Below are 56,579 nucleotides of genomic sequence, written 5' to 3'. Positions count from 1 at the left end.
CCTCCACGGTCCCCGACTGCATGTCGAGGTGGGTGTGGGAGTCGGCGACCGGCACCCGGAGGGGTTCCGGGAGCGGCGGGGCGGCGTTCTTGTCGGCGGCGTTCGAAGGCATGCCCCGATCCTACGAAAGGGGCACGCGGCCTCGGCCGGCGATCAGCTCAGCTCGCCCTGCGCTGGAACGGGTGCAGGAGATCGGACAGGTGCCAGTGATGGCCCTCCCCCGGCTCCCGTTGCTCCCCGTGCTGCTCACCCTCGGCCGCCGGTGCCTCCACCGGACCGGCGGGCGGCATGCGGTGCTGCCGGTGAGCCGCGTCGCGGGCCGAGGCGACCCGGCCCGGCCGCATGATCCGTACGACGTGGTTGTCGCAGTTGGTGCAGGTGGGCCGGGAGAGCGGGGAGGGCACCACCTGGCCGTCCACCACGTAGAGCACGAACTCGTGGTCGTCGGCGTCCACGTGGTGCTCTATCTCGTACGACTGCTCCCACCCGTGCCCGCAGCGCATGCAGGCGAAGGAATACGACTCGTGGACGACGGCGGTCGCGCCGGCGCGGAGGCCGGTCTGCGTCTGCCCTGCGATCTCACTCATGCCAGCTCCTGGTGTCCGCTGGGGACGACTGGGACGGGGTACGTCCTCTTCACCCCAGTGGACGCCTCGGCGGGCATGAAGGCAGCAGACCTGTCGACTGTTGGCGGCGATTTGGGCGTCCCTTGCCATACCGCCCTGTTGACCCGCCGCGGGCTTTGCCTTCCGGGCTGTCTCTTTGCGCACCCATGGGGCGCACGCCCGGGGCGCCCGCTCAGCGGAGATACGCCCTGCTCAGAAGGCGTTTCACGCCCCCCGCTCCAAGGCGTTTCACGCCCCCGCGTTCTTCGCCGCCACGACCGCGTCGAACACCTGCCGCTTGGGCAGCCCCGCGTCGGCGGCCACCGCGGCGATGGCCTCCTTGCGCCGCTCCCCCGCCTCCTCGCGCACCCGCACCCGCCGCACCAGCTCCGCGGCGTCGAGCTCCTCGGGACCGCGCTCCGGCGCCCCCTCCACCACGACGGTGATCTCCCCGCGTACGCCCTCGGCCGCCCACGCGGCCAGCTCGCCCAGACCGCCGCGCCTGACCTCCTCGTACGTCTTGGTCAGCTCCCGGCAGACGGCGGCCCGCCGGTCGGTGCCGAACGCCTCGGCCATCGCGGCGAGGGTGTCGTCGAGCCGGTGCGGGGCCTCGAAGTAGACGAGGGTGCGCCGCTCCCCGGCGACCTCGCGCAGCCGGGACAGCCGTTCGCCCGCCTTCCGCGGCAGGAACCCCTCGAAGCAGAAGCGGTCGACGGGCAGCCCGGACAGTGCGAGCGCGGTGAGCACGGCGGACGGTCCCGGTACGGCGGTGACCCGGATGTCCTTCTCGACGGCGGCGGCCACGAGCCGGTACCCGGGGTCGGAGACCGAGGGCATCCCGGCGTCCGTGACGAGCAACACACGCGCGCCCTTCACCAACTCCTCGACCAGCTCCGGCGTACGGGCGGCCTCGTTGCCCTCGAAGTACGAAAGGACCCTCCCCTTTGGCGTCACCCCCAGCGCCTGGGTCAGCCGGCGCAGGCGCCGGGTGTCCTCCGCGGCGACGACGTCGGCCCCGGCCAGCTCCTCGGCAAGGCGGGGCGGGGCATCGGAGATGTCGCCGATGGGGGTACCGGCAAGGACCAGGGTTCCGGGCGCAACTGTCACGTTTCCATCCTCGCAGGGCCCCAAGCACGGGACTCACACAGCGCCGTTCCCTACGATGGCGCGGTGACCAGTACCGCGTCCTCCATGGACACCCGGCAGGAGCAGGCCCTTCAGGACCAGCGGCCGTCGTGGCAGCAGCGGCTGCGCCGTTTCGGCTATGCGGCGACGCCCAGAGGCGACGTACGCGACCGCCTGGTGCCGCCGTACGTCGAGCCCAGCCCTCGGCTGTGGCAGGTACTCGGGGTGTCGAAGGAGTTCGCCGGGCGGATCGGCCGCTGGTCCGCGTGGGGCGGTCCACTGCTGGTGACACTGTTCGCGGGCGTCATCCGGTTCTGGAACCTGGGCAGCCCGAAGGCGGTGATATTCGACGAGACGTACTACGCGAAGGACGCGTGGGCGCTCGTGCACCGCGGGTACGAGGTCAACTGGGACAAGAACGTCAACGACCTGATCCTGTCGAACAACGGGAACGTCCCGATCCCGACGGACGCGGCCTACGTCGTGCACCCGCCGGTCGGCAAGTACGTCATCGGGCTCGGGGAGCTGATCTTCGGGTTCAACCCCTTCGGCTGGCGGTTCATGACCGCCCTGCTCGGCACCCTGGCGATCCTGATGCTGTGCCGGATCGGCCGGCGCCTGTTCCGCTCGACGTTCCTCGGCTGTCTGGCCGGCGCGCTGATGGCGGTGGACGGCCTGGCGTTCGTGATGGCCCGCACCTCGCTGCTCGACGGCGTGCTGATGTTCTTCGTGCTGGCCGCGTTCGGCTGTCTGCTGATCGACCGCGACCGGGCGCGCGAGAAACTCGCCGCCGCCCTTCCCGCCGACGCCGACGGCCGGGTCCGCCCCGACGCGCACATCGCGGAGACCACCCGCTTCGGGTGGCGCCCCTGGCGCTGGCTGGCGGGCCTGATGATGGGCCTGGCGATCGGCACGAAGTGGAACGGCCTCTACGTCCTGGTCTTCTTCTGCGTGCTGGCCGTGCTGTGGGACGTCGGCTCCCGCAAGGTCGCGGGCGCGGGCCGCCCGTACGCGGCGGTGCTCAGGCGCGACGTCGGCTTCGCGTTCCTCGCCACCGTCCCGGTCGCGATCGCCACGTACGTCCTGTCCTGGCTGGGCTGGATCCTCTCCCCCGCCAACGGCAGCGGCGGCTACTACCGCAACTGGGCCGCGACCGACGGCAAGGGCGGCAGCTGGACCTGGCTCTTCCCCGACTGGTGGCGCAGCCTGTGGCACTACGAGCACGAGGTCTACAAGTTCAACATCAACCTCTCCTCGCCGCACACCTACCAGTCCAACCCGTGGAGCTGGATCGTCACCGGCCGCCCGGTCTCGTACTTCTACGAGTCCCCCGCCCCCGGCAAGGACGGCTGCCCCACGGACGCCGGCGAGAAGTGCGCCCGCGAGGTCCTCGCCATCGGCACACCGCTGCTGTGGTGGGTGGCCTGCTTCGCGATCCTGTACGTCCTGTGGCGCTGGTTCTTCCGCCGCGACTGGCGGGCCGGCGCGATCGCCTGCGGTATCGCGGCCGGGTACCTGCCCTGGTTCCTCTACCAGGACCGCACGATCTTCTTCTTCTACACGATCGTCTTCGTCCCGTTCCTCTGCCTGGCCGTCGCCATGCTCCTCGGCGCGATCATCGGCCCGCCGGGCTCCAGCGACACCCGCCGGGTGGCGGGCGCCACGGGTGCGGGCGTCCTGGTCCTGCTGATCGCCTGGAACTTCATCTACTTCTGGCCGCTGTACACCGGCACCGCCATCCCTATAGACGAGTGGCGGTCGCGGATGTGGCTGGACACATGGGTCTAGCCGGCCCCGCACTCGCCGACCTGGCGGGCGTCTGGCGGCGCTCGCTTCTCGTCGACGGCGACGGCGGCCGCGACACCACCAGCGCCGTCACCTGGGTCCAGGGTCCCGCCGGCTACGCCGATCTGCGGCAGCCTGCCGGTCTGTCGCGCCCCTCGGGGACCCGGGGTCTGGGCGACCTCTCCTTCGGGCAGCTGCTCGGCCTCGCCGGGCAGGAGGCCTTCGCCGGACGGCTGCGCCATGCCGACGGTGCCTTCCATTGGGGACGCACGGTCGACCACCGGCCGCCCGCGCCCCTTCCGGACGCCGGGCGGCTGGAGTGGCGCGGACCGGTGCTGGTCGAGGAGGGCCTGTATGCCCCGTACGTCGAGCACTGGCACCCGGTGGAGGACGCCGGCGGGCTCTGCGCGGCCGCCGAGCTGGTGGACCCGCACTCCGGCCGGGCCGGGCTGCTCGTGCGGGCCGGATCCTGGTTCGGCTACGCCCGCGACCGGAGCGAACCGCTGCCCGCCCACGCCTCGCTGACGGAACTGGTCGCGGGCGCGGCGGACACGGGCCGGGCCCGCGAGCTGCTCGACTGCGAGGTGTCGCTGGGCCGGATCACCGGCGGCCACTGGACCATTGAGCGCTCGACGCTCCCGCACCGCGAAGGCCGTACGCTCGCCCCCGCCCTGACCGGCGGCGACGACGGATTCTCCGTGAGCGACACCGGCCCGGACGGCACCGCGACCCCGCGCCGCTGGGAGATCGCCGCAGCCGAGGGGCCCCTCCACCTCCTCGCCACGACCAGGGGATCCGCGGCCGGCGGCTGACACCGCCCGGTGCGATCAGCTCGCGTGGCGGGCGGCACGGCTGTGGACCAGGTCATGGGCGCGTACGGCGAACCACAGCTCGGCGATGTGGTCGGTCCGGGTCACACCCCGGCCGGTCAACTGCTCGATCTTGCGCAGCCGGTAGCCGAGGGTCTGCTTGTGGATGTGCAGTTCGTCGGCGGCCGACTGCCAGGACCGGTTGCGCCGCAGGGTGACCCGCAGTGTGTGCAGGTAGTCGGTGCCGTGCTCGGCGTCGTGCGCCACCAGCGCCCCCAGCACTCTGGACGCCAGCACCTGGGCCTCGGCCGGGGTGCGCAGCAGCGGCAGGGCGGTCTCGTCGCCGTACCGGATCACCCGCCGGTTCTCGGTCTCGGCCGCGCCCAGTGCCCAGCGGGCCTCCTGCGCGGCTTCCGGCAGGCGCGCCGCCGTCCCGATCGGGTCGCTGACGCCCATCGGCGCGGCGGCGTCCAGCAGCCGGGTCAGCTCGGCGAGCCACTCCGGCCGGTCCTCCAGCACGAGGTGGAGGCTGTCGTCGCGCCGCAGCAGCAGGTGCGGGGCCCGCAGCCGGGACAGCCGTCGATCGATGTCGTCGGCGGGGCCGTCGCAGGCGGCCGGGGTGAGCACCAGAACGGCGGCGGCCGGCGTGATCCCGGTCTCCGCCAGCCGGTGCCCGGCGGTCGTCGCATCGAGCCCGCGGTCGAGCAGTTGGCGCAGCAGGTCCGCGCCCCGCCTGCGGCGGCTCTCCCGGTCGGCCGTGAGCTGGGTCAGTTCCAGGGCGCCGACGGTGGCGACATGCTGGAGCAGGTCGAGGCCGGGCAGCTGTTCCCCGGTCGGCTCGGCGACCAGCGCGGTCGGCTCGGCGCCCGGTACCGCGACGGCCAGGGCGATCGCCGCGCGCGAGCCGTCCGCCGCCCGGCGGCGCAGCCGCAGCACGCCGGGGATGGCGCTGCCGTGCGCCGCGTACTCGGCGACCAACTCCGGCGCGAAGCCGGTCTCGGGGCCGTCCTCGAACAGCGACAGACCGGTCTCGGGGTCGACGAGATAGAGCCGCGCCTTCAGCTCCCGTCCGAGCCGGGCGAACGTCTCCGGTCCGGGCAGCCCGCCGGCCATGGAGGTCCGCAGCAGGGAGTACAGGCGGGCGACGCCGGCGAGCTGCCGGGCCTCCTCCCGCTCGTTGACATCGGCCACCGCACGGACGACCGCGCTGAACGGCACGCTGTACGGCACGGACACCACCGGCAGCGACAGCGCGTCGGCCCGGTCGGTGAGCGCGCGGGTCAGCGGCGGCCCCTGCATGCCGAGGCCCAGCCCGAAGGCACTCGTGCCGGCCTCCGCGAGCCGTTCGATGAAGACCGTCTGCTCACCGGGATCGGCGGCCAGCCCGGTGCCGTTGGTCAGCAGCAGCTCGCCCGCGGACAGCCAGGCCCACGGATTGGGCAGGTCGGAGGGGTGCACCCAGCTGACCTCGCGGTCGACCCCGTCGGCACCCGCGTGCAGCGACATCTGCAGGTGCGGCAGCGCGAGGAGTTCGCGCACCGTGACCGCCATCGCCACCGCCTCCTTCGTCCCTGAGCGTATGGAACGTACGGGCGTCGGCCACGCCCGCGATGAGACGGGCGTGAATTCCCTGTTACCGGCCGCACACACGGGCCCGACCGGTATGACACGAATCGGGCCTCATACTCCGGTACGAATACGCGTCGATGTTCTGCGCCCCAGTCGGATGGCCGGACCACACCCGCCGTCCGCATGCTGTGCGCATCGAACGAGCGGAGAGTGCGCCATGGCGGAAGCGAATCCTTCTCAGCGTGGGAGCAGCACGCGTGATGCCACCACGGCTGCCGGACGGATCGGCTGGCCCGAGGGCTTCACCGCGGCCGCCTGCCTGACCTTCGACATGGACGCCGAAGCCGCGGTGCTGAGCACCGACCTCGCGTCGGTCCACCGCATGAGCCCGATGAGCCACCAGTCCTACGGACCGCTGGTCGGCGTGCCCCGGATCCTGGCCATGCTGGAGCGCCACGGCCTCAAGGCCACCTTCTTCGTCCCCGGATACACCGCACACCGCTACCCCCAGGTCGTGCGGTCGGTGGTCGAGGCAGGTCACGAGGTGGCTCACCACAGCTACTTCCACGAGAACACCGTCGGCATGGACGCCGCGACCGAGGCGGACATGCTCGATCTCGGCCTCAAGGCCCTGTACGAGGTCGCGGGCGTCCGGCCGGTCGGCTACCGGGCGCCGATGTGGGAGCTGAACTACCACACCCCTCGGCTCCTCGAAGAGCGCGGATTCCTCTACGACTCCAGCCTCATGGACGCCGACCACCCCTACCGGCTGGCCGTGGACGGACGGCCGCAGGCCCCCAGCATCGTGCAGGTGCCCGTCTCCTGGGGACTGGACGACTGGGAGCAGTACGCCTTCCTGCCCGGACTCATCGGCACCGGCGTGATCGAGAGCCCCGCCAAGGCGCTGGAGATGTGGACCTGGGAGCTGGAGGCCATGCACCGCCTCGGCGCCTGCTTCGTCCTCACCTGCCACCCGTTCCTGACCGGGCGTCCCTCGCGGGCCGAGGCGCTGGAGCGGCTGATCGAGCGGATGAAGGCGCTGCCCGGCCTGTGGATCACCACGGTGGCCGAGGTCGCCGAGCACACCGCGTCCCTGGATCTCTCGCCGCGCACCTGCCCGCAGCCGGAGCTCCCCGAGCAGGCGTACTGGGTACCGAAGCGTCCCTGAACGCCACCCCTTGACTTGTCACCCGCGCACACAGGCAAGGGCGCCTGTCGTGTCAATCCCGTATGCCCTCCTCGACAGGACAGTGTGATGACCCCAAGCGCCCAGACCGCCGCCCTGACCGGTCCGCCCGACCCGGCACTCGACACCGAAGCCGCCGGCGGGCTCAAGCAGCAGTACAACCTGAGATCCGCGTTCGCCCTGGCCTTCTCCGACGTCTCCCCCATCGTGGGCATGTACGGCGTCTTCGCCCTCGGTGTCATCACCGCAGGGCCCGCCTTCTGGTGGGCCTTCCCCGTCGTCCTCGTCGGCCAGTTGCTGGTCTGCGGGGTCTTCGGCGAACTGGTCTCCCGCTGGCCGCTGCAGGGCAGCGTCTACCAGTGGGCCCGCCACCTGATCGGCCCGCGCTACGGCTGGTTCACCAACTGGGCCTACATGTGGGGCCTGACCCTCGCCCTGTCGGCCCTGTCCTTCGCCGGATCCGGATTCCTGCTCGGGGCGCTCGGCGTCACCGGCTTCAGCCGCACCGAGCAGGCACTGACCGCCCTGGGCGTGCTGCTGTTCGGCTCGGCCGCGAACATGATCGGGGGACGCGTCCTCAAGGCGCTCCTCTACGTCAGCCTGACCGCGGAACTGATCGCCACCCTCGGCATCGGCACCGTGCTGCTCCTCGCCCACCGCTCCCACTCCTTCTCGATCCTGTTCAGCGGGGAGGGGACGGCGCACGGGTCCGCGTGGCTCACGGGACCGTTCCTCGGCGCCGTCGCGATCGCCGGCTGGTCCTTCGTCGGGTTCGAGTCGGCCGGCTCCATCGCCGAGGAGGTAAAGGAGTCCCGGCGCGTGCTGCCCAAGGCGATGGCCCTGGCCCTGGCCGCCGTCGGCATCCTCGTCATGTACGCCAGCCTGGGCATCCTGCTGGCCATGCCGGACATCGGTGACGTCCTGAGCGGCAAGGACGCCGACCCGGTCACCACCACGCTGGAGGCCGGCCTGGGCTCGGCGACCGGCAAGGCCCTGCTGATCGCCCTGGTCATCGGCTTCGCGGCCAGTCTGATGGCCGTGCAGGCGGCGGTCAGCCGGGCCATCTGGGCCGGCGCACGCGACAGGGCCCTTCCCGGCGCCCGGTTCCTGGGCACGCTCTCCGGCAAGGAGCGGGTGCCGCGCGGCGCGATCGCCCTGACCGCGGTGGTCGCGGGGTCGCTGCTCTTCATCAGCGCGGAGAAGATCTACGCACTGCTGCTCTCCTTCGCCAACGCCGGCTTCTACCTGTCCTACGCGCTGCCCGTGCTCGGCGCGGTCTACGTCCGGCTCCGCGGCACCTGGGAGCCCGGCGAGTGGTCCCTGGGCCGGTGGGGGAAGCCGGTGACGTACGCGGCCGCCGTATGGATCGTCTTCGAGTCGGTCAACATCGCCTGGCCGCGAGCCGTCAACGGCGTGTGGTACCTCGACTGGGGACTGCTGATCATGACCGGGGTACTGGGCGTGATCGGTGCGCTCGTGTACTGGTCGGTGTCGCGACCGGGCCACATGCCCTCGGTGACCTCCAAGTGAGCGGCCGGGTCGCCCTGATCACCGGTGCCGCCGGCGGTATCGGCGCCGCGACCGCCGAGGTACTGGCGGAGGCGGGCTGGCGCACCGCCGGACTCGACCTCCGCCCTTCCCCGACGGACCTGCCCGTCGTCGTCGACGTGACCGACCGTCAGGCGGTCGCGGAGGCGGTCGGGTGCGTGGCCGAGCGGTTCGGGCGGCTCGACCTGGTGGTGACCGCGGCCGGATACTACGAGGAGGGCATCGACGCCGCCGACCTCACGCTCGGCCAGTGGGACCGCATGTTCGCCGTGATCCTGGGCGGAACGGTCAACACCTGCGCCGCCGCGCTGCCCCACCTGGCCTCGGGCGGGGGCGGCGCGGTGGTGGTGATCTCCTCGGAGCTGGCGCTCACCGGCGGCAGCGGCGACGTGCACTACGTCGCCGCCAAGGGCGCGGTGCTCGGTTTCGCCAGGTCGCTGGCGCTGGAAGTGGCCGACGACGGGATCCGCGTCAACATCGTCGCGCCGGGCCCCACCGACACCCCGCTGCTGGCCGCGACTTCGCCCTGGCGCGATCCGGCGTACCTGGCCACCCTGCCGCTGGGCAGGCTGGTCAAGCCGGCCGAGGTCGCGTACACCGTGCGCTACCTGGCCACCGAGGGCGGCATGTACTGCGGGGACGTGCTGTCACCGAACGCCGGGGCGGTGATCTGACATGGCGTCCGACATCAAGGAGGGCGGCCTCGCCCTGGTGACCGGCGCCGCCCGGGGCGTCGGCCGGGCGACCGCCCTGCGGCTGGCCGCCGACGGCCACACCGTGGCGGTCAACGACCTCACCGACGACGGACGGCTGACCGAACTGGCCGAGCGCGTCGGCGGATTCGCCGCACCCGCCGACATCGCCGACCCGGCCGCCGTACGCGCCATGGTCGCCGACGTCGGGCGGCGGGCCGGGCGGCCGGTGGACGTACTGGTCGCCAACGCCGCGGCGATGGCGATGAGCCCCTTCCTCGACCAGCCGCCGCGGGAGTGGTGGCACCAGATCGAGGTGAATCTCTCCGGCCACTTCCGCGTCGTCCAGGCCGTGCTGCCGGGGATGCGGGCGCTCGGGCACGGCCGGATCGTGATCATCGCCTCGGAGTGGGGCGTGACCGGACAGCGCAACGCCACCGCCTACGCGGCCTCGAAGGCAGGCCTGATCGCGATGGCCAAAGGGCTGGCCCGCGAGTTGGGCCCGCAGGGCATCCTCACCAACTGTGTCGCGCCGTCCTACGTGGACACCGACCAGCTGCGCGTGGACGCCGAGGACGCGGGCCTCACGCTGGACGAGCTCCGGGCCCGCTACCGGCGCCTCATGCCGGTCGGCCGGCTGGCCGAGCCCACCGAGATCGCCGCGGCCGTCTCGTTCCTCGCCTCGCCCGGCGCGGGCGCACTCATCGGTCAGGTGCTCCAGCCCAATGGCGGCTCCACCAGAGCCCGCGCCTGAACAATCCCTCCAGCGGAACAGGAACCCCATGCCCGAGACATCCCGTGGTCCGCTGGGACCGCTCCCCCCGGTGAACGGCACGTCGGTCCCCCGCTTCGCCGGCAGCACGACCTTCGCCCGGGTACCGGAGATCGGCCAGGTCGGCGACTACGACGTCGCCGTGCTGGGCGTGCCGTTCGACACCGGCACCTCCTACCGCCCCGGGGCGCGGTTCGGCCCGATGGCCGTCCGGCAGGCGTCCCGCCATCTGCGCCCGGCGTTCCATCCCGAGCTGGACATCGCGCCGTTCGACGAGATCCAGGTCGTGGACGCCGGTGACGTGCCGGTCACCCCGTACTCGATCGACACGGCTCTGGGCCAGATCGCCGACCACGCGCGCGAGGTGGCGCGCGGCGGCCGGAGGCTGCTGGCGATCGGCGGCGACCACACGATCGCGTTGCCGATGCTGCGGACGGTGGTGCGCGAGCACGGTCCGGTCGCCCTGGTGCACTTCGACGCGCACCTGGACACCTGGGACACCTACTTCCAGGCGCCGACGACCCACGGCACGGTCTTCCGCCGCGCCTTCGAGGAGGGCCTGCTGATCGAGGACCACTCCCTCCACGTCGGCATCCGCGGTCCCCTGTACGGCCGGGCCGACATGGACGCCGACAAGCGCTTCGGCTTCCGTACGATCCGGGCGGGCGACATCGATGTCCTGGGCCTGGCGGGCACGATCCAGGCGATCACCGAACGGGTCGACGACCTCCCCGTCTATCTCTCCGTCGACATCGACGTCCTCGACCCGGCCTTCGCACCCGGCACGGGCACTCCGGAGGCCGGCGGGCTGACGAGCCGCGAACTCCTGCGGGTGCTGCGCGGGTTGACCGGACTGCACCTGGTCGGCGGTGATGTGGTGGAGGTGGCCCCCGCGTACGACCATGCCGAGGTGACGTCACTCGCCGCCGCCACCGTGCTGTTCGACATGGTCAGCCTCATGGCGGGGAGGTCGAGGAAGGCCTAGCGGAATCGGCCAATGATTCGCTCAACAAAGCGGAAACATCCGTTACACCAGTCCCCCCTTGCGCATAGAGTGCGACCACAGCAAGCCTTTCTGAACGCGTTCAGAAGATGCGTGGAAGGCACAAGGGGGAGGGGAAGCGCCGTAATGGGCAAGGGGGTAAAGACCGCCGTCATCGGTGGTGTGTTCGCCGTGATGGTCGGCGGCGCCGGGTACGGGGCGTACAACTTCGTGTCCGCGCTGAACGAGGACGGGGGCGGCGGGGCGGGTACGGCCGCCGGGCCTGCCCCGGTCAAGAGCGGGCCGCCGAGCGCGGACGAGGTCAAGGAGACGACCGCCAAGTTCTTCGCGGCCTGGGAGAAGGGCGACGCGGCGGACGCGGCGGGGTACACGAACAACGACACGGCGGCCGAGCCGCTGTTGACGGCGTACGGCGAGGCCGCCCACATCGGTGACGTGAAGATCACTCCCGGTACGGCGTCCGGCGCCACCGTTCCGTACACGGTGAAGGCGAAGGTGTCGTACGACGGGAAGTCGAAGCCGCTGACGTACAAGAGCGAGCTGACCGTCGTGCGCGGGGTCACCACCGGGCGGGCGCTGGTCGACTGGCAGCCGTCCGTGATCCATCCCGAGCTGCAGCGGGACGACACCCTGGTCACCGGGGAGGCGGCGAGCCCGCCGATCGAGGCCGTCGACCGCAACGGGACCGTGCTGACGGAGGAGAAGTACCCCTCCCTCGGGCCGGTCCTGGACGCGCTGCGCGGCAAGTACGGCGACAAGGCCGGCGGCACCCCGGGCATCGAGCTGGTGATCCGGCACCCGGAGGGGGGCGCCGCCGACACCCCGCTGGTGACCCTCGCCAAGGGCAGGGCGGGCAAGCTCGAGACCACGCTCAGCGCGACCGCGCAGGCCGCGGCGGAGAAGGCCGTCAAGCAGTACGCCCAGTCGTCGGTCGTCGCCGTCAAGCCCACCACGGGTGAGGTGCTGGCGGTGGCGAACAACCGCAAGGACGCCTTCAACGCGGCCTTCGAGGGCACGGTCGCGCCCGGCTCCACGATGAAGATCATCACTGCCGCGATGCTCATAGACAACGGCGTGACCTCGATGAACGGTCCGGCGCCCTGTGAGAACACCGCCGTGTGGCAGAGCCAGACCTTCAAGAACCTCACGGGCATGAAGCCCGACCTGAACGCCACGCTCGCCAACAGCTTCACGCGGTCCTGCAACACCGCCTTCATCAAGCTCATCGACGAGGATCCGCTCACCGACGAGTCGCTGACCACGGAGGCCCAGACCCGCTTCGGCATCGGCCTGGACTGGAAGACCGGCATCGTCTCCTTCGACGGCAGCGTCCCCGCCTCCGGCGGCCCGGACCGCGCGGCCAACGCGATCGGGCAGGGCCAGGTCCAGATGAACCCGCTGAACATGGCCTCCGTGACGGCCACCGCCATCACCGGCGACTTCCGCCAGCCCTACCTGGTGTCGCCGAAGCTGGACGACCGCCAACTGGCCACCGCCAAGGGGCTGCCGTACAACACGGCCTCCCAGCTGAAGCAGATGATGCGGCTGACCGCGACCCAGGGCACCGCCCAGGAGGCGATGTCGGGGCTCGGCGGGGACATCGGCGCGAAGACCGGTTCCGCAGAGGTCGACGGGCAGGCCGTGTCCGACAGCTGGTTCACCGGCTTCCGCAACGACGTCGCCGCGGCGGCCATGACCCAGGAGGGCGGACACGGCGGCGACGCGGCGGGCCCGATTGTCGCAGCTGTGCTACGAGCTGCCGGCTGAAGTCACCCGCACAGCACGGGACCCTAGGGTGGTGTCGTCGTTGAGGTGGAATGAGGGCAACGGGGACCCTGGGGATCGTGCGGAGGATCGAAAGCTGTGGGTAACAGAAGGCGCGTCGCCGAGCGACGACGGAAGACCAGGCCCGCCGTGATCGGCGGGATGATCGCCGTGGTCGTCGGCGGCGCCGGCTTCGGCGTCTACGCGCTGTACGGCGGCGGGGCGGCGGCCGACGACCGGACGCAGACGACGTCCGCCGAGGAGAAGGCGAAGGACATCCCGTCCGGCCCCCTCTCGGCGACCGAGGTCACCACCGCCGCGCAGACCTTCCTCACGGCCTGGCAGCAGGGCAAGGTGGCCGCGGCGGCCGCCGCCACGGACGACGCGAAGTCGGCCACCACCTCGCTGACCGGCTACACCAAGGACGCCCACATCAAGGGCGTCACGCTCACCGCGGGCGCCCGCACCGGCGACAAGGTGCCCTTCTCCGTGAAGGGCACGGTGTCGTACAAGGGCATCGAGAAGCCGCTGACATACGACAGCGCGCTGACGGTCGTCCGCGGCACCACCGACGGAAAGCCCGTGGTCGACTGGCGGCCCGCGGTCCTCCACCCCGACCTCCAGGACGGCGACACCCTGGTCACCGGCGAGTCCGGGACCCCGCCGATCAAGGCGGTCGACCGGGACGGGGGCGAGCTGACCACGGCGAAGTACCCGTCGCTGGGCCTGGTCCTCGACGGGCTGCGCGAGAAGTACGGCAAGACCGCCGGCGGCAAGGCGGGCATCGAGCTGCGGGTCGTCCGCGCCGAGTCCGCGAAGTCGTCGAAGTCGTCGCAGGCGTCCGACAAGACCCTGCTCGAGCTGAGCAAGGGCACGCCGGGCACCGTGAAGACGACCCTGAGCCCGAGGCTCCAGGCGGCCGCGGAGACGCAGGTGGCCAAGAAGGCGCGGTCGTCGGTCGTCCTCATGCGCCCCTCCACCGGCGAGATCCTCGCCGTCGCGAACGCCTCCCACGGCTTCAACACCGCCTTCCAGGGCTCCCTCGCCCCGGGCTCCACGATGAAGGTCATCACCTCCACGCTGCTGATCGACAAGGGCCTGGCCTCGGCGGACAAGGCGCACCCCTGCCCGAAGTACTTCACCTACGGCGGCTGGAAGTTCCAGAACGACGACAAGTTCCAGATCAAGGACGGCACCTTCAAGGCGAGCTTCGCCCGCTCCTGCAACACGGCCTTCATCAGCCAGGCGCCCGAGCTGGAGAACGACGACCTGACCAAGCAGGCCCAGCAGGTGTTCGGCCTGGGGCTCAACAACTGGGCGATCGGCGTGCCGTCCTTCGACGGCTCGGTGCCGGTGCAGAGCGCGGCCCAGATGGCGGCCTCGCTCATCGGGCAGGGCGGGGTCCGGATGAACCCACTGAACATGGCGTCGGTGTCGGCGACCATCGAGTCCGGCAGCTTCAAGCAGCCCTACCTGGTGTCCCCGACGGTCGACGACCGCACGCTGGCGAAGGCCTCGCGCACGCTGTCCGCGGGCACCCTGTCCCAGCTGCGGGAGCTGATGGCGTACACGGCGGCCTACGGCACGGCGGCCGAGGCGATGTCCGGGGTCACCGGGAACGTCGGCGCGAAGACGGGCTCGGCGGAGGTCGACGGCCAGAAGAAGCCGAACGGCTGGTTCACCGCGTACCGGGGCGACCTGGCGGCCGCGGGCGTGGTGCAGCAGGGCGGGCACGGCGGCGAGACGGCCGGCCCGATCGTGGCGTCACTGCTGAAGCTGGGCGGCTGACTCGCCGCGTCCCACGGGCGTGGCCAAGTACGTCCGCCGCAGGAACCTGAGCAGTGCCTTCGTCTCGAACTGCACCACCGAGACGCCCTGCGCGGAGTGGAACTCGACCACGGCCTGCACCCGCCCGCACGGCCACACGCGGACCTCTCCGCTGCCGACCGGTGCCCGCAGGCCCTGTTCGAGGAGCGAGCGCGAGAAGGTCCACTCGTCGTGGGTGCTGGGAAGCCCGACCTTGACGGAGCGCGGGTCGGTCTCGGGGTCGTAGCGCAGGATCACCGGGACCGCCTCGTCCTCCACGATGTCCGCGTCCGAAACGATGTGGGCTCGCGCGTACTGTTCGACTACAGACATCGTGACGGGCCTCTCACGCTGTGCAACCTGTGCGGAAGCTGTGCATCCACTCCCCCTCCAGCGTCGCATATTTCCCGGATTCCGCCCCTGGAGCCGCACAGCTTGCTCGTGACCGCTCCTGGCTGTTCGTTCCGCGTCTCTCTTGCAAGCCGTTCGCAACAAGCCACTATCATCGAACGGTGCATGTGCCTGACGGATTCATCGACGCCCCCATATCGGTAGCGACCGGAGCGGTCGCCGCGGCCGCCGTCGCGGTGAGCCTGCGCGGAGCCCGCCGTGAACTGGACGAACGCACCGCGCCGCTGGCCGGCCTGGTCGCGGCGTTCATCTTCGCCGTGCAGATGCTGAACTTCCCCGTCGCCGCGGGGACCAGCGGACATCTGCTCGGCGGCGCCCTCGCGGCGATACTCGTCGGCCCCTACACAGGGGTGCTGTGCATCGCCGTGGTCCTGCTCATGCAGGGCATCCTGTTCGCGGACGGCGGCCTCACCGCGCTCGGCGTGAACATCACGGTCATGGGCGTCGTCACGACGGTCGTCGCCTACGTCCTGTTCCGCGGACTCGTGAAGGTGCTGCCCCGCAAGCGGCGTTCCCTCACCGTCGCCTCCTTCGTCGCCGCCCTGATCTCCGTGCCGGCCGCGGCCCTCGCCTTCACCTTCCTCTACTGGCTCGGCGGCACCACCGACGTCTCCATCGGCAAGGTCGCCACCGCCATGGTCGGCGTGCACATCCTCATCGGCATCGGCGAGGCCGCGATCACCGCGCTGACCGTCGGCGCCGTCATCGCCGTCCGCCCGGACCTCGTGTACGGCGCCCGCGGCCTCCAGCAGAAGCTGAAGCTGCGGGTCAACGGCGAGCTGGTCGACGTACCGGACGCCGAACCGGTGCCCGTCGCCGCCCGGTCCCACCGCAAGGTGTGGGCGGCCGGCCTGGTCACCTCCCTCGTCCTCGCCGGGTTCGTCAGCTTCTACGCCTCCGCGAACCCCGACGGCCTGGAGAAGGTCGCCGCCGACAAGGGCATCGACGAGAAGACCGAGGAGCACGCGACCGCGGACTCCCCGCTCGCCGACTACGGCGTCAAGGACGTCGAGGACGCCCGGCTCTCCGGCGGTCTCGCCGGCGTGATCGGCGTCGGCGTCACGGTCGTCGCGGGCAGCACGGTGTTCTGGGCGGTGCGCAGGCGCCGTACCGACGACACCTCTCCCGTGAGCACGGGCGTCTGACGTGGGCGCCGGGCACGCGCACAGGCTCTACCGGCACGGGCACTCCCCCGTGCACGGCCTGCCGCCGCACACCAAACTCGCGGCGACCTTCGCCTTCGTGGTGGTCGTGGTGTCGACCCCGCGGGAGGCGATGTGGGCGTTCGGCCTGTACGCCGTCCTGCTGGCGGGCGTCGCGTACGCGGCCCGCGTGCCCGCCGGTTTCCTGCTCAAGCGGCTGCTGATCGAGGTCCCGTTCGTCGCCTTCGCGGTGCTGATGCCGTTCGTGGCGGAGGGCGAGCGGGTCGAGGTACTGGGCCTGCAGCTGAGCGTGAGCGGCCTGTGGGGCGCCTGGAACGTGCTCGCCAAGGGCACCCTGGGCGTCGCCGCGTCGGTACTGCTGGCTTCCACCACGGAACTGCGCGAACTGCTCCTCGGCCTGCAACGGCTCCGACTCCCGCCGCTGCTCGTGCAGATCGCCTCCTTCATGATCCGGTACGGCGACGTCATCGCGGACGAGATGCGGCGGATGCGGATCGCCCGGGAGTCGCGGGGCTTCGAGGCGAGCGGCGTCAAGCACTGGGGCGTACTCGCCAAGTCCGCCGGCGCCCTCTTCATCCGCTCCTACGAGCGCGGCGAGCGCGTGCACCTCGCCATGATCAGCCGCGGGTACGCCGGCTCGATGCCGGTCATCGACGAGGTGACCGCGTCCCGGGCCCAGTGGTCGTACGCGCTGACCCTCCCGTTCGCCGCCCTCGTCGTATGTCTGCTGGGATGGACGCTGTGACCGCTTCTCTCGAGGTCTCGGGCCTCGCCTTCGCCTATCCCGACGGACACCAGGCGCTGTTCGGCGTGGACTTCTCCATCGCGCGCGGCGAACGGGTCGCGCTGCTCGGGCCGAACGGCGCCGGCAAGACGACCCTGGTGCTGCACCTCAACGGCATCCTGAGCGGCGGCACCGGCACGGTGCGGGTCGCCGGGCTGCCCGTCGGCAAGCAGCACATGGCCGAGATCCGGCGCAAGGTCGGCATCGTCTTCCAGGACCCGGACGACCAGCTCTTCATGCCGACCGTGCGCGAGGACGTGGCGTTCGGTCCGGCGGCGGCCGGGCTGAAGGGGCCGGAGCTGGAGGAACGGGTGCTGGTGGCGCTGCGGCGGGTCGGCATGCAGGACTTCGCCGAGCGGCCCCCGCACCACCTCTCCTTCGGGCAGCGGCGCCGGGTGGCGGTCGCGACCGTGCTGGCGATGGAGCCGGAGATCCTCGTCCTCGACGAGCCCTCCTCCAACCTCGACCCCGCCTCCCGCCGCGAACTGGCCGACATCCTGCGGTCGTTGGACGTGACCGTCCTCATGGTCACCCACGACCTGCCCTACGCCCTGGAACTGTGCCCGCGCTCGCTGATCCTGAGCGACGGCACCATCGCCGCCGACGGGAAGACGGCCGAGCTCCTCGCCGACGACGCGCTGATGCGCGCGCACCGGCTGGAGCTGCCGTTCGGTTTCGATCCGCGTTCGGTGCCGGCGATCGAGAGCCGTCCCTGACAATGGGCGCGTGACGAACCAAGAGGACGCCGGGGTCGAGGGCTCGCTGCTGCTGGACGACCAGCTGTGCTTCGCGCTGTACGCCGCCCAGCGCGCGGTGACGGCCGCGTACCGGCCGCTCCTGGAGGACCTCGGCCTCACCTACCCGCAGTACCTCGTGCTGCTGGTGCTGTGGGAGCGCGGCGAGATCACGGTCAAGGAACTCGCGGGCGCGCTGCGCCTGGACTACGGCACGGTGTCGCCGTTGCTCAAGCGGCTGGAGAGCGCGGGGCTCGTACGCCGGGAGCGCTCGGAGAGCGACGAGCGCTCGGTGCTGATCGCGTGCACGGGACGCGGCGAGGAACTCAAGGAGCGCGCGGCGCGCGTACCCGGCGCTCTGCTCACGGCGACGGAGCTGGAGGGCGCGGAGGTCGCGCGGTTGCGCGAGGAGTTGTGGCGGCTCGCGGACCGGGCGGAGGCCGCGGCCGAACGCGCCCGCTGACATCGCCCTGACCTCACCCCGCTGACGTCGCGTTACCCGCGGTTGCCGCCCCCCGGTCGTGGAAAGCACGGCTACTGGCCGGTACCTTGTGCACAATGTATTTGCTGGGGGAGGTTCTGCCGTGATCGAAGAGACCGTCGAAAGCACCGCCGTCTCCGTCGACACCCGTCCGACGAAGATCGTGTACGTCGCCGAGGCCACCGCGCACGGCGGCCGGGACGGCTATGTCACCAGTCAGGACGGGCAGATCGAGCTGAAGGTCGCGATGCCGCCGGAACTCGGCGGGGACGGCAACGGCACCAACCCGGAGCAGCTGTTCGCGGCCGGCTACAGCTCCTGCTTCCACAACGCGCTGGTGCTGGTCGGCCGCCGGTCGGGCTACGACCTGACCGGCTCCACGGTCGCCGCGAAGGTCGGCCTCGGCCCCAACAAGCAGCGCGGCTACGGCCTCGCGGTCGCCCTCAGCGTCTCGCTCCCGGTCCTCGACGCGGACATCGCGGCCAAGCTGGTGGACGCGGCGCACGAGGTCTGCCCGTACTCGAACGCGACCCGCGGGAACATCGACGTGACGATCCTGCTTGGCTGAGGGGAGGGGGAACCCCCTGAGCGAGACGCACCCGGCGCGACGAGGAGTACGCACGTGGACGTGAACGGCACAGTCGCCGAGGGCTTCGAGCCGGTCAGGGAAGCGTTCGTAGGGAACTTCGAGACGCTCGGGGACCGCGGCGCGGCCCTGGCCGTCTACCGGGACGGGCACCGGGTCGTCGACCTGTGGGCCGGTACCAGGGACGTCGACGGCACCGAGCCCTGGCGGCGCGGTACCGCGCAGATCGTGCGCTCGGCGACCAAGGGCGTCGCCGCCGCCGTACCGCTGCTCCTGCACCAGCGCGGGCTGCTCGACCTGGACGCGCCCGTGGGCGAGTACTGGCCCGAGTTCAAGGCACGCGGCAAGGAACGGGTCCTGGTCAGGCACGTACTGAACCACCGCGCCGGCCTCCCCGTCCTGGACCGTCCACTCACGCCCGAGGAGGCGCTGAACCCGGCACGGGGCGCCGAGGCGGTCGCCGCCCAGTCCCTCGTCTGGGAGCCCGGCACCGACCACGGCTACCACGCGCTGACGTACGGCTGGATGCTGGACGAACTGGTGCGGCGCGTGACCGGACTGTGGGCCGGCGAGTGGATCGCGGCCCAGATCGCCGGACCGCTGGGCGCCGACCTGTGGCTGGGCCTGCCGGAAGCCGAGGAAGCCGCCGGCCGGACGGGCCGGGTGGGCAGCCTGGAGACACCGGAGCCCGCCACCGGGGCGGCCCTGCGCGTCCGCCCCAAGCGCGCGGTCACCGAGGCCTACGCCGACCCGGACTCCCTCACCCGCCGCGCCTTCGCCGCGATCACCCCCTTCCCCGACCAGAACGCCCCGGCGTACCGGGCGGCCGCCCTGCCCGCCACCAACGGCATCGCGACCGCGGACGGCCTCGCCCGCGTCTACGCCGCCCTGATCGGCGAGGTCGACGGGGTGCGGTTGTTCGACCCGGCCACGGTGGAACTCGCCCGGGCCGAGGAATCGGCGGGCCCCGACCGCGTCCTCGTCGTCGGCACCCGCTTCGGCCTCGGCTACATGCTGCACGGCACCGCGTCACCGCTCCTCGGCCCGGGTTCCTTCGGCCACCCGGGCCGCGGCGGCTCCCTCGGCTTCGCCGACCCGGAGACCGGCATCGCCCTCGGCTATGTGACGAACGGCTTCCGCAAGACCGTGACGGCCGACCCGCGGGCGCAGGCGCTGGTCAGGGCGGTGCGGAGCGTCGTCGTAGGACAGCAGCGGCCGTAGCGGCCGTGGCGTCTCAGACGTGGATCGGGTGGGAGGTCCGGCCGGACGCCTGGTCGATCTCGTCGTGCGCCTTGGTCAGCAGCTGCATGGCCAGTTCGTTCAAAGCGCGGGCAGCGGCGACCTCCTCCCCCACCCTCGGCTGATTCGCGTCGGTGTGGTGGCGGGTGGCGTGTCCTCGCGTGCGTACTTCGCTGCCGTCGGGCAGGCGCACCATCGCGGCCGCCCGTGTGTGCGAGTCATCCTCCTGGAACTCGAGCTCGATGTGCCATCCCACAGCGCTGTGCATCATGACGATCACCTCCGGAAGACCTGATTCCAGGGTGCTCCTTCAGCCCGTTCGCGACTAGTCGGGCTCCCCGAGCTCCTCGGTGCGCGGCACGGGCCCGGCCGGTCGGGTGCGGGCGGGCGAGCTCAACGCCGCCACCCGCTCGGCCAGCAGGTCCGTACGCTCGGCGATCTCCCGCACCACGTCGGTACGCAGCCGGCGCTGGCGTCGGTAGGCGAGTTCCATCGTGGTCAGCGAGAGGGCCGCGCCGATCAGCGCGACCACCGCCAGGGCGACGTGGATGCGTGCCGTGCCGAGGCCCGCCGCACGGTAGGCGAAACCCGTCGTCAGGAGCAGCGCCCCGGTCAGCGTCAGCCACAGGACGTAGAGGCTGGACAGCCAGGGGTGGTCCTGCCGCAGCCAGGCCGACCGGGACCGCTCCGCCTCCTCCCGCATGCCGGCCAGCGCGCGGCCGATGTCGGCGAGTTCCCACGCGGCCTTCTCCCGCTGCGCACGCGACAGCGGTCGTAGCCACTGGCTCGTACGGAGGTCCAGACGCGCGGCCGCCCGGCGCACCTCGGGTCGGGTGACCGGTACGGGAAGGCTCTGTGGCCATCTGGCCCACAGGTCCTTGTCCCGCCGATGGAGACGGATGGCCGTGAAGGTCCCGCGGCCGACGCCGATCAACACGCACAGCACCACGAAGAAGGGCCCCACGAGCCCCGTGCCGCCCTGGATCGAGAGACCTCCGACCACCAAGGCGACGACGAACACGCCACCCACCGGCCACGTGTACCGGATGTACGTCCGATACTTGACCGTGTGCATCTCGCGCTCCCAGGAGTTGACGGAGCGGCCGAGCGGGCTGCAGACGAGGCCGACGGAGGCCAGAACCGCGGCCATCACCAGACACGACCAGAAGGCGGCCCACAGGGTGAACGGAAGGTCGTCCGTCCCCACCCATCCGTCGCCCCAGGGAACCGCGGGCACTCCGAGCAGGACGGCCACCGCCGACACCACCGTGCCGGCTCCCAGCCACCGACCGGGCCGGACCCCGCGCGACATCGGCGCCGGGATCGGCTGCCAGGTCGGGGCCACCTTGGACTCCAGTACCGCGATCAGGCGCGGCAGATCGGCGTGGAGCCGGTCCCGGTACAGACGTTCGGCCTGCCAGGAGGCGAACTCGCGCACCGATTCCGGGAGTTCCTCCTCCTTCGGCATGGTGGCATCGTCCAGCAGCACCGGAACGACGGTCCTCCCGCACTCCAGGGCCAGTTCGATCTCCCGGCGGACCCAGTCGTCCTTGTCGTCCAACCGCCGGGCACCGGTCGCGTCCCGGGTGTCCGCCCACCCCGCATGGACCACGGCGAGCAGGACCTCGCAGTCCGCCACCCGCTCCTTCAGCATGTCCGGGAACCGCCGCCCCGGCACCAGGGACGCGGAGTCCAGGAACACCTGGTCCTCGCCGAAGTACCGCTCGATCCGCTCGTACAGTTCCCGTACGACGGCTTCGTGATCACGGTCGACTCTGCGGTAGTTGATGAAAACGCCGCCCATACCGCCGCCCCGCCCTCGTCCCGCACGCCGGAGATCAATACCAGGCTTCGTACCAGAGACGCGTGCGCGCAGGACGCGGAACGCGGCCGAAACCAGCCGTACGCGGGAGGGACGGAACGGGCATACCGGCCGGGGTTGCCGGAGAGGGTCGGAATGGGCATACCGGCCGGCGTTGTTGGAGACGGTCATGACAGCTGACCGGCGCACGATCACCAACCCGCCCGCCCTGCACGACCCGACACCCTTCGGCTACAGCCATGCGGTCTCGGCGCCCGGCGAACTCGTCTTCATCGGCGGCCAGTACGCCTCCGACACCACCGGCGCTCCCGTCCCCGGCGACTTCGCCGCCCAGGTGGACCTGGCCTTCGACCGGCTGCACTCCGCCCTGGAGGGGGTCGGACTCGGCTACGAACACGTAGTCCGGCTCGGCACGTTCATCGTCGACCACGACCTCGCCAAGCTGGAGACCCTCGGCAAGGCGCTGCACGCCCGCTTCGGCGACCGGCTCCCGGCGCAGACGCTGAGCGGGGTCGCCTCGCTCGCGCTGCCCGGGATGCTCTTCGAGGTGGACGCGGTGGCGGTACGGCCGTAGCAGGTGTCGCAGCAGCCGGTATCGCCGTAACGCCTACCCCGCGTGCAGCATCAGCCCGATCCCGACGACCAGGAGCCCCGCCGCGGCGATGCGCGGGGCTCCGAACTTCTCCTTGAAGAACACGGCCCCGATGGCCGCGCCCACGATGATCGACGATTCGCGCAGCGCGGCGATGGGAGCGAGCTCCGCCTTGGTCTGGGCCCACAGGACGAGCCCGTACGCCGCCACGGAGAGGGCCGCGCCCAGCAGTCCGACGCCCGCGAAGGGGCGTAGCAGGAGGACGAACTGTCCGCGCCAGCGGTAGAGCGCGTACGCCGGGATCGCCACGCCCTCCACCGCCATCAGCCAGGCGATGTAGCCGAGGGACGACCCGGAGGCCCGGACGCCCAGCCCGTCGACGACGGTGTACGCGGCGATGGTCAGGCCGGTCGCCAAGGCGGCCCCGATCGCCGCCCAGTTCGGGCGGCGCCCGCGCATCCCCCACAGGGCGACGCCGGTCAGCCCCGCGCAGGAGAAGGCGATGCCCGCCGCCGCCCAGCCGTCCGGCACCTCGTGGGCGAAGACGGCGGCGAGCAGGGTGACCACGAGGGGCGCGGTGCCGCGCGCGATCGGATACGCCTGCCCGAAGTCGCCCAGCCGGAAGGACCTCATCAGCAGCACGTAGTAGGCGAGGTGGATGACCGCCGAGGCGATCAGATACGGCCACGCCCCCGCCGCCGGAACCGGCACGAACGGCATCATGGCGAGCCCGATCAGCGACCCCCCGCCCGCGATCAGCGTGAACCCGACGAGCTTGTCGGTGATCTGGTGCGCGATGGCGTTCCAGCTGGCGTGTGTCACCGCGGCCACCAGCACGGCCGCGGTGACCAGGGGCGTCACGAGGTGCGCTCGCGCACGTCCACCAGGGTGGCTCCGGCGTGGGCGACAAGGTCCTTGGGCTGCATGGGGAAGACGGTGTACGGGGTGCCGGCGGCCGCCCACACGAGGTCGTGGTCGAGCAGCGACCGGTCCGCCAGCACCCGCGTCCTGGTGCGGTGTCCGAAGGGCGGCACGCCCCCGATCGCATACCCCGTGGTCTCCCGGACGACGTCGGCCCTGGCCCGGGTGACCTTGTCGGCGCCGAGCGCCTCACGGACCAGGTCCAGGTCCACCCGGGAGGCCCCGTCCATGAGCACCAGCACCGGTACCCCGTCCGCCGCGAAGATCAACGACTTGCAGATCTGGCTCAACTCGCATCCGATCGCCGCCGCGGCCTCGGCGGCGGTACGGGTGGCGTCCGGGAAGCGCCGGATGCGGGGATGCAGGTCGTCGAGGCCGAGCTCGCGCAGGGCTTCGGCGAAACGGGGGTGGGCTGCGGAGCCCTCGCTGTCAGTGGCGGCTGTGGTCATGTACGGCACGCTAGCGGCGCGTGTACGGGGCATGCGACCGGGTTACGGCCGTCGCCTCCCCGCCCGTGCGTCACGTCGGGAACTCGCCGTACCAGGCGCGGTTGAGAAGGTACTTGGGCAGGTACGGCGAGCCGGTGTCGACCGGGAAGTCCCCGTCGTACGCGAAGCAGGCCATGGCGAGGGGCCCCAGCGCCACCCGACCGCGCGGGTCGCTCGCCGCCTTGTTCCAGTACCGCTCGTGATGGTCGAGCGCCTCGCCGAGCACCTCGGCGAAGGCCTCGCGGTTGTTGGTGACGAGGCGGTGGAAGAGGGCGACCGGCTGGTAGTCGACGAAGTTCAGGAAGTCGGCCGGGGTGCGGGTCGCCACGTGCGGGTGGGACGACTCCATGGTGGCCACCAGCTTGGGCACCAACTCGTCCATCGGCTGCCTGAGCCAGTAGTGCTGGAGGGTGCCGATCCAGTGGAAGAGGTAGTCGTCGGTGTCCGGGGTGACCCGCCGCAGGTCCTCCACGGGCACCTGGCTCAGCCGGTCCAGCCGCTCGCTCTCCCGGCAGACCAGCGAGAGGAAGAAGGCGTCCAGCCAGGCACGGGCGTCGGCGTACGGCTGCTCGGCCCCGCCCTCGAAGAGCGCGCTGCCGGCCTGCATGGCGGCGACCCAGGCCTCCCAGGTCTCCAGTTTCGCGGCGTCGGGGTCGGCGGCGCAGGCGTCGTAGGCACGGGTGAGGGCGCCGGTGAAGGGGGACTCCGCCTTGGCGTTCTCGGGGTTCTTGGCGTTCTCGGGGTTCTCGGCGCTCTGCCCGCCCCGAAGCCGCTTCATCAGGTCCACCAACTCCTGCGGCGGTACGACCGACATGGAGCGCGTCTCGTGGTCGAAGGCGGTGAGACAGGCGAGCCGCCCCTGGTGCCACCAGTACAGCCGGGGACTGAGCGAACCGGGCCCGTCCTGATAGGCGCCGAGGGCATAGGCACCCAGCTCGTTGACGGCGTCCACGACCGTGCCGTCCACGATCGGATGGAACGCGAGCAGATGCCGGGTCGGTACGACGACGAGGGCCCCGTTCTCCGGCAACTCCCGCCCGGTGAGCGCCCGCACCAGCTCGGGCAGCACGAGCGCCTTGGCCGCTACGAAGTGGGAGTCGCCGTGTACGGAGTGCAGGACGGCGCCGGACGGCCCGTCCATCTCCTCGTACTCCACCGGCTCGCCCAGCAGATTCGCCCGCCCGGCCGCCCACAACTCCTCGGCCCCGGCCCGCTCGACATCCGTGTCGCTCAGGATCCGTACGGTGTCCGGGGCGTCCAGCGCCAGCACGGCGAGGAGCCCTTCGGAGACGGGACGCGCGTAACGGAACCCGTCCGCCATGTCGGCCAGGGCGTCGTCGGGGAGCAGCCGCAGACAACTGTGCCGCAGCAACTCCTCGGCGCTGTCGCCCCCTTGCCCCGCGCCTTCCGTCCTCCGGAAGTGCTGCTCGACGACCTCCGGCCAGCCCTCCTCCGCGATCACCCGGCACGTCTGCGCGAGCGACGTCAGCGGACTGACATGACCGTCACTGTGCACGACGGCCCCTCCGTCGACCGCCGGGCGCAGACCCTGGCGTATGAAGTGGTCGAGGGCGAGCCCTCTCAGCCGTTCGGCCTGAGCGACGGTGAGCATGGGCAGGTGGGGGTCGGGGGCGGAAGCGGAGGCGGAGGCGGCATGTTGGTGTTCTGTCACCCGGCAACCCTAGGGGCCTCTTCGAGTGCCTGTTACTGCCGGTGGGGCTGTGAGATGACCGAGGTGACTGCCGCGACACGGTGTGCCAAATCGTCGGCGGGGATGTCGATGAGCTCGTAGCCGAACGTGCGGTAGCTCTGTTCGTGGACCTTCTCGAAGACAAGCGATTCCTGGAAGCTGATCCGCCGGGCACTGGTGGGCTCGCAGAAACCCAGGTTGCGGATGAAGAGCACCTGGCGCTCGTAGATCTCCTCGGCGGTGATCCGCTCGATCTCAGCCGTCAGGGCCCGGGACACCGGCCGGCCGAGGTAGGTGGCCAACGCGTGTGTGCAGACCGGTGACCGGTCGAAGACCTGGACGGTGGCGGGGCCGGTGGCGGTGGCGGTGCCTTCCAACTGCCGCTCCCTCTGCAGCTCGACGACCTCGTCGACAAAGCTCGCCCGGGTCCACGGTTCCTCCTCGCCCTGGGCCTGCGCCCGTGCGATGACCGCGGTCGCTGCCTCCTCGACGACCTCGTAGCCGAGCTCATGAAGGCCGCGCAGGATCGCTGTCTTGCCCGCGCCGGGCGTACCGGTGAGAACGTACCGCCTCATGAGGGGAAGCCTTTCGTATGGTGCGAGACAGCCGGACTGAACCGGGTTGCGAGACCGCTCCCCGACCAAGCACCGTACGACGATGACTTCGGCACCCGCACCCACACCCGCAGCCGCACCCGAGATACGCCCCTACGCCCCCGCCGACCGCCCCGCCCTCGACGACATCTGTGTCCGCACCGCCCACGTCGGCCAGGACAGCCGCCCCCACTACGCCGACCCCGGCATCTTCCCGGCGATCTTCGCGGCACCGTACGTCCACCTGGAGCCGGAGCTGGCCTTCGTGCTGGACGACGGACACGGACAAGCCGTCGGCTACGTCCTCGGCACCGCGGACACGCCCCGTTTCGTCGAGGACTACCGGGCGAAGTGGCTGCCGTTGGTCGCCGACCGGTACCCGGAACCGAGGACTCCACCCCGCAGGCCCGACGACGCGATCGTCCCCCTCCTCCATCACCCCGAACGCATGCTCGTCCCGGAGGTCGCCGCCTACCCGGCTCATCTCCACATCGACCTGCTTCCCGAGTGGCAGGGGCGAGGGTACGGGCGGGCGCTGATGGAGGCCTTCCTCGACGCCCTGCGCACGAAGGGCGTACCGGCCGTGCACCTCTCCATGCTCACCGCCAACACCCCCGCCCGGTCCTTCTACGACCGCCTCGGCTTCCACGAGATCGAGGTGCCGGGCGCGGAGTCGACGGAGGTCACCTACCTCGGGCGCGCGACAAACCCTGATCCTCAAGAAAGGTAGCCATGTACCGTATCCGCTGTGAGTGACGCACCGAAGGCCCCCTCCCCCACGCCCGGCTACCTCGTCTGGCGCCTCGCCAACAAGTGGCGTACCGCCGTCGACCAGGCCCTCGCGCCCCTGAACCTCACCCACGCCCAGTACGTCCTGCTGGCCTCCCTCAGCGGGATGGAGCGCTCGGGCCGGCAGCCGAGTCAGCGGGAGCTCGCCGACCACACGGGGCTCGAGGCGCTGTACGTGTCGAAGCTGGCCCGCTCTCTGGAGGCGGCCGGGCTCGTCCGCCGTACCCGGGACGCCGAGGACACCCGGGTCGTGCGCCTGGCGCTCACCGACGAGGGCCGTAAAACCGTGCGGCCCGCCATCGGCGCCGCACAAGTGCTGCTCGAACAGCTGCTCGCCCCGCTCGGCGGGCTGGACGACCCGCGGACCGACGACTTCAAGCGCACCCTGACCGAGCTCCTCGACACCCCGCTCGGCTGAGACTCCCACTGGGCTGAAACTCCCACTGGCCCCGGACGAGGAAAAGCCGGTGAGGGCGCCCCGTCCCCACGGGGCCCTCACCGGCTGGTCGAGCAGCGGTTGCCGTACGCGTCAGACGCGCGCCAGCTCCCGGTCCTCGTCCGGATCCGCGTCACCGACCGTCTTCAGGTCGTCCTGCGTGCGCAGTCCCTCGCCCTCCACATCCACATTGGGCAGAGCACGGTCCAGCCACCTCGGGAGCCACCAGGCCTTCTTGCCGAGCAGCGCGAGCACCGCCGGGACGATCGCCATGCGGACGACGAACGCGTCGAAGAAGACGGCGATCGCGAGGCCGAAGCCGATCATCTTGATCATCGACTCGCTGGAGCTGATGAAGCCGCCGAAGACGGCCATCATGATGACCGCGGCGGCGGCCACGACCCGGGCACTGTGCCGGAAGCCGGTCACGATGGCCTGGCTCGGCGACTCGCCGTGGACGTACGCCTCCCGCATGCGGGTCACGAGGAAGACCTCGTAGTCCATCGCGAGGCCGAAGACGACGCCCACCATGAAGATCGGCATCATCGACATGATCGGACCGGTCTCCTCGACGCCGATCAGGCCGGCGAGCCAGCCCCACTGGAAGACCGCGACCACGGCGCCGAGCGCGGCGAGCACGCTGAGCAGGAAGCCGAGGGCCGCCTTCAGCGGGACCAGGATGGAGCGGAAGACCACGATGAGGAGGAGGAAGGCGAGGCCCACCACCAGGGCCAGGTACGGGACCAGCGCGTCGGTGAGCTTCTGCGAGAAGTCGATGTTCATCGCGGTGGTACCGGTGACCAGAACCCTCGCGCCCGTGTCGGCCTTGACGTCGGCGCCCTGGTCACGGATGGCGTGCACCAGGTCCTCGGTCTGTACCGAGGACGGCTTGGAGTCCGGGATCACGGTGATCGTCGCGGTGTCGCCGGCCTTGTTGAACGTCGCCGGGGTGACCGTGACGACGTCCTTGAGGCCCTTGATCCCGTCGGTCACCGTGGTGGCCGCCGCCTTGGGGTCGTCGCTGTTCTTCGCGTCGACCACGATCATCAGGGGGCCGTTGAAGCCCGGGCCGAAGCCCTCCGACAGCAGGTCGTACGCCCGACGCTGCGTCGTGGACGTCGGCTGCGAGCCGTCGTCGGGCAGGCCCAGCTCCAGCTGGCTGGCCGGGACGGCGATCGCGCCCAGACCGACCACGCCGAGCAGCAGCACCGCGACCGGACGGCGGATGACGAAGCTCGCCCAGCGGACGCCCAGGCCGGGCTTGGCCTGCGCCGCGGACTTCTCGGGCGCCTCGGACGTGTCGCCGCCACGCCGCTTGCGCTTCTCGCCCGACGGCCGGACCTTCTTGCCCGCGTACCCGAGCAGCGCCGGGATGAGGGTCAGCGCGATGAGGACGGAGACCACGACCGTGCCGGCCGCCGCGAGACCCATCTTGGTGAGCATCGGGACACCGACGACCGAGAGGCCCGCGAGGGCGATCACGACGGTGAGACCGGCGAAGACCACCGCGGAGCCGGCGGTGCCGGTGGCCCGGCCTGCCGCCTCCTCGCGGTCGCGGCCCTCGGCCAGCTCGCCCCGGTAGCGCGAGACGATGAACAGCGCGTAGTCGATGCCGACCGCGAGGCCGATCATCAGCGCGAGCGTGGAGGTGGTGTCGCCGAGGTCGAGCGCGTTGGCGAGGGCGGTGATGGTGGAGACGCCGATGCCGACACCGATGATCGCGGTCAGCAGCGGCAGTCCGGCCGCGACCAGCGAGCCCAGGGTGATGACGAGGACGACCGCGGCGATGGCGAGGCCGACGACCTCACCGATGGCCCCCGGCTCGGCCGCGGCCTGGAGGGCGTCACCTCCGATGTCGACGGTCAGCCCGGTGGCCCGCGCCTCGTCCCCGGCCGCCTCCAGGGCGTCCCGGGTCGTGTCCTTCAGCTCCATGCCGGGGGCGTCGTACTTCACCGAGGTGTAGGCGACGGTGCCGTCCTTGCTGACGGCGTTCGTCGTGAACGGGTCGGTGACGGAGACGACCTCGGAGCCGTCGCTCAGTTCCTTGACGGTCTTCGCGACGGTCGCCTTGTTGTCGGCGTCCGTCATCTTCTCGCCGTCGGGCGCCTTGAAGACGATGCGCCCGGTTCCCCCGTCGGCGCTGGCGCCGGGGAAACGCTGCTCCAGCAGGTCGAAGGCCTTCTGCGCCTCGGTGCCGGGGATGGAGAAGGAGGTGGTGCCCGGAGCGGGCGCGGAGGCCGCGCCGACGCCCGCGAGCGTCAGCAGGGCGACCCATATCAGGGCGACGAAATGCCGTCGCCGGAAGGCGAGCCGGCCGAGTTTGTAGAGGAACGTGGCCACGAGGGCGTACTCCCGGTCAGGTCGTGTGTTGTGCAGGGAAGGGGTGATCGGCCCGCTGGGGGGCAGGCTGGATCGTCCCGACGACTTGAGCGGTGACGTCAGGTGGTGACTGCGGGGAGGTCTCAGGTGGTGGGAACGCCGAGGGCGGGGAGGACGACGGCGTCGATGTACGAACGCAGGAATTCCTGCGTGGGAGGCAGCTCGTCGATGAGCGTGCGGGTGGCGAACGCGCCGACCAGCATGTGGACGATGTATTCGAGCGCGGGGCAGTCCGCCCGGAGCTCACCACGTTCGACAGCGCGCTGCACGACTCGGTCGAACTCACCCATCTCCGGCTCGACGAGCAGCTCCCTGAGCGCCCGCATGAGATCCGGATTCGAGTGGGCCGCCATGGCCAGCGCCCGCATCAGGTCGGAGTTGCGCTCCATGGTGCAGTCGTCCTCGCGTGACACGAGGGTGAGGAAGTCTTCCCGCAGGGAGCCGGTGTCGACATCGCCGATGGAACCCGGCTTGTTGTGCCTCATGGCCTTCGCGACCAGCTCGGCCTTGCCGCCCCACTGGCGGTAGAGGGTCGCCTTGCTGGATCGCGTGCGGGCGGCGACGGCGTCCATGGTGAGGGCGTCGTAGCCGACTTCCCGGAGCAGTTCGAGCACGGCCGTGTACAGCTCGGCCTCACGCTCGGGCGTGATCCGACTGCGACGCACCGTTGCGACCTCAGCCATCTGTCTCACCTTCCCACTCCGAACGACACGGTTTCGTACGTGACGAATGTAGCGCACTCTCAAGCGAAACGAAACTGTTTCGTTCGTGTTGCGCGTCACGCGAGGCGCCCCGCCCGGATTTTTCCATAAGTTGCCCGGGTCCATCCGGAGGAAAAGCATGGGGAGGTGAGCTATCTGCGCCTTCCGCATCTGAGCGGCGAACTGCTGTGCTTCGTGGCCGAGGACGACCTGTGGCTGGCCCCCCTCGACGGCCTGGGCCGTGCCTGGCGGCTCACCGTCGACCGCACCAAGATCGGCCACCCCCGCTTCTCCCCCGACGGCCGCCATCTCGCGTACACGAGCTGGCGCAGTCTGGTCCCGGAGATCCATCTGGTGCCGGTGGACGGCGGGCCGGGCCGGCAGCTCACCCACTGGGGGTCCGCCGACACCCAGGTCTGCGGCTGGACCCCGAACGGGACGATCCTCGCCGTCGCCTCGCACGGCGAGCCCTTCTCGTACTTCACCTGGGCCTACAAGGTCGATCCCGACGGCGACCCCGGCCGCAGGCTCCCCTGGGGCCCGGTCTCCGACATCCAGGTCGCCGACCTCGACGGCGAGCGCAGGACCCTGCTCCTCACCGGCACCCCGCCGCACGAACCGGCCGCCTGGAAGCGCTACCGCGGCGGGGCGACGGGCCGGCTGTGGCTGCACGGGGAGCGGCTGCTGGCCGACCTCCGGGGCCATCTCCACTCCCCCATGTTCGTCGGCGGCCGGATCGCCTTCCTCTCCGACCACGAGGGCATCGGCAACCTCTACTCGTGCGCGTACGACGGCTCCGACCTGCGCCGCCACACCGACCACGACGCCTTCTACGCCCGGCACGCGGCGAGCGACGGCACCCGGGTGGTGTACCAGTGCGCCGGCGATCTGTGGATCGTCGACGACCTCGCCGCGGACTCGGTGCCCCGCCGGCTCGACGTACGGCTGGGCGGGCCGCGCGCGGGACGCCGTAGGTACCAGGTCCCGGCCACCCAGCACGTGGACGGCATCTCGGTCGACGAGACGGGCCGCGCGAGCGCCGTGGTCGTGCGCGGAAGCCTGTACTGGCTGACCCATCGTGACGGGCCCGCCCGCACCATCACCGACACCCCGGGCGTACGGGTCCGGCTCCCGGAGATGCTCGGCTCGGTCGGCCAGGTCGCGTACGTGACGGACGCGGAGGGCGAGGACGCGATCGAGGTCGCCTATCTCCCCAGGGCGACCGGGGACCGCGAGCCCCGGCGGCTCGCGTCCGGCGAGCTGGGGCGGGTGCTGGAGCTGGTCTCCGACCCGCAGGGCGAGCGCCTCGCCATCGCCTCGCACGACGGACGGCTGCTGCTCATCACGGTGTCCGACGATGCGGCCACCGCCGCGGGGACCGAGGAATCGGACCGCGAGGACAGCGAGGACAGCGAGACCGAGGGCTCCGACGGCGAGGTGACGGAGCTCATCCGCTCGATCAACGGGCCGGTGCGCGACCTCGCCTTCTCGCCGGACGGAGCGTGGCTGACGTGGTCGCACCCGGGGATCGGACGGTCGCTGCGACAGATCAAGATGGCACGGATAAAGGACCGCCTGATCGTCGACGTGACCAACGGCCGCTTCGAGGACGAGAACCCGGTGTTCACGAGGGACGGCCGCTATCTGGCCTTCCTGTCCTGGCGCGGCTTCGATCCCGTCTACGACGTGCACACCGGCGACCTGTCCTTCCCGCTGGGCTGCCGCCCGTACCTGGTCCCCCTGTCCTCCGCCACGCCCTCCCCCTTCGCACTGAACCCGGAGGGCCGGCCCGCCGCCGGGGGCCTGGACCCGGTGGAGGAGGACGAGGGCGGCGACGGCACGGTGACCGTCGAGGTCGAGGGCCTGGCGAGCCGGGTGACGCCCTTCCCGGTCACCGCCTCCAAGTACTCGGCGCTGTACCCGGTCGCGGGCGGCGGCCTGGTCTGGCTGCGCTGGCCGATCTCCGGAGCGCTCGGCGAGACCTTCGCCAACCCGGACGACACCAGCGGCCGGCCGACCCTGGAGTTCTTCAACATCACCAAGGCGAAGAAGACCGAACTCGTCGAGCACCTCGACTGGTTCGCGGTCAGCGGCGACGGCTCGCGGCTGGTCGTCGTGGACGAGGGCGATCTGCGGGCGGTGCCCTCCAACGAGATCGGCGACAGCGACTCGACGGTCTGGATCGACTCGCGGCGCATCCTGCACGAGGTCGACCCGACCGCCGAGTGGCGCCAGGCGTACGACGAGGCCGGCCGGCTCATCCGCGCCTACTTCTGGGAACCCGGCATGTGCGGCATCGACTGGGACGCGGTGCTCGACCAGTACCGTCCGCTGGTCGAACGGGTCGCCTCCCCCGACGAGTTCGCGGACCTGCTGCGCGAGGTGCTCGGCGAACTCGGCACCTCCCACGCCTACGTCTCCGCCGCCCGCCGCAACGAGGGCCCGGCGCACTACCAGCGCCGCCAGGGCCTCCTCGGCGCCAACTTCGTCCGCCGGGACGACGGCTGGATGGTCAAGCGGATCCTGCCCGGCGAGTCCTCCGACTCCAAGGCACGTTCACCGCTGGCCGGCACGGGCATCCGGGAGGGCGCGGTGCTCACCCACGTGGACGGCCGTCCGGTGGATCCGGTGACCGGGCCCTACCCACTGCTCGCGGGAGCGGGCGGTACGACCGTGGAGCTGACGTTCACCCCGGCCCAGGGCGAGGGAGGCGCGCGGCGCGTGGCGGTCGTACCGCTCCTCGACGAGCGCCCCCTGCGCTACCAGGACTGGGTGGCCAAACGCCGGGCCGTCGTACGCGAGTTGAGCGGCGGACGCTGCGGCTATCTGCACATCCCCGACATGGGCGGCTCGGGCTGGGCCCAGTTCAACCGCGACCTGCGCATGGAGGTGTCCCGGCCCGCGCTCATCGTCGACGTACGCGGCAACGCCGGCGGCCACATCAGCGAACTCGTCGTGGAGAAACTGACCCGCCGCATCCTGGGCTGGGACCTGACCCGGGACGCCCAGCCGGTGTCGTACGCCTCCAACGCCCCGCGCGGCCCGGTGGTCGCCCTGGCCGACGAGGCGACCTCCTCGGACGGCGACATGATCACGGCGGCCTTCAAGCTGCTGAAACTCGGCCCGGTCGTCGGCCAGCGCACCTGGGGCGGAGTCGTCGGCATGACCGGCCGCCACCAACTGGGCGACGGCACGGTGATCACGGTGCCGATGAACGCGGCCTGGTTCGACGCGTACGGCTGGTCCGTGGAAAACCACGGCGTCACCCCCGACCTCGAAATCCAACGCACCCCCCTGGACTGGGCGGAGGGCCGCCACGCCCAACTGGACGACGCGGTGAAACTAGCCTTGGACCTCCTGGAGACCAACCCCCCGGCAACGCCCCCGGATTACGCGAACGTCCCGAACCACTCAAGGCCAAAACTCCCCCCGCGCATCTAATTGGGGGCGGGGTGATTCCCTCAGGGGCGCGGGGAACTGCGCGACCAGCCCCCACCGACCCGCACCCGACAACGCACCCAACAACGCAAGCAAAAACGTGGGGCACCCTTCCAAAGAAGGGCACCCCACGTTTCAAAGGCCGAAGCCGACCGAAGCGTCAGGCGTCGTAGTCCTGCGCGAGGCGGTCCTCTTCCTCGCGCCGCATCCGCTCCGTCTCCTCGTCGCGCTCACGCATGGGGTCCTGCCCCTGGCGGCCACGCTCCCGGCCGGGCTCCTGGCCGCGCTCACCGCGCTCGCCACGCTCCCGCGCCTGCTGCGCCTTCTGCTTGGCCTGCTCCTGCCACTGCTCCGACTTGTCCTGGAACTTGTCCTTCATACCCATGTGGGTTCACTCCCGTGGTGGGTGGTGTCTGGGGCCCCTTGGCGGGGCCTCGACCAGATTCACACGGGCGGTCACCGCACGCATGTCGATCAGTCACGGTGCGTAGCGCGAGCCTCCTCATCAGCCGCCCCACCTGCACCGACGAGCCCGGTCCGCATGCCCTCCAGCCGGGTGGCGAACCGCCGCATCTCCCGTTGTCCGACGGTCCCGATGACCGCGGGCAGATACCCGCGCACCCCCTGCATCCCGCGCAGCCACCACTGGCCGTACACATGGCTCGACCGCCGCTCGATCCCGGCGACGATCCGGTCCACCGCCGGTCCCAGCGGATACGTCTTGTTCGACGGCCACGGCAGCCGCTGCCGCAACTCCCGCATCACATCGTCCTGATCGGCGCCCCGCACCATGTCGGTGTCGGTCCACGACAGGTACGCCACGCCCACCCGCACGCCCCGGTAGCCGACTTCGCCGCGCAGACTGTGCGCGTACGCCTCCACGCCCGACTTGGACGCGCAGTACGCCGTCATCATCGGCGCCGGCGTGATAGCCGCCAGCGAGGCGATCTGCAGCAGATAGCCCCGGCTTTCCATCAGCACCGGCAGGAAGGCCCGCGCGGTCACCGCCGATCCGATCAGGTTGACCTCGATCACCCGCCGCCAGGCCACGGGATCGGAGTCGACGAAGGGACCGCCGGTGGCGACACCCGCGTTGGCGACGACGATGTCGACCTTGCCGAACCGCTCCTTGACCTCCTCGGCGACCCGGGCCATAGCCTCGTGGTCGGTGACGTCGGCGTACCAGTGGGCGCTGTCGCCGTGCAGCCGCTCGGCGACCTGCTTGAGCGCGTCCGGCTCCAGGCCGACCAGCGCCACCTTCGCGCCGCGCGCGGACAACTTCCGGGCCAGCAGCTCCCCGACGCCGCGCGCGGCTCCGGTGACGACGGCGACCTGTCCTTCGAGGCTGACCCCGGTCATGCGCCCTCCTTGATGTGCGCGTACGTCGCGACGAGTTCACGGATCTTCCCGGTGACCGGCTCGGGCGCCTCGACCGGTGTCATGTGGCCGATGCCGGGCAGTTCGGCGAGGCCCAGGCAGTCGGGCAGTGCGGCGGCCAGGGCGCGGGCCTGCACCGGGGGTGTCAGCCGGTCGGCCGAGCCGACCAGGACGGCTGTCGGTGCCGTCAACGCCCGTACGCCGTGGTCGAGATCGAGCAGGCCGAGCACCTCCGACCAGGCGTGCCGCACCTTGCGCGGACAGGCGTGCACGATCCGGGCGCACGCCTCGACCATGTGCGGGGCCGAACCGGCGCCCATCGTGCCGTACTTGAGGATCCGCCGGGCGAGTGGCGTGACCGGACCGAGCGGGGCGCGCGAGCCGAGGAGCCGCTTGGTCAGCGCGGTCCGCAGCCGGCCCGCCCGCATCGGTATCACCAGCGACTCGGCGACCAGCCGTGACGCGCCCGTGCTGCACAGCAGGACGGCCGCCGCGTGCTCCTGGACACCGGCCCTTCCGGCGGCGGCCATCACCGTCATCCCGCCCATGGAATGACCGGCGATCACGGCCCTCTCCCCCGGCGCGAGGGTCGCGTCCAGTACGGCTTCGAGGTCGTCGGCGAGGGCGTCCGTACTGCAGGCGGGGCTCGCCGGGCTGCGTCCGTGGCCGCGCTGGTCGTAGGCGATCACGCGGTGGTCGGTGGCCAGTTCGCGTATCTGGGCCGCCCAGAAGGCGGTCGAGCAGGTCCAGCCATGGACGAGGACGACGGCCGGCGCACCCTCGGGTCCGTGCACCTCGACGTGCAGACGGGCCCCGTCGGCGGAGACGGCGGTGAGTTCGCGGGCGGGGACGGGCGGGGCGTAAGGCCCGGAGGAGACGTGGAGGAGACGGCTCATGCGCTGACCTCGGCCTTCTTCACGGCTGCCGTCCGCAGCACCTCGTACTCGCTCAGGTCGACCCGCCGCGTCACCCGCCGGAACTCGGTCGTGGTTCCCGGCCAGAGGGTGGTGTTGCGGCCGTTCGCGTCCAGGTACCAGCTCTCGCAGCCGGTGTTCCACACCGTGCGCTTCATGCGCTCCTGCACCCGCCGGTTCCACGCGTGCAGGGCGCTCGGGCGGGCGTCGAGGGCGACCCGGCCGCCGAGGACGTCCAACTGCCGCAGATAATCGGCCATGTAGTTCAGCTGCGACTCGATCATGAGGATCATGGACGAGTTCCCGAGACCGGTGTTGGGCCCGATGACGGTCATCCAGTTGGGGAATCCGGGCACCGAGGCGCCCCGCAGCGCCTCCATCCCGCCCGCCGCCCAGGCCTCGGCGAGCGTACGGCCGTCCGCGCCCACCACGCGGTCGGCGATCGGCATGTCGGTGACGTGGAAGCCCGTACCGAAGACGATCGCGTCGACCTCGGCCTCGGTGCCGTCGCCGGCGACGACGGTCCGGCCGCGGACCTCGCTCAGGCCGCTCGCGACGACGTCCACATTGGGCTTGGCGAGCGCCGGGTAGTACTCGCTCGACAGCAGGATCCGCTTGCAGCCGATGCGGTAGCCGGGCGTCAGCTTGGCGCGCAGGGCCGGGTCCTTGATGGAGCGGGCCATGTTCCGCTTGGCCACCGACTCGACCAGGCCCAGTTCGTCGGGGCGCTTGGTGAACAGCTGGACCTGCAACTCCCGGATGCCCCACAGGAGTCCGCGCCGGAGCCGGGTGGTCACCGGCAGCCGCCGGTGCAGTCGGCGCTCGGCCTCGGTGATCGCCCGGTCGACGCGGGGCAGCACCCAGGGCGGGGTGCGCTGGAAGAGGGTGAGCTTCGCGGCGAGGGGCTGGACGGCCGGCACGATCTGGATCGCGGAGGCGCCGGTGCCGACCATGGCGACCCGCTTGCCGCGCAGGTCGTAGTCATGGTCCCAGCGGGCCGAATGGAAGACCTTGCCGGGGAAGGTGTCGAGCCCCGGGATGTCCGGGATCCTCGGGTCGGACAGCGGGCCGGTGGCGGAGACGACGAAGTCGGCGGAGAGCGGCCCGCCGGCCGTCTCGATGTCCCAGCACAGCCGGTCCGTGTTCCAGGTCATCGTCTTGACCTCGGAGTCGAAGCGGATGTGCGGGCGCAGCCGGAAGACGTCGGCGACGTGCTCCAGGTAGGCGCGGATGTGTCCCTGTCCGGAGAAGGTGCGCGGCCAGTCGGGGTTGGGCGCGAAGGAGAACGAGTACAGGTGGGACGGCACATCGCAGGCGCACCCCGGATAGGTGTTGTCCCGCCAGGTGCCGCCGACACTGCCGGCCCGCTCCAGGACGACGAAGTCGGTGACCCCCTCGCGCCGCAGCCGTACGGCGGCCCCGAGTCCGCCGAACCCCGACCCGATCACCGCCACCCGGACATGTTCGTGCTCGTGCTCGGCCATCCCGAAGCCTCCACGCATCTCTGAACTCCGCCAGTGAACACTGGCGCAATGGGAGAGTAGAGCAGCCGCGTACTGATGGGTAGGGGCCGCACCGAGGAAAGTTACCGGGGGTACGACATAGGCTGCGCACGTGACGGAGAAGCGCGAATACCGCATGGAGGAACTGGCACGACTGGCCGGCATCCCCGTACGCACCCTGCGCTTCTACCGCGAACGCAAACTCATCGCACCGCCCCGCCGCGAGGGCCGTATCGCCTGGTACGACGACCACCACCTGGCCCGCCTGCGCACCATCGCGGCGCTGCTGGAACGCGGCCACACCCTCAGCAGCATCGCGGAGCTGGCGGAGGCCTTCGAACACGGCCGCAACGTCGGCGAACTCCTCGGCATGGACACCCCCACCGAGGAGGAACCGGTCCGCCTCACCCCCGAGGAACTCGCCGCCCGCTTCGAGGGCGAGGTCACCCCCGAGAACTTCGCCGCCGCCCTGGAGCTCGGCTACCTCGGCACCGACGGCGACGAGATCGTCCACATCAGCCGCCGCCTCCTGGACGTCTCCTCGGCCCTGGTCCGCGAGGGCATCCCCCTGGCCGAGGTCCTCGACGCGGGCAAACGCGTCCGCGAACACACCGACGCCCTCGCCGAACTCTTCGCCGAGGTGATCCTGCGCCACGCCCCAGCGGAAGACCTCCAACGCCTGCGCCCCCTGGCACGGAGCGTGGTGGAGGCGGAGCTGTCGCTGGCGATGGACCGGCGGATGCGGAAGCGGGACTAGAGGTCAACGGGACTAGAGGTCAACGGGACTAGAGGTCGTAGATCACGGTCACCGGCGCATGGTCGGACCACCGCTCGTCATGCGTGGCCGCGCGCTCGACGTATCCCTTGACCGCCTTGGCCGCGAGACCCGGCGTCGCCACTTCGTAGTCGATGCGCCACCCTGAATCGTTGTCGAAAGCCCGCCCCCGGTACGACCACCAGGTGTACGGCCCCTCGACGTCCGGGTGCAGCGCCCGCACGACGTCGACGTACCCGCCCTCCGCCGGGTCGAAGACCCGCCCCAGCCACTCGCGCTCCTCCGGCAGGAACCCGGAGCTCTTCTGGTTCGCCCGCCAGTTCTTGAGGTCGGCCTGCCGGTGGGCGATGTTCCAGTCGCCGCAGACGAGGACCTCGCGGCCGTCGGCGGCGGAGCGCTCGCGCAGGTCCTTGAGGTGGGCGAGGAACTCGTCCATGAAGCGGACCTTCTCGTCCTGGCGCACGGTGCCGACCTCGCCGGAGGGCAGGTAGAGGGAGGCGACGGTGACGCCGGGCAGGTCGGCCTCGACGTAGCGCCCGCTGCCGTCGAACTCGGCCGAGCCGAAGCCGACCCGGACGCGGTCCGGCTCGCGGCGCGTATAGAGGGAGACGCCGGCGCGGCCCTTCGCGGCGGCGGGTGCGTGGACGACGTGCCAGCCGTCGGGCGTACGGACGTGCTCGGGCAGCTGCTGCGGCTCCGCGCGCACCTCCTGGAGGCAGAGCACGTCGGCGGAGGTCTCCGCGAGCCACTCCACGAAGCCCTTCTTCGCGGCGGCGCGCAGTCCGTTCACATTGGCTGAAGTCACAGTGAGCACCCCGGCACGATACCGGCACACTGGACCGAGTCCTTGTTCGAGTATGAATTAATATACGGTGATCAGTATGAATTTCCGCCGCGTTCCCTTCGACCACCCGGACGCCGTCAAGCTCAACGACCAGGTCCAGGCCGAGTACCACCTGCGCTACGGCGACGGCGGCGACGCCACGCCCCTGGACCCGTCGGACTTCGACCCGCCGAACGGCATCTACCTCATCGCGTACGACGAGGACGGCACCCCCGTCGCCACGGGCGGCTGGCGCTGCCAGGACACCAACGGCGAGGGCAACCTGGACGGGGACGCCGAGGTCAAGCGGATGTACGTCATAGACGCGATGCGCGGTCGCGGCCTGGCCCGCCGCATGCTGGCCGCGCTGGAGGAGGACGCCCGCGCCGCCGGCCGCAGACGCATGGTCCTGGAGACCGGCACCGAGCAGCCGGAGGCCATCGCCCTCTACACGTCCAGCGGGTACGAGCCGTGCGGCAAGTTCGGCTACTACCGGCACTTCGAGTCGAGCCGGTGCTTCGCCAAGGAGCTGTAGCGCCGCCCAGTCGTCATGAGGCTGCCGCCGCCCTGTACGGCGGCGGTCACTCGGCCCCGGCGGCTTCCTCGGCGATCTGCTCGAACCGTGCGCCCATGGCCTCGGAGAGGGCCCGGGCCGCCGAGAGCGGACGGACCATGACCATGATGTCGTCGATCCTGCCGTCCTCGTCGAAGTGCAGGAGGTCGCAGCCCGTGAGCTGCTTGCCGTCGACGGTCGCGGTGAAGACGAAGGCGTGGTCGCGCCCGTCGGGGTTCGCGATCTCCCGGGTGTAGGTGAGGTCTTCGAAGACCTGCGACACGGCGCGCAGGATCGCGGCGGTGATCGCCCTGCCCTCGTACGGCTTGAAGACGACCGGACTGGTGAAGACGACGTTCTCCGCCAGCAGGGCGGCCACCGCGTCCATGTCGGCGGTCTCGACGGCTCTCCGAAAGGGATGCACGAGATCCTCCACCTCTCCCCAGGGATTCGACGCCTCGGTCGCCAACGGGCGGGCCTGAAAGGGCGATTGGCGAGGCGAAACACGAAGATCCCGCCCGATCGGTCAGATCGGACGGGATCTCGTCAACTGCCCCCGGGTTACCCCGGAACAGTCGTTGCGGTGGACCTGTGGGGATTTGAACCCCAGACCCCCTCGATGCGAACGAGGTGCGCTACCAGACTGCGCCACAGGCCCTTGCAACGAGTGAAACTCTAGCATCCCCGTCCGGGTGCTTGGAAATCCGTTCCCGGGCTGGTCAAACACCTCGGGTCACTCGTTCGCGGCGCGCGGCCGGTCCCCGTCCTCGTACTGGTCGAACAGCGGCGTACGGCCACGCTCACGGGCGCGGCGGGCGGAGGCGGCGCGACGGGCGTCACTGCGACCGTCGGCCGCCGGTTTGTCGTCCGCGTCGGCGGCCTGTTCCTCCGCTCCCGCGTCCCGCGCACCGGGCCGCGCCTCCTGCTCGGGCGTGACGGCGCTGGACCGCGCCGAGCTCCACGCGTCCGGCGCCCCGAGGTCCACGTCGGAGGTGGCCCGCGGAGCGACCGGCGCGGTCACGTACGTCGGCAACGGCACCGGCACCGGGTCCCAGCTGTCACCGTGCGCGGGCCGCTGCTGGCGCTCCCGCTGCTGGTCGACCCACTCCGCGTGGTCGGTCTGCTCGACGAGCGCACGCCGGTCCGCGGCGAGCGCCGACATCCCGGGGTCCGTCTCCGGCTCGGGGCCTTCGTCCGGCTCCTCGGAGTCGGCGCCGGCGTCGACGGCGGCGCGGCGGCGGGGCTGGCGGGTGCGCTCGCGCAGTCGCTGCGCGGCGGCCTCGGCCTGGCGCCGGTCCATCTGGTAGGCGAAGCGTCTGCGCTCCTGGGAGCGCAGGTACGCGATGTACCCACTGAGCAGGACGGCGGGCACGCCGGGCGCCCACAGGAAGGCGAGCCCGCCGACCGCGGCGACGATCGCGCCGAGCGAGAAGGCGATGAAGAGCATGACCGTCGTACGCCGTCGGCGCGCGAGCACCTTCGTACGCCGGGCGCGCGCCGCGGCCGCTTCTTCGGAGGGCGTGCGCCGGGGAACCGGTACGCGCTTGCGCGCGGGCGGCGCGCTGTCGGATGCGCGCGCCGGCTCGCGCACCTGCTCACGAACCTGTTCGCGCTCCGGTTCACGAACCTGTTCGCGTACCTGTTCCTGCCGTGCGGGCGCCTGTGCCTGTGCCTGGACCGTCGCTTGCGCCTGTGGCCGGGTCGGAGGCATGGCGAAGGCCCGGACGTCCACCGAATCGGTGACCGCTCCCGGGTCCAGGGCGCTGGGCTCCCCCTCTTCGGTGGAGCGCGCCCGCAGGTCCTTGGCGTATCGGCGCTCCATCCCCGCCCGTCCGGACAGCAACCGGATGGCTGTGCTGAAGCGTTCCGTCGGACGGGCCTCGTTCAGCTCGTCCTGCCTACGGAGCCACATCGGCACCAAGTAGGCGGCCCAGGCCCCGACAATGACTGCGTAGATGAGGCCGCTGCTGCTCACGCCTCACACGGTAGAGGGGTTTGCGTGAGGCCATCTGCCAATTGAGCCGGTGTGTCGCACGATCTGGCTGATATTTCGAGCTTTTTTTGTGACCGATGCGATCAACAGGTCGTCCAGGTAGCGAATTCAACGCCCCGAGGCGGTCATCCGCCGATCAATTTCGAACACTTATTCAATTTCCCGGCTATGCGGGATTGTCGTGGGGCGTGCTCCTGGATCGTGCCCGCTGCCAGCGCCTCAGCAACCCGTCGGGCACCTCTTCCGCGGTGAGTGCGAAGACGAGGTGGTCGCGCCAGGCGCCGTCGATGTGGAGATAGCGCGGACGCAGCCCCTCCTCGCGGAATCCGAGTTTCTCCACGACCCGGCGACTGGGCCCGTTCTCGGGGCGAATACAGACCTCGATGCGGTGCAGTCCGACGGCTCGGAAACAGTGGTCCACGACGAGTGCCACGGACGTCGGCATCACTCCGCGGCCGGCCACCGACTCGTCGACCCAGTAACCGACATGGCCCGAGCACATCGAGCCCCAGGTGATTCCGGCGACGGTCAGCTGTCCGACCAACCGTCCCTGGTACTCGATGACGAACGGGAGCATCCGGCCCGCGTTCGCCTCGGCCCGCAGATGCCGGACCATCTGGCGGTAGGTCGGCCGGTGCGCGATGGGCCCGCTGGGCGTGGGCGGCGGGATCGTCGCCTCCCAGGGCCGCAGCCAGTCCCGGTTGCGCCGGTTGACCTCGCGCCAGGCCCGCTGGTCGCGCATCTTTATCGGCCTCAGGACGACATCGCCGTCCACGAGCACGACGGGCCAGGATGGGCTGTTCAGCTCGCACCCCCACTACTGGCGGCGGGTCTGGGGTGATCGCCGCCGCGGATCTGGTCGACGGCGTGCGCCAGCAGGGGCTCCAGGACGGCCAGTCCGTCCTTCACCCCGCCGGAAGAACCCGGCAGGTTGACGATCAAGGTCCGCCCGGCCACTCCGGCCAGGCCCCGGGAGAGCACCGCCGTCGGCACCTTCTCCCGTCCGAACGCCCGGATGGCCTCCGCGATGCCCGGCACCTCGTGGTCGATGACCCGGCGGGTCGCCTCGGGGGTGCGGTCGGTGGGTGAGATGCCGGTGCCGCCGGTGGTGACGATCACGTCGTACCCCGCGTCGACGCCGGCGCGCAGGGCGGCCTCCACGGGGTCGCCGTCGGGCACGACCTGCGGGCCCTCGACGGTGAAGCCGAAGCCCTTGAGGCCGTCGGCGATCAGCGGGCCGCCCTTGTCCTGGTAGACCCCGGCGGCGGCCCGGTTGGATGCGGTGACCACGAGGGCGCGATACGTCATGCCCGGCTCCAGTCGCCCGACTTGCCGCCCGTCTTCTCTTCCACCCTGACGTCCGTGATGACCGCTCCCTTGTCGACCGCCTTGATCATGTCGATCACGGTGAGCGCGGCGACGGAGACGGCGGTGAGGGCTTCCATCTCGACGCCCGTGCGGTCCGTCGTCTTCACCGTGGCCAGGATCTCCACGGCGTCGTCCGCGACTCTCAGGTCCAGTTTCACACCGGACACCGACAAGGGGTGGCACAGCGGGATCAGATCAGGGGTGCGCTTGGCGCCCATGATGCCCGCGATCCGCGCGGTGGCCAGGGCGTCGCCCTTGGGGACGCCCTCGCCGCGCAGCAGCTCGATCACGCGGGGCGAGACCAGGACGCGGCCGCTGGCGCGGGCGGTGCGCGCGGTCACGTCCTTCCCGGACACGTCGACCATGCGGGCCGCGCCCGCCTCGTCGATATGGGTCAGTCGGTCCTGCGCAGAAGGTCCGGGGGTCTCCCCCCGGGAAGGCACTGTCATGCTGTGTGGCGCTCCCGGTCCGGGCCCGGCGCGGTGCGGCGCGTGGGCCTGCTGTGCGCGACACGGTACCGCCAACCTGGAGTGCTCAGCCGAGCAGGACGACCTCGACCTCGGTGCCGGGCTCCACGGACTCCACGTCCTCGGGGACGACGATCAGCGCGTCCGCGTGCGCGAGGGCCGCCACCAGGTGCGATCCGGCGCCGCCGACGGGGGTGACCGCGCCGTCGGCGTACGTCCCGCGCAGGAACTGCCGGCGGCCCTTCGGGGAGGTCAGCGCCTTGCCGGTGGTGAGGGTCGCCGTCGTGGTCGGCCGGTGGACGTCGTCGAGCCCCATCAGGGTGCGGATCGCGGGGCGGACGAACAACTCGAAGGAGACGTACGACGACACGGGGTTGCCGGGCAGGGCCAGCAGCGGTGTGTGGTCGGGGCCGATGGAGCCGAAGCCCTGGGGCTTGCCGGGCTGCATGGCCAGCTTGCGGAACTCGATGCCGCTGCCGGGCTCGTCCTCGTCGCCGACGTACGACAGCGCCTCCTTGACGACGTCGTACGCCCCGACGCTCACGCCGCCCGTGGTGACCATGAGGTCGGCGCGGACGAGCTGGTCCTCGATCGTCGACCGGAGCGTCACGGCGTCGTCGGCCACGGCGCCGACCCGGTAGGCGATGGCGCCGGCGTCGATGGCGGCGGCGGTGAGGGCGAAGCTGTTGGAGTCGTAGATCTGGCCGCTGCCGAGTTCCCCGCCGGGCTGGACGAGTTCGCTGCCGGTGGACATGACGACCACGCGCGGGCGCGGGCGTACGCGTACGGTGGCGCGGCCGATCGCGGCGAGCAGCGCGATCTGCGGCGGGCCGAGGACGGTGCCCGCTTCCAGGGCGCGGTCCCCGGCCCGCACGTCACTGCCCTTGGCGCGCACGTGCGCGCGTGCCTCGGCCGGCCGGTACACCTGCACGTGTCCCTCGGCGCCGTCGGGTGACAGGGCGCGGGCGCGCATCCCGGTCACCGGGCCCTCGCCGAGGCCGCCGTCGGTCCACTCCACGGGAACGACGGTCTCGGCGCCGGGCGGCAGCGGGGCGCCCGTCATGATGCGGGCGGCCTGGCCGGGCCCCACGTGCAGCAGGTCGGCCTGGCCCGCCGCGACGTCCCCGACGACCTCCAGGGCCGCCGGGAACTCCTCGCTCGCGCCCGCGACATCCGCGACCCGCACCGCGTACCCGTCCATGGAGCTGTTGTCGAACGGCGGCAGGGAGACCGGCACCGTGACGTCCTCGACCAGGACGCAGCCCTGGGCGTCGAGGAGTTGCAGCTCGATGGGTTCGAGGGGGCGGACGGTCGCGAGGATGTCGTCCAGGTGCTCGTCCACCGACCACAGCTGGTCCTGGCCGGTGGTGCGGGGCGCGGCGCTGCTCAACGTTGCTACATCTCCTCGGCTACGTAACTGCGAAGCCAGGTCCGGAAGTCCGGGCCCAGGTCCTCACGTTCGCATGCGAGTCTGACAATGGCACGCAGGTAGTCGCCGCGGTCGCCGGTGTCATAGCGGCGGCCCTTGAAGACGACGCCGTGCACGGGGCCGCCGACCTTCTCGTCCTCGGCGAGCTGCTGGAGGGCGTCGGTGAGCTGGATCTCGCCGCCGCGGCCGGGCTCGGTCTTGCGGAGTATGTCGAAGATGTGCGGGTCGAGGACGTAGCGGCCGATGACCGCGTAGTTGGACGGGGCGTCCGCCGGGTCGGGCTTCTCGACCAGGCCACTCACCTTGACGACGTCGCTGTCCTCGGTCTCCTCCACGGCCGCGGAGCCGTAGAGGTGGATCTGCTCGGGGGCGACCTCCATGAGGGCGATGACGCTGCCGCCGTGCTGCTCCTGGACCTCGACCATCCGCTTGAGCAGCGGGTCGCGCGGGTCGATCAGGTCGTCGCCGAGGAGGACCGCGAAGGGCTCGTGGCCGACGTGCGGGGCGGCGCACAGCACTGCGTGGCCGAGGCCCTTGGGGTCGCCCTGGCGGACGTAGTGCATGGTGGCGAGGTCGCTGGACTCCTGCACCTTGGCGAGCCGGTCGGCGTCGCCCTTCTTCTGAAGAGCCGATTCAAGCTCGTAGTTGCGGTCGAAGTGGTCCTCGAGGGGGCGCTTGTTGCGGCCTGTGATCATGAGGACGTCGTCGAGGCCGGCGGACACGGCCTCCTCGACCACGTACTGGATCGCCGGCTTGTCGACGACCGGCAGCATCTCCTTGGGAGTGGCCTTGGTGGCCGGCAGGAACCGGGTGCCGAGACCTGCTGCGGGAATGACAGCCTTGCTGATCCGAGGGTGCGACTGAGTCATGCCCGCAACCTTATCCGGTGTCTTTGCAGGGAATCTGAGGCTCCGGTTAATTGGCTCTCATATGAGCGTATTGGAAGGATACGGGTGCAACCTTTGAGTCCCGTCGAACGTCCGGCCGAGCCTGACAAGCGTATGTTGCGGCAAGAGATCCTCGCTGTGAGGAACAGGTTGACGGCCGATGACGTGCGGGAAGCCGCCGTCGCGCTGGCCGGGCGGGCGCTGGAGCTGCCCGAGCTGGCGCGGGCGCGCACGGTGGCGGCGTACGTCTCCGTGGGGAGCGAACCCGGGACGCTCGCGCTGCTGGACGCGCTGCGCGCGCGGGGCGTGCGGGTCCTGCTTCCGGCGCTCCTCCCGGACAACGACCTGGACTGGGGGGCGTACACCGGGGAGGGCTCCCTCGCGCGCGTCCAACACGGCTCGAAGATGGCCCTCTTCGAGCCCACCGGGCAGCGTCTGGGCCCGGACGGAGTGGCCTTGGCCGACGCCGTGCTGCTGCCGGGCCTGGCGGTCGACGCGCGCGGGATGCGTCTGGGGCGCGGCGGGGGGTCGTACGACCGTGTGCTCGCCCGTCTGGAGCGCGTGGGCGTACATCCCGCGCTGGTGGTGCTGCTGTACGACTCCGAGGTCGTCGAGCGCGTGCCCGCCGAGGCGCACGACCGGCCGGTGGACGCGGTGGTGACGCCGTCGGGGGTGCGGCGCTTCCGGCACGGTTCCTGAAACGCGGAACGGCCCTCCACGCGCGCGTGGAGGGCCGTTCGGACGATGTCGCGTCAGCCGCTCGGCTTCAGTTCCAGCGTGTCGCTCGTGTTGTCGTCGACCGCCTTGGACGAGAAGGACCAGTCCAGCAGTTCACCCTTGACCCACTTGCCCGTCTGGTCGATGTAGTGGGCGCTGTAGGCGTGCCCGGAGGCGCCGGTGAGGTTGATCCACTTCGACTTGTCGAGGTCGTCGAGGTTGACCACCATGCGCATCGACGGCACCCAGACGACGTCGTAGCCGCCGGCCGCGTTCCAGCCGGTCGCGTTGACCGCCGCCTCGCCGCCGCCGAGCTTCCAGGGGCCGCGGTTGAGCATGTACTGCAGGAAACCGGGGCCGTCGGTGCCCAGGGTCTGGTTCTTCAGGAACAGGCGGTGCAGCCGGCCCCAGCTCCAGGTGTCGATGTCCTTGCCGAGCTTGGCGGTCAGCTCCCAGCGGGCGTCGATCATGGCGCGCTCGAACAGCTTGTCGCGGTTCTTGGCGGCGCCGATGCGGTTGCGCGACTCGGGCGTCGTCCACCAGTCGCTCTTCTCGTCGTCCATCAGGTTGCGGACCACCTCGAACCAGCGGTCGCCGCCGTCGGGCTGCGCATCGTCGGCGTCACGCTGACCGCACTCGAGCACCTTGCCGGTCTCGTCGACGGGTGCGGTGGTGCTGACCGGATCGACCCACAGGCACTGTCCCTCGACCCGCAGCTCCTTGGGCAGCTTGTTGCCGAAGGCGAGCTTGAGGATGTTGCGCCAGACCGAGTTGAAGTACGCGGCCGCCGCCGAGTCGGCGTCCTGGGTGTAGTCCCAGCCCTCGAGGAGTTCCTGGGCCTCGCGGACGTCGGGGTCGTCGACGTTGATCTTCAGCAGCTTGGGCACCAGCAGCTTGGCGATCTCGCTGCTGTTGTCGAGCTGCATCTGGCGCATGTCGTCGGTCGAGATCTTGCCGCCGCCCTTGATCTTCGACTCGATCAGGTCGGTGATGCGCTGGCTGCGGGTGCCGTAGCCCCAGTCCGTGGTGAGCGTGTAGGGGTACTTGTCCTTGTCGATCACGGCCTGGTTGGCGGTGACGATGTAGCCGCGTTCCGGGTTGTACTCGTAGGGCAGCTCGTCCTGCTTGATGTAGCCGGTCCACTCGTACTTGGAGTCCCAGCCCGGCGCCGGGATGGAGCCGTCGTCGCCCTTCGCGCGCGTGGGGATCTTCCCGGGCAGCGTGTAGCCGATGTTGTCCTCGGTGTCGGCGTAGACCAGGTTCTGCGAGGGCACGTCGAACAGGGCGGCGGCCTTGCGGAAGCCGGTCCAGTCGCTCGCCTTGTCCATCGCGAAGACGGCGTCCATGGAGGTGCCCGGATCCAGCGCGGTCCAGCGCAGCGCGATGCCGTAGCCGTCTCCGCGGTCGGGTGCGGAGGTGCCGACGGTGGCCTTCTTGCCGACCTTCACCAGCTCGTCGTTACGGTCGGACAGCAGGGGTCCGTTGTTGGTCTCGCGGACGACGATCTTCTTGGACTCGCCGCCGGCGACCTTGATGGTCTCCTCGCGGGTGGTGAAGGGCTTCACCTTGCCGTCGTACAGGTAGCCGTCGCCGGAGAGCTTCTCCAGGTAGAGGTCGGTGACGTCGACACCGGAGTTGGTCATGCCCCAGGCGATGTCCTGGTTGTGGCCGATTATCACGCCGGGCATTCCGGCGAAGGTGTAGCCGCTGACGTCGTACTGGCACTTGCTGGAGACGGTGCGGCAGTGCAGGCCCATCTGGTACCAGACGGACGGCAGCGAGGCCGACAGGTGCGGGTCGTTGGCCAGCAGCGGCTTGCCGGTGATGGTGTACTTCCCGGCCACCACCCAGGAGTTCGAGCCGATGCCGTTGCCGTTCACGCCGACGGCCGTGGGGACGTCGTCCAGGACGTTCTGGAGGCCCGACAGCTGGCTCTCCAGGGCGGAGCCGGCCGTGGACGACTGGGTGCCCGTCGCGGTGCCGCCGGCGCCGCTCGTGGAGGTCTCGTCGCCGGACGTGCCGCCGCTTCCCTCGAAGGTCCCGGTGAGCTCGTCGTACTGGCCCTGCTGGACGATCGTCCGGTTCCGGCTGTACGGGTACTGCGGGTACAGGTCGGCGATCTGCTGGGGGCCGAGGCGGGTGGTCATCAGGGCGCGGTCGATCTCGTCCTGCATGTTGCCGCGCAGGTCCCAGGCCATGGCCTTCAGCCACGCGACCGAGTCGACCGGGGTCCACGCCTCGGGCTTGTAGTCGTTCTCGAAACCGAGGGCCGCGTACTCCAGGGAGATCTCCTTGCCGTCCTTGCCCTGGAGGTAGGCGTTGACTCCCTTGGCGTACGCCTGGAGGTAGTTCTTCGTGGACGCCGACAGCGTCTTGTCGTACTCCTCCTTGGCGACCCGGTCCCAGCCCAGGGTGCGCAGGAACTCGTCGTTCTTGACCTGGCCCTTGCCGAACATCTCCGACAGGCGCCCGGAGGTCATGTGTCGGCGCACGTCCATCTCGTAGAACCGGTCCTGCGCCTGGACGTAGCCCTGCGCCATGAACAGGTCCGCGTCGGAGTCGGCGTAGATCTGCGGGATGCCGTAGCCGTCGCGCTTCACCTCGACCGGCCCCGACAGGCCCTCGAGCGTGATCGAGCCCGCCGTCTGCGGGAAGGAGGCACGGACGGTGCTGACGGACCAGTACGCCCCGTAGGCGACGCCTCCGATGATGGCCAGCACCAGCACGAGGACGAACAGGCGGGCTTTGCGCCCCTTTTTCCTGCCGGACTTGCCGGGCTTCTGGCCCGAAGAGGCGGTGGTGTTGGGGGGCATCGCTGTCCTTGCTGTCCTAACGCGAGCGGCAGGGCGGGCTGTGCTTTTGACTGAACGCTGGAGCAACCATAGGCGCAGCACCCAGGGGCCCTTGACGCGGAGTCGGGAACCAGAACGGACGAACGTTCGCTCACACCTCGGGGAGCGTCAAGAAATCGTCAAGAGTTAGGTAAGGTAACGAAGTACTTGGGTGCGGAGAACCGCCGCTTCGTGTCCTATGTACGTGAGCTCCCGCGCGCGTGAAGCGCGGAAGCCAGGGAAGGGAACGGCCGCTGACTGTCCACGACCTCAACCAGCTCCTGCTCGTCTGCTCGCTCGTCCTGCTCGTCGCCGTGGCAGCGGTCCGGATCTCCTCGCGCAGCGGGCTCCCCAGCCTGCTCGTGTACCTGGGGATCGGCATCGCCATGGGCCAGGACGGCATCGGCGACATCCACTTCAACAACGCCGAACTCACCCAGGTCATCGGATACGCGGCCCTCGTCGTGATCCTGGCCGAGGGCGGCCTCGGCACGAAGTGGAAGGAGATCAAGCCGGCCCTGCCGGCCGCCTCCGCGCTGGCGCTGGTGGGGGTCGCGGTGAGCGTGGGGGTCACCGCGACGGCCGCGCACTATCTGATCGACCTGGAATGGCGCCAGGCGCTCATCATCGGCGCGGTGGTGTCCTCGACGGACGCCGCGGCGGTCTTCTCGGTGCTGCGGAAGATTCCCCTCCCCGCGCGCGTGACGGGCACCCTGGAGGCCGAGTCCGGCTTCAACGACGCTCCCGTGGTCATCCTGGTGGTCTCCTTCTCCACCGCGGGCCCGGTCGAGCACTGGTACCTGCTGATCGGCAAGATAGTCCTCGAACTGGCCATCGGCGCCGCCATCGGCATCGCGGTGGGCTGGCTGGGCTCCTGGGGCCTCAGGCACGTGGCGCTGCCCGCCTCCGGCCTCTACCCGATCGCCGTCATGGCGATCGCCGTCACGGCGTACGCGGCGGGCGCGATGGCGCACGGCAGCGGCTTCCTCGCCGTCTACCTCGCCTCGATGGCGATGGGCAACGCGAAGCTGCCGCACTGGCCCGCCACCCGCGGGTTCGCCGACGGGCTCGGCTGGATCGCCCAGATCGGCATGTTCGTCCTGCTCGGCCTGCTGGTCACCCCGCACGAGCTGGGCGACGACATCCTGCCCGCGCTGGCCATCGGACTGGTCCTGACGATGGTGGCCCGCCCGCTGAGCGTGGTGCTCTGCCTCACGCCGTTCCGGGTGCCGTGGCAGGAGCAGACCCTCATGTCCTGGGCCGGACTGCGCGGCGCCGTGCCCATCGTTCTCGCGACGATCCCCATGGTGGAGGGCGTCGAGGCCAGCCGCCGGATCTTCAACCTGGTCTTCGTCCTGGTCGTCGTCTACACCCTCGTCCAAGGGCCGACCCTGCCGTGGCTCGCCCGCAAGCTGAGTCTGGGCGGGGACGCGGAGGCCGCCGACCTCGGCATCGAGTCGGCTCCCCTGGAGCGGCTGAGCGGACACCTGCTGTCCGTCGCGATCCCCACGGGGTCGAAGATGCACGGCGTCGAGGTCGCCGAGCTGCGTCTGCCGGCCGGGGCCGCGGTCACCCTGGTCGTACGCGAGGGAAAATCGTTCGTTCCGCTGCCCACCACCGTGCTGCGACGGGGCGACGAGCTCCTCGTGGTCGCCACCGATCCGGTCCGGGACGCGGCCGAACGGCGGCTGCGCGCCGTGGGACACGGCGGCAAGCTGGCCGGGTGGCTGGGCACCGACGGCGACGACACCGGACGTTAAGGGCGCGTTTCACACGGTTCACACCCCCGCCCATCGCAGGTGAACGCACTCATGGTGCTCGTTTTCACAGGCCCACCAGGCTTGATCCCTGTATGATGAAGGCGCATTCCGATCGAACCACCTCTGCCTGACGCAGTGCTGGCGCGACCGTATGGCGGCCGGGGCGCCCCCGCAGTGGGCGACGGCATCTACCGCAGTCGGCGCAAGAGGACAGCTCTCGGTGCCGCCCCGGACAATGGGGGCCGCGCTACCAGGCGGCAGAAAGGCACGGGCCGTGGCATCCACGGTCACCTCCCGTCCCGGCTACGGGCAACTGCTGCGCACGCGCGGCGCCTGGACGTTCCTGCTCCCCGGCTTCGCGGCACGCCAGCCGTTCGGGATGCTCACCGTCTCCATCGTGCTGCTCGTGCAGCACACCACCGGTTCGTACGGCTCGGCCGGCGCCGCCGCGGCCGTCACCGGTGTCTCCATGGCACTGTTCGCGCCCTACACCGGCCGGCTCGCCGACCGCTACGGACAGCGCGCCGTACTCGTCCCGGGCGTGCTCGTGCACTCGCTGTCCGGCCTGGTCCTGACCGTGCTCGCGCTGTCCCACGCGCCTCTGTGGGCGCTGCTCGTCGCCGCCGTACCCACAGGCGCCTCGCAGCCGCAGATCGGCCCCATGGTGCGGGCCCGCTGGGGCGTGAAGCTCAAGGACTCAATCCTGATGTCCACCGCGGCCGCGTTCGAGTCCGTCACCGACGAGCTGACCTTCGTCGTCGGCCCGCTGCTGGCCACCGCTCTGTGCACGGCCGTCCACCCGGCCGCGGGCCTGGTGACCGAGGCATCGCTCACACTGATCGGCGGTCTGCTGTTCGCCGCGCAGAAGAGCACACAGCCGCCGGTCGCCGTCGACGGGCACGCACGCGTGGAGCACGGTTCCGCACTGCGCATCCCCGGGGTGCGGGTCCTGATCGTGGCCTTCCTCGGCATCGGTTCCGTCTTCGGCGGTATGCAGGTCTCGCTGGCCGCGTTCTCCGAGTCGATCGGCGAACCGGGCATGAACGGCGTCCTGTACGGCACCTTCGCCGCGGGCAACATGCTCTCCGGCCTGGTCTGCGGCGCCGTCGCCTGGAAGGTCGCCCCGCAGCGGCGCCTGGTCGTCGGGTACGTCGCCCTCGCGCTGACCGCGTCCGGCCTGTGGGCCGCCGACTCGGTGCTCGTCCTGGCCGGCCTCGGTCTGCTCGTGGGGATGTGCATCGCGCCCGCCCTGATCACCGGCTACACCCTGGTCGAGGGCCTGGTTCCGGCCGGCGCCCGCACCGAGGCCTTCACCTGGCTGACCGGCGCGGTCGCGCTCGGCCAGGCGGCGGGCGTCACGGTCGCCGGACAGCTGGAGGACGGCTTCCGGGAGGGCGCCGGGTTCCTGGTGCCGATGGGTGGCACGCTGCTCGCCCTGGCGACCGTGCTGGCGCTGCGCTCACACCTCGCGGTGCGGCCGCACAGCCGCACCGTCGCACGTGGCGTCGGTCACCGCGTGCCGGTGGCAGTGGACTGATCCTCGGGAATACGTCACTATGGACCCTCGTTAGCACTCATTGAGTGAGAGTGCCAGGAGGAAGACAGTGCCCACCTACCAGTACCAGTGCACCGAGTGCGGCGAGGGCCTCGAGGCGGTGCAGAAGTTCACCGACGACGCCCTTACCCAGTGCCCCAGCTGCAGTGGACGCCTGAAGAAGGTGTTCTCCGCGGTGGGCATCGTCTTCAAGGGCTCCGGCTTCTATCGCAACGACAGCCGCGGCTCGTCGTCGAGCAGCGCGCCGGCATCCGCGAAGTCGTCGACGTCCTCGGACTCGAAGTCCGACTCGTCCGCCTCGACCTCGTCCTCGTCTTCTTCGTCGTCCTCGGACTCGAAGCCGTCGAGCACCGGCACCTCGTCCAGCAGCAGCTCGGCCGCGTAAGGCGTACAGCTCGCTCACGAAACCCCGCCCTCGTACGACGGCGGGGTTCTCGTTGTTCCCGAACCCGTGCCCTGGGTTCCCGACCCCGTGCTCCGGGTTCCCGAACCCGTGCTCCGGTCCCCGACGACGCCGGTTAGTGTGCTGGTCATGGCGAACGCAGAGATCGGCGTAATCGGCGGCTCCGGCTTCTATTCGTTCCTCGACGATGTGACCGAGATCCAGGTGGACACCCCCTACGGGCCGCCCAGCGACTCCCTCTTCCTCGGCGAGGTGGCCGGCCGGCGCGTCGCCTTCCTGCCCCGGCACGGCCGCGGCCACCATCTGCCGCCGCACCGGATCAACTACCGCGCCAACCTGTGGGCGCTCAGGTCGGTCGGCGTGCGCCAGGTCCTCGGCCCGTGTGCGGTGGGCGGTCTGCGCCCGGAGTACGGGCCGGGCACGCTGCTGGTGCCGGACCAACTGGTCGACCGTACGAAGTCCCGGGCCGGCACGTACTTCGACGGGCTGCCGCTGCCGGACGGCGCGGTGCCGAACGTGGTGCACGTGTCCCTGGCCGACCCCTACTGCCCGACCGGGCGGGCGGCCGCGCTGAAGGCGGCCCGCGGACAGGACTGGGAGCCGGTGGACGGCGGCACGCTGGTGGTGATCGAGGGGCCGCGCTTCTCGACCCGCGCCGAATCGTTGTGGCACCAGGCACAGGGCTGGTCGGTGGTGGGCATGACCGGCCATCCGGAAGCCTCTCTCGCCCGTGAACTCGAGCTCTGCTACACGTCGATGACCCTGGTCACGGACCTCGACGCCGGCGCCGAGACCGGTGAGGGCGTCTCCCACGACGAGGTGCTGCGGGTGTTCGCGGCCAACGTGGACCGCTTGCGGGGCGTGCTGTTCGACGCGGTGGCCGCGCTTCCCTCGATCGAGGAGCGGGACTGCCTGTGCACGAACGCGCTGGGCGGGATGGATCCGGGGTTCGCGCTGCCGTAGCGCAGGGGGCGGCGGCCGCGTCGCAGCGGCGGAACTTCTCGTTCGGGTGAGGGAGTTGTCCACAACCCGCCAGTAGCGCACCGGCCTCAGCGGGAATCCGCGCGAAGCCTCATCGTGGCATCGCAAGCCGATCCCTCGTCGCAGGTGGTGGTTCCCATGCCCTACGCCCCTTCTCCCTCCTCCCCTTCTCCTTCCTCTCCCTCTCCCTCCTCTCCCGTCTCCTCCTCTTCCTCTCCTTTCTCCTCTCTCGTCTCCCCGCGTCCGCTCGGCACGGACGCTCCCCCCACGTGCGAGGTACCGCACTTCGCCCCCGTGCGGGTTCGCGGCGGGCGCTATCAGCTGCGGCGGCTCGTACGGCAGCGGAGGCGGGCCGTGGCGGTCGGCCTGGCCGTCACCGCGGCCGCGCTCGTGGCGGCGGGCCCGCGCGACACGGAGCGGACCCGCGGGCATCCGCAGGCCGATCCCGTACGGGAACGCCGTGCCGTGCAGACCGTGACGGCGCCGGTACGGATCGCCGACGGGGCCACGGTCCGGCTGCTGCGGCCCGGCGACCGGGTGGACGTCATCGCCGCCGAGGAGACGGCGACCGGAGGCGACGCGCGGGTGGTCGCGCGCGGGGCGCGGGTGACGAAGGTGCCGGAGCCGCTGGACGGCGCGACCGAGGGCGGGGCGCTGGTCGTGCTCTCGGTGCCGCGCTCCACCGCGGCGAGCCTCGCCGGCGCGAGCACGACGGCCCGGCTGGCGGTGACGCTGTGCTGAGCCGCGCGCTTGCCGCCCTGCCCGCATTCCCGTCAAGTCCCTCGTTGGAGCTGCCCAATTGGACACGGTTGCCTTGTCCTGACGTAGGTTGCGGAGCTGTTTGTTCCACAACCTGTGCGTGCGAGGAGAGTCCCCTACGTGAGCGAGAAGAAGCCGAGCGTCCTGGAAGGCTTCAAGACCTTCCTGATGCGCGGGAACGTTGTCGATCTGGCAGTGGCGGTCGTCATCGGCGCCGCCTTCACCAACATCGTCAACTCGGTGGTGAAGGGGCTCATCAACCCTCTGGTCGGAGCGATCGGCACCAAGAACCTCGACAGCTACAGCTCCTGCCTGAGCGACAACTGCCAGGGCGAGGAGGGCATCCAGATCCTGTGGGGCTCGGTCCTCGGCGCGACGCTCACGTTCGTGATCACCGCGGCCGTCGTCTACTTCCTGATGGTCCTGCCCATGTCGAAGTACCTGGCACGGCAGGAGGCACGCAGGAAGGCGAAGGAGGGCGCGCAGGAGGTCGTGGAGCTGACCGAGCTGGAGGTGCTCAAGGAGATCCGCGACGCGCTGCTCGCACAGCAGCGGCAACGCGGCTCGGGCCACGACGAGCAGTAACGGCGGTGCGGCGGGCGGGCTGTGGCCCGCCCGGCTCACAGGTGGTGCGGCGGCTTCTCGTCGAGGAAGCGCCTCAGGTCGGCCGCGCTGTCGGTGCCGGGTCGCTCGCCCCACCCCTGGTCCGTGTCGTCCGAGGACTGCTGGTCCAGCGGGTCGTCGAAGATCAGCGCGGGCTTCGGCTCGCGCGGCTCAGGCTCGGGGGCGGTGGTCATGCGTCCAGGGTACGGCCCCGGGACTTCGGACCCTCGCCGGGTTGTGAATCCGTTCACAAGAAAAGCGGCGCGCTATCTGCTGTGCTGGGTCTCATGACTTCCAGTTCCCAGGGCCCCTTGCGCAAGCTCACCGCCCGCGGCCGCGACGAGGCGCACCGGGCCGCCTCGGCGCTCGAGCTCTTCTTCGACCTGTGTTTCGTCGTCGCGATCGCCCAGGCGGGCATCCAACTGGTGCACTCCGTGGCGGAGGCGCACGCCGCCGAGGGCATCCTCAACTACGCGATGGTCTTCTTCGCCATCTGGTGGGCGTGGATGAACTTCACCTGGTTCGCCTCGGCGTACGACAACGACGACGCCCTGTACCGGGTCGTGACCCTGGTCCAGATCGCCGGTGTCCTGGTGCTCGCGGCCGGGGTCTCCCGGGCGTTCGAGGACCACGAGTTCCTGGCCATCCTGGTCGGCTACGTGATCATGCGGCTCGCCCTGACGGCACAGTGGCTGCGGGTGGCCCGGTCGAGCGAGGGCGCGGAGCGAACGATGGCCCTGCGGTACGCCGGTGGCGTGCTGCTCTGCCAGGTCGGCTGGCTGGGACTGCTGGTCCTGCCCGAGGGGGGTCGGCCCTGGGTGTTCCTGGTCATGGCGGTTCTAGAAATGTGTGTGCCGCTCTACGCCGAGAAGGACCACCCGACGACCTGGCATCCGCACCACATCGCGGAGCGGTACGGGCTGTTCACGATCATCGTGCTCGGTGAGACCATCGCCGCGGCCACGGTCGCC

Annotated in this window: 56 protein-coding genes and 1 tRNA gene (2 of these 57 cut by a window edge); 29 read left to right on the top strand and 28 right to left on the bottom strand. The window is 70.9% G+C overall.

Annotation, left to right across the window (positions count from 1 at the left end; all coding sequences use genetic code 11):
* The 3 genes from OG252_RS29560 to rsmI form a co-directional block, all read right to left on the bottom strand.
* Positions 1-112, bottom strand: the 5' end (the start) of a protein-coding gene (locus tag OG252_RS29560; RefSeq protein ID WP_266438309.1) for a TatD family hydrolase. 770 nt of this gene lie to the left of the window's left edge; only the first 112 of its 882 coding nucleotides appear in the window; it begins with the start codon at positions 110-112; its stop codon lies beyond the left edge, outside the window.
* Between the two features lie 46 nt (positions 113-158).
* The gene (locus OG252_RS29555; protein ID WP_266438306.1) at positions 159-587 is read right to left on the bottom strand and encodes a hypothetical protein; all 429 of its coding nucleotides are present in this window, start codon (positions 585-587) and stop codon (positions 159-161) included.
* Positions 588-854: 267 nt separating this feature from the next.
* Entirely contained in the window at positions 855-1,712 is an 858-nt protein-coding gene (gene rsmI / locus OG252_RS29550) for a 16S rRNA (cytidine(1402)-2'-O)-methyltransferase (RefSeq protein WP_266438303.1), read from the bottom strand.
* Positions 1,713-1,775: 63 nt separating this feature from the next.
* Here rsmI and OG252_RS29545 point away from each other — a divergent pair, with 63 nt between their 5' ends.
* Both OG252_RS29545 and OG252_RS29540 read left to right on the top strand, forming a co-directional pair.
* Positions 1,776-3,518 (top strand): dolichyl-phosphate-mannose--protein mannosyltransferase, encoded by a 1,743-nt coding sequence (locus tag OG252_RS29545; RefSeq protein WP_266438301.1) that lies wholly within the window; start codon positions 1,776-1,778, stop codon positions 3,516-3,518.
* Positions 3,509-4,327, top strand: coding sequence for a hypothetical protein (locus tag OG252_RS29540; protein WP_329339909.1), 819 nt, complete (start codon positions 3,509-3,511; stop codon positions 4,325-4,327). Before OG252_RS29545 ends, OG252_RS29540 begins: the two co-directional genes overlap by 10 nt.
* Before the next feature lie 15 nt (positions 4,328-4,342).
* On the opposite strand, the gene OG252_RS29535 is transcribed toward OG252_RS29540, so the two are convergent.
* The gene (locus OG252_RS29535) at positions 4,343-5,875 is read right to left on the bottom strand and encodes a PucR family transcriptional regulator (protein ID WP_329339907.1); all 1,533 of its coding nucleotides are present in this window, start codon (positions 5,873-5,875) and stop codon (positions 4,343-4,345) included.
* A 235-nt stretch (positions 5,876-6,110) separates the two neighbouring features.
* Here OG252_RS29535 and OG252_RS29530 point away from each other — a divergent pair, with 235 nt between their 5' ends.
* The 7 genes from OG252_RS29530 (at position 6,111) to OG252_RS29500 (ending at position 14,646) form a co-directional block, all read left to right on the top strand.
* Complete coding sequence (locus OG252_RS29530; protein WP_329339905.1) at positions 6,111-7,061, top strand: polysaccharide deacetylase family protein; 951 nt, start codon at positions 6,111-6,113, stop codon at positions 7,059-7,061.
* 87 nt (positions 7,062-7,148) lie between these two features.
* The gene (locus OG252_RS29525) at positions 7,149-8,609 is read left to right on the top strand and encodes an APC family permease (RefSeq protein ID WP_329339903.1); all 1,461 of its coding nucleotides are present in this window, start codon (positions 7,149-7,151) and stop codon (positions 8,607-8,609) included.
* On the top strand, positions 8,606-9,301 hold the full coding sequence (locus OG252_RS29520; RefSeq protein ID WP_329339901.1) for an SDR family NAD(P)-dependent oxidoreductase: 696 nt from the start codon (positions 8,606-8,608) through the stop codon (positions 9,299-9,301). Before OG252_RS29525 ends, OG252_RS29520 begins: the two co-directional genes overlap by 4 nt.
* A 1-nt stretch (position 9,302) precedes the next feature.
* The gene (locus tag OG252_RS29515) at positions 9,303-10,073 is read left to right on the top strand and encodes an SDR family NAD(P)-dependent oxidoreductase (RefSeq protein ID WP_329339898.1); all 771 of its coding nucleotides are present in this window, start codon (positions 9,303-9,305) and stop codon (positions 10,071-10,073) included.
* Between the two features lie 28 nt (positions 10,074-10,101).
* Positions 10,102-11,076: an agmatinase gene (speB, locus tag OG252_RS29510; RefSeq protein WP_266438282.1), complete on the top strand. Its 975-nt coding sequence runs from the start codon at positions 10,102-10,104 to the stop codon at positions 11,074-11,076.
* A 144-nt stretch (positions 11,077-11,220) separates the two neighbouring features.
* Positions 11,221-12,861, top strand: coding sequence for a penicillin-binding transpeptidase domain-containing protein (locus tag OG252_RS29505; RefSeq protein ID WP_329339896.1), 1,641 nt, complete (start codon positions 11,221-11,223; stop codon positions 12,859-12,861).
* 96 nt (positions 12,862-12,957) lie between these two features.
* On the top strand, positions 12,958-14,646 hold the full coding sequence (locus OG252_RS29500) for a penicillin-binding transpeptidase domain-containing protein (RefSeq protein WP_329339894.1): 1,689 nt from the start codon (positions 12,958-12,960) through the stop codon (positions 14,644-14,646).
* On the opposite strand, the gene OG252_RS29495 is transcribed toward OG252_RS29500, so the two are convergent.
* Complete coding sequence (locus OG252_RS29495) at positions 14,623-14,997, bottom strand: SsgA family sporulation/cell division regulator (RefSeq protein ID WP_266438275.1); 375 nt, start codon at positions 14,995-14,997, stop codon at positions 14,623-14,625. The two genes, OG252_RS29500 and OG252_RS29495, sit on opposite strands and share 24 nt — an antisense overlap.
* Before the next feature lie 179 nt (positions 14,998-15,176).
* On the opposite strand from OG252_RS29495, the gene OG252_RS29490 reads away from it, so the two are divergent.
* The 6 genes from OG252_RS29490 (at position 15,177) to OG252_RS29465 (ending at position 20,044) form a co-directional block, all read left to right on the top strand.
* On the top strand, positions 15,177-16,220 hold the full coding sequence (locus OG252_RS29490; RefSeq protein ID WP_266438272.1) for an energy-coupling factor ABC transporter permease: 1,044 nt from the start codon (positions 15,177-15,179) through the stop codon (positions 16,218-16,220).
* A 1-nt stretch (position 16,221) separates the two neighbouring features.
* Positions 16,222-16,983, top strand: a complete 762-nt coding sequence (gene cbiQ, locus OG252_RS29485; protein ID WP_329339891.1) for a cobalt ECF transporter T component CbiQ — start codon at positions 16,222-16,224, stop codon at positions 16,981-16,983.
* The gene (locus OG252_RS29480; protein WP_411149285.1) at positions 16,959-17,738 is read left to right on the top strand and encodes an energy-coupling factor ABC transporter ATP-binding protein; all 780 of its coding nucleotides are present in this window, start codon (positions 16,959-16,961) and stop codon (positions 17,736-17,738) included. The genes cbiQ and OG252_RS29480 overlap by 25 nt, the downstream gene beginning before the upstream one ends.
* A gap of 10 nt (positions 17,739-17,748) precedes the next feature.
* Positions 17,749-18,219: a MarR family winged helix-turn-helix transcriptional regulator gene (locus OG252_RS29475; protein WP_266438264.1), complete on the top strand. Its 471-nt coding sequence runs from the start codon at positions 17,749-17,751 to the stop codon at positions 18,217-18,219.
* Between the two features lie 121 nt (positions 18,220-18,340).
* Positions 18,341-18,805 carry an organic hydroperoxide resistance protein gene (locus tag OG252_RS29470; RefSeq protein WP_266438261.1) on the top strand — a complete coding sequence of 155 codons (465 nt, stop codon included), beginning with the start codon at positions 18,341-18,343 and terminating at the stop codon, positions 18,803-18,805.
* A gap of 54 nt (positions 18,806-18,859) precedes the next feature.
* Positions 18,860-20,044 carry a serine hydrolase domain-containing protein gene (locus OG252_RS29465; protein ID WP_329339887.1) on the top strand — a complete coding sequence of 395 codons (1,185 nt, stop codon included), beginning with the start codon at positions 18,860-18,862 and terminating at the stop codon, positions 20,042-20,044.
* Between the two features lie 13 nt (positions 20,045-20,057).
* Here the strand turns inward: OG252_RS29465 and OG252_RS29460 are convergent, their stop codons facing one another.
* Together OG252_RS29460 and OG252_RS29455 are read right to left on the bottom strand one after the other, a co-directional pair.
* Positions 20,058-20,333: a DUF1876 domain-containing protein gene (locus OG252_RS29460; RefSeq protein ID WP_266438256.1), complete on the bottom strand. Its 276-nt coding sequence runs from the start codon at positions 20,331-20,333 to the stop codon at positions 20,058-20,060.
* A 54-nt stretch (positions 20,334-20,387) separates the two neighbouring features.
* Positions 20,388-21,866 (bottom strand): toll/interleukin-1 receptor domain-containing protein, encoded by a 1,479-nt coding sequence (locus OG252_RS29455; protein ID WP_329339885.1) that lies wholly within the window; start codon positions 21,864-21,866, stop codon positions 20,388-20,390.
* 187 nt (positions 21,867-22,053) lie between these two features.
* Between OG252_RS29455 and OG252_RS29450 the strand changes: the two genes are divergently transcribed.
* Positions 22,054-22,458: a RidA family protein gene (locus tag OG252_RS29450; protein WP_329339882.1), complete on the top strand. Its 405-nt coding sequence runs from the start codon at positions 22,054-22,056 to the stop codon at positions 22,456-22,458.
* A gap of 33 nt (positions 22,459-22,491) precedes the next feature.
* Here OG252_RS29450 and OG252_RS29445 read toward each other — a convergent pair whose 3' ends face one another.
* The 4 genes from OG252_RS29445 to OG252_RS29430 form a co-directional block, all read right to left on the bottom strand.
* Positions 22,492-23,337, bottom strand: a complete 846-nt coding sequence (locus OG252_RS29445) for a DMT family transporter (protein ID WP_329339880.1) — start codon at positions 23,335-23,337, stop codon at positions 22,492-22,494.
* Entirely contained in the window at positions 23,334-23,846 is a 513-nt protein-coding gene (locus OG252_RS29440; protein ID WP_266438243.1) for a YbaK/EbsC family protein, read from the bottom strand. Before OG252_RS29440 ends, OG252_RS29445 begins: the two co-directional genes overlap by 4 nt.
* A gap of 70 nt (positions 23,847-23,916) precedes the next feature.
* Positions 23,917-25,557 carry an immunity 49 family protein gene (locus OG252_RS29435; RefSeq protein WP_329339878.1) on the bottom strand — a complete coding sequence of 547 codons (1,641 nt, stop codon included), beginning with the start codon at positions 25,555-25,557 and terminating at the stop codon, positions 23,917-23,919.
* Between the two features lie 32 nt (positions 25,558-25,589).
* Positions 25,590-26,150, bottom strand: coding sequence for an ATP/GTP-binding protein (locus OG252_RS29430; protein WP_329339877.1), 561 nt, complete (start codon positions 26,148-26,150; stop codon positions 25,590-25,592).
* Positions 26,151-26,232: 82 nt separating this feature from the next.
* Between OG252_RS29430 and OG252_RS29425 the strand changes: the two genes are divergently transcribed.
* Complete coding sequence (locus tag OG252_RS29425) at positions 26,233-26,898, top strand: GNAT family N-acetyltransferase (protein WP_329339876.1); 666 nt, start codon at positions 26,233-26,235, stop codon at positions 26,896-26,898.
* A gap of 18 nt (positions 26,899-26,916) precedes the next feature.
* Positions 26,917-27,375 (top strand): MarR family winged helix-turn-helix transcriptional regulator, encoded by a 459-nt coding sequence (locus OG252_RS29420; RefSeq protein WP_329339874.1) that lies wholly within the window; start codon positions 26,917-26,919, stop codon positions 27,373-27,375.
* A 111-nt stretch (positions 27,376-27,486) separates the two neighbouring features.
* Here the strand turns inward: OG252_RS29420 and OG252_RS29415 are convergent, their stop codons facing one another.
* Both OG252_RS29415 and OG252_RS29410 read right to left on the bottom strand, forming a co-directional pair.
* The gene (locus OG252_RS29415) at positions 27,487-29,733 is read right to left on the bottom strand and encodes an MMPL family transporter (protein ID WP_266438231.1); all 2,247 of its coding nucleotides are present in this window, start codon (positions 29,731-29,733) and stop codon (positions 27,487-27,489) included.
* A 122-nt stretch (positions 29,734-29,855) separates the two neighbouring features.
* A complete protein-coding gene (locus OG252_RS29410) occupies positions 29,856-30,455 on the bottom strand; it encodes a TetR/AcrR family transcriptional regulator (RefSeq protein ID WP_266438228.1) in 600 nt (199 codons plus the stop codon).
* 165 nt (positions 30,456-30,620) lie between these two features.
* Between OG252_RS29410 and OG252_RS29405 the strand changes: the two genes are divergently transcribed.
* Complete coding sequence (locus tag OG252_RS29405) at positions 30,621-33,914, top strand: S41 family peptidase (protein ID WP_329339870.1); 3,294 nt, start codon at positions 30,621-30,623, stop codon at positions 33,912-33,914.
* A 157-nt stretch (positions 33,915-34,071) separates the two neighbouring features.
* Here OG252_RS29405 and OG252_RS29400 read toward each other — a convergent pair whose 3' ends face one another.
* From OG252_RS29400 to OG252_RS29385, 4 genes are all read right to left on the bottom strand, one after another.
* The gene (locus OG252_RS29400) at positions 34,072-34,296 is read right to left on the bottom strand and encodes a hypothetical protein (protein WP_266438222.1); all 225 of its coding nucleotides are present in this window, start codon (positions 34,294-34,296) and stop codon (positions 34,072-34,074) included.
* Positions 34,297-34,385: 89 nt separating this feature from the next.
* On the bottom strand, positions 34,386-35,270 hold the full coding sequence (locus OG252_RS29395) for an SDR family oxidoreductase (protein ID WP_266438219.1): 885 nt from the start codon (positions 35,268-35,270) through the stop codon (positions 34,386-34,388).
* Entirely contained in the window at positions 35,267-36,184 is a 918-nt protein-coding gene (locus OG252_RS29390; protein ID WP_266438217.1) for an alpha/beta fold hydrolase, read from the bottom strand. The genes OG252_RS29395 and OG252_RS29390 overlap by 4 nt, the downstream gene beginning before the upstream one ends.
* On the bottom strand, positions 36,181-37,686 hold the full coding sequence (locus OG252_RS29385; RefSeq protein WP_266438214.1) for a flavin-containing monooxygenase: 1,506 nt from the start codon (positions 37,684-37,686) through the stop codon (positions 36,181-36,183). Before OG252_RS29385 ends, OG252_RS29390 begins: the two co-directional genes overlap by 4 nt.
* Before the next feature lie 154 nt (positions 37,687-37,840).
* Here OG252_RS29385 and OG252_RS29380 point away from each other — a divergent pair, with 154 nt between their 5' ends.
* Positions 37,841-38,461, top strand: coding sequence for a MerR family transcriptional regulator (locus OG252_RS29380; protein WP_266448393.1), 621 nt, complete (start codon positions 37,841-37,843; stop codon positions 38,459-38,461).
* 28 nt (positions 38,462-38,489) lie between these two features.
* Here the strand turns inward: OG252_RS29380 and OG252_RS29375 are convergent, their stop codons facing one another.
* On the bottom strand, positions 38,490-39,293 hold the full coding sequence (locus tag OG252_RS29375; protein WP_329339864.1) for an exodeoxyribonuclease III: 804 nt from the start codon (positions 39,291-39,293) through the stop codon (positions 38,490-38,492).
* A gap of 67 nt (positions 39,294-39,360) precedes the next feature.
* Here OG252_RS29375 and OG252_RS29370 point away from each other — a divergent pair, with 67 nt between their 5' ends.
* Positions 39,361-39,837, top strand: a complete 477-nt coding sequence (locus OG252_RS29370; RefSeq protein ID WP_329339862.1) for a GNAT family N-acetyltransferase — start codon at positions 39,361-39,363, stop codon at positions 39,835-39,837.
* Positions 39,838-39,883: 46 nt separating this feature from the next.
* On the opposite strand, the gene OG252_RS29365 is transcribed toward OG252_RS29370, so the two are convergent.
* The 8 genes from OG252_RS29365 to galU all read right to left on the bottom strand — a co-directional run bounded on the left by OG252_RS29365 (position 39,884) and on the right by galU (position 45,981).
* A complete protein-coding gene (locus tag OG252_RS29365; protein WP_329339861.1) occupies positions 39,884-40,279 on the bottom strand; it encodes a nuclear transport factor 2 family protein in 396 nt (131 codons plus the stop codon).
* Positions 40,280-40,439: 160 nt separating this feature from the next.
* Positions 40,440-40,513: transfer RNA gene (locus tag OG252_RS29360), tRNA-Ala, on the bottom strand.
* A 75-nt stretch (positions 40,514-40,588) separates the two neighbouring features.
* Positions 40,589-41,830, bottom strand: a complete 1,242-nt coding sequence (gene sepX / locus OG252_RS29355; RefSeq protein WP_329339859.1) for a divisome protein SepX/GlpR — start codon at positions 41,828-41,830, stop codon at positions 40,589-40,591.
* Positions 41,831-42,014: 184 nt separating this feature from the next.
* Positions 42,015-42,629, bottom strand: coding sequence for a GNAT family N-acetyltransferase (locus tag OG252_RS29350; protein WP_266438176.1), 615 nt, complete (start codon positions 42,627-42,629; stop codon positions 42,015-42,017).
* A gap of 20 nt (positions 42,630-42,649) precedes the next feature.
* Positions 42,650-43,156, bottom strand: a complete 507-nt coding sequence (locus OG252_RS29345; RefSeq protein ID WP_329339857.1) for a MogA/MoaB family molybdenum cofactor biosynthesis protein — start codon at positions 43,154-43,156, stop codon at positions 42,650-42,652.
* Positions 43,153-43,665: a cyclic pyranopterin monophosphate synthase MoaC gene (gene moaC, locus OG252_RS29340; protein WP_266438171.1), complete on the bottom strand. Its 513-nt coding sequence runs from the start codon at positions 43,663-43,665 to the stop codon at positions 43,153-43,155. The genes OG252_RS29345 and moaC overlap by 4 nt, the downstream gene beginning before the upstream one ends.
* 85 nt (positions 43,666-43,750) lie before the next feature.
* Positions 43,751-45,073, bottom strand: coding sequence for a molybdotransferase-like divisome protein Glp (glp, locus tag OG252_RS29335; RefSeq protein ID WP_329339855.1), 1,323 nt, complete (start codon positions 45,071-45,073; stop codon positions 43,751-43,753).
* 5 nt (positions 45,074-45,078) lie between these two features.
* Complete coding sequence (galU, locus tag OG252_RS29330; RefSeq protein WP_266438166.1) at positions 45,079-45,981, bottom strand: UTP--glucose-1-phosphate uridylyltransferase GalU; 903 nt, start codon at positions 45,979-45,981, stop codon at positions 45,079-45,081.
* Between the two features lie 132 nt (positions 45,982-46,113).
* Here galU and OG252_RS29325 point away from each other — a divergent pair, with 132 nt between their 5' ends.
* Complete coding sequence (locus tag OG252_RS29325) at positions 46,114-46,698, top strand: 5-formyltetrahydrofolate cyclo-ligase (RefSeq protein ID WP_329339854.1); 585 nt, start codon at positions 46,114-46,116, stop codon at positions 46,696-46,698.
* Between the two features lie 53 nt (positions 46,699-46,751).
* Here the strand turns inward: OG252_RS29325 and OG252_RS29320 are convergent, their stop codons facing one another.
* On the bottom strand, positions 46,752-49,529 hold the full coding sequence (locus tag OG252_RS29320) for a penicillin acylase family protein (protein WP_329339853.1): 2,778 nt from the start codon (positions 49,527-49,529) through the stop codon (positions 46,752-46,754).
* A 239-nt stretch (positions 49,530-49,768) separates the two neighbouring features.
* Between OG252_RS29320 and OG252_RS29315 the strand changes: the two genes are divergently transcribed.
* From OG252_RS29315 to mscL, 6 genes are all read left to right on the top strand, one after another.
* Positions 49,769-51,307 carry a potassium/proton antiporter gene (locus OG252_RS29315; RefSeq protein WP_266438161.1) on the top strand — a complete coding sequence of 513 codons (1,539 nt, stop codon included), beginning with the start codon at positions 49,769-49,771 and terminating at the stop codon, positions 51,305-51,307.
* A gap of 274 nt (positions 51,308-51,581) precedes the next feature.
* Positions 51,582-52,844, top strand: a complete 1,263-nt coding sequence (locus tag OG252_RS29310) for an MFS transporter (protein WP_329339851.1) — start codon at positions 51,582-51,584, stop codon at positions 52,842-52,844.
* 67 nt (positions 52,845-52,911) lie between these two features.
* Positions 52,912-53,247, top strand: a complete 336-nt coding sequence (locus tag OG252_RS29305) for an FmdB family zinc ribbon protein (protein ID WP_307675405.1) — start codon at positions 52,912-52,914, stop codon at positions 53,245-53,247.
* Positions 53,248-53,394: 147 nt separating this feature from the next.
* Positions 53,395-54,228 carry an S-methyl-5'-thioadenosine phosphorylase gene (locus tag OG252_RS29300; RefSeq protein WP_266438152.1) on the top strand — a complete coding sequence of 278 codons (834 nt, stop codon included), beginning with the start codon at positions 53,395-53,397 and terminating at the stop codon, positions 54,226-54,228.
* 156 nt (positions 54,229-54,384) lie between these two features.
* Positions 54,385-54,987, top strand: coding sequence for a hypothetical protein (locus OG252_RS29295; RefSeq protein WP_329339846.1), 603 nt, complete (start codon positions 54,385-54,387; stop codon positions 54,985-54,987).
* Between the two features lie 138 nt (positions 54,988-55,125).
* Positions 55,126-55,590 carry a large conductance mechanosensitive channel protein MscL gene (gene mscL, locus OG252_RS29290; protein ID WP_266438148.1) on the top strand — a complete coding sequence of 155 codons (465 nt, stop codon included), beginning with the start codon at positions 55,126-55,128 and terminating at the stop codon, positions 55,588-55,590.
* A gap of 35 nt (positions 55,591-55,625) precedes the next feature.
* On the opposite strand, the gene OG252_RS29285 is transcribed toward mscL, so the two are convergent.
* Positions 55,626-55,802 carry a hypothetical protein gene (locus tag OG252_RS29285; protein WP_266438146.1) on the bottom strand — a complete coding sequence of 59 codons (177 nt, stop codon included), beginning with the start codon at positions 55,800-55,802 and terminating at the stop codon, positions 55,626-55,628.
* A gap of 93 nt (positions 55,803-55,895) precedes the next feature.
* Here OG252_RS29285 and OG252_RS29280 point away from each other — a divergent pair, with 93 nt between their 5' ends.
* On the top strand, positions 55,896-56,579 hold the 5' portion of the coding sequence (locus OG252_RS29280) for a low temperature requirement protein A (protein WP_329339843.1). It continues 549 nt past the right edge of the window; the window shows 684 of its 1,233 coding nt (coding positions 1-684); the start codon lies at positions 55,896-55,898; its stop codon lies off the right edge, out of view.

Source organism: Streptomyces sp. NBC_01352, from assembly GCF_036237295.1.
Classification (GTDB): Bacteria; Actinomycetota; Actinomycetes; order Streptomycetales; family Streptomycetaceae; genus Streptomyces; species Streptomyces plumbiresistens.
This window is presented reverse-complemented; position numbering and strand designations above follow the sequence as displayed.

Bases quoted from the DNA above. Each gene is read 5' to 3' on its own strand.
- OG252_RS29285 (WP_266438146.1), bottom strand. From the start codon at position 55,802: ATGACCACCGCCCCCGAGCCTGAGCCGCGCGAGCCGAAGCCCGCGCTG.
- OG252_RS29540 (WP_329339909.1), top strand. From the start codon at position 3,509: ATGGGTCTAGCCGGCCCCGCACTCGCCGACCTGGCGGGCGTCTGGCGG.
- OG252_RS29370 (WP_329339862.1), top strand. From the start codon at position 39,361: ATGAATTTCCGCCGCGTTCCCTTCGACCACCCGGACGCCGTCAAGCTC.
- OG252_RS29300 (WP_266438152.1), top strand. From the start codon at position 53,395: ATGGCGAACGCAGAGATCGGCGTAATCGGCGGCTCCGGCTTCTATTCG.
- OG252_RS29555 (WP_266438306.1), bottom strand. From the start codon at position 587: ATGAGTGAGATCGCAGGGCAGACGCAGACCGGCCTCCGCGCCGGCGCG.
- OG252_RS29495 (WP_266438275.1), bottom strand. From the start codon at position 14,997: ATGTCTGTAGTCGAACAGTACGCGCGAGCCCACATCGTTTCGGACGCG.
- OG252_RS29410 (WP_266438228.1), bottom strand. From the start codon at position 30,455: ATGGCTGAGGTCGCAACGGTGCGTCGCAGTCGGATCACGCCCGAGCGT.
- OG252_RS29525 (WP_329339903.1), top strand. From the start codon at position 7,149: ATGACCCCAAGCGCCCAGACCGCCGCCCTGACCGGTCCGCCCGACCCG.
- OG252_RS29400 (WP_266438222.1), bottom strand. From the start codon at position 34,296: ATGGGTATGAAGGACAAGTTCCAGGACAAGTCGGAGCAGTGGCAGGAG.
- OG252_RS29530 (WP_329339905.1), top strand. From the start codon at position 6,111: ATGGCGGAAGCGAATCCTTCTCAGCGTGGGAGCAGCACGCGTGATGCC.
- OG252_RS29430 (WP_329339877.1), bottom strand. From the start codon at position 26,150: ATGAGGCGGTACGTTCTCACCGGTACGCCCGGCGCGGGCAAGACAGCG.
- OG252_RS29320 (WP_329339853.1), bottom strand. From the start codon at position 49,529: ATGCCCCCCAACACCACCGCCTCTTCGGGCCAGAAGCCCGGCAAGTCC.
- OG252_RS29425 (WP_329339876.1), top strand. From the start codon at position 26,233: ATGACTTCGGCACCCGCACCCACACCCGCAGCCGCACCCGAGATACGC.
- OG252_RS29440 (WP_266438243.1), bottom strand. From the start codon at position 23,846: ATGACCACAGCCGCCACTGACAGCGAGGGCTCCGCAGCCCACCCCCGT.
- OG252_RS29535 (WP_329339907.1), bottom strand. From the start codon at position 5,875: ATGGCGGTCACGGTGCGCGAACTCCTCGCGCTGCCGCACCTGCAGATG.
- OG252_RS29345 (WP_329339857.1), bottom strand. From the start codon at position 43,156: ATGACGTATCGCGCCCTCGTGGTCACCGCATCCAACCGGGCCGCCGCC.
- OG252_RS29395 (WP_266438219.1), bottom strand. From the start codon at position 35,270: ATGACCGGGGTCAGCCTCGAAGGACAGGTCGCCGTCGTCACCGGAGCC.
- OG252_RS29505 (WP_329339896.1), top strand. From the start codon at position 11,221: ATGGGCAAGGGGGTAAAGACCGCCGTCATCGGTGGTGTGTTCGCCGTG.
- OG252_RS29460 (WP_266438256.1), bottom strand. From the start codon at position 20,333: ATGATGCACAGCGCTGTGGGATGGCACATCGAGCTCGAGTTCCAGGAG.
- galU (WP_266438166.1), bottom strand. From the start codon at position 45,981: ATGACTCAGTCGCACCCTCGGATCAGCAAGGCTGTCATTCCCGCAGCA.
- OG252_RS29385 (WP_266438214.1), bottom strand. From the start codon at position 37,686: ATGGCCGAGCACGAGCACGAACATGTCCGGGTGGCGGTGATCGGGTCG.
- OG252_RS29450 (WP_329339882.1), top strand. From the start codon at position 22,054: ATGACAGCTGACCGGCGCACGATCACCAACCCGCCCGCCCTGCACGAC.
- OG252_RS29295 (WP_329339846.1), top strand. From the start codon at position 54,385: ATGCCCTACGCCCCTTCTCCCTCCTCCCCTTCTCCTTCCTCTCCCTCT.
- speB (WP_266438282.1), top strand. From the start codon at position 10,102: ATGCCCGAGACATCCCGTGGTCCGCTGGGACCGCTCCCCCCGGTGAAC.
- OG252_RS29480 (WP_411149285.1), top strand. From the start codon at position 16,959: ATGTCTGCTGGGATGGACGCTGTGACCGCTTCTCTCGAGGTCTCGGGC.
- OG252_RS29380 (WP_266448393.1), top strand. From the start codon at position 37,841: ATGGAGGAACTGGCACGACTGGCCGGCATCCCCGTACGCACCCTGCGC.
- OG252_RS29455 (WP_329339885.1), bottom strand. From the start codon at position 21,866: ATGGGCGGCGTTTTCATCAACTACCGCAGAGTCGACCGTGATCACGAA.
- OG252_RS29390 (WP_266438217.1), bottom strand. From the start codon at position 36,184: ATGAGCCGTCTCCTCCACGTCTCCTCCGGGCCTTACGCCCCGCCCGTC.
- moaC (WP_266438171.1), bottom strand. From the start codon at position 43,665: ATGACAGTGCCTTCCCGGGGGGAGACCCCCGGACCTTCTGCGCAGGAC.
- OG252_RS29325 (WP_329339854.1), top strand. From the start codon at position 46,114: ATGTTGCGGCAAGAGATCCTCGCTGTGAGGAACAGGTTGACGGCCGAT.
- OG252_RS29515 (WP_329339898.1), top strand. From the start codon at position 9,303: ATGGCGTCCGACATCAAGGAGGGCGGCCTCGCCCTGGTGACCGGCGCC.